Here is a 54,931-nt window from a genome sequence, read left to right as displayed (position 1 = left end):
CAGTGAAGTCGTTCTTTGACTTCATTGGCAGGACCGAAATAGAAATGTATAGCCGACTGTCCAGAAACGCAGAAACTGGAGACTCCGACAAAGAAGCGCTTTTTGCTTCTGCCGGCGGAGTTGAAGTTTCGGAGTTTCTAGGAGGCGACACTAGACAAGCGACTCGAGGGGCTAGGCGCTGGAGCTGGATTAAGAAAACCCGTATAGTTATCCACATTGAAATTATTTTACAATTTCCTTGTAAATAAAAAAGAAAAAACTTGTCCCCGTTTCTGGCGACAAGTTCTTAGGGTATTAAATATTATTTTAATATTATTGCCTTTTTTACGGCTATTTCTTTCAGTTCTTCAGCAAGTACTTCCAGCTCCCACGGACTGTCAGATTCAATAAGGAGCTCGTTAGATTTCAGGCAGATTTTGAAATAAGAATCATGGAAACCCCCACTGAACTCAATTTGCCCCTGGGATACTATACAACGATGGTCATGATCCTCAATCCAGCATCCCTTAACCAACAATTCATGGATAACTTCGACATGAACATTTTCTCTAACAAGTTCCAACTCCACGGCGCTTAAACCAGACATCAGAATTCCTCCTTGTTACTAATTGTCGAAATATTCTTTTCATTAATAGTGTACGAATTTATTTATAAACAAGCAAGCATACTTCGACATTTTCTGGAAAAATTCTTCAGGACATAACAATGCTGCCCTATATAACAACAAGGATGATTCTGCAATTTCTAAGAAAAGCACAAGCGCCTTGGTCAGCCCCGACAAGCGTTGGAGGGCCGACTGGTGAAGTCGCTCCTTGACTTCATCGGGCGGACCGAAGCGTCTCGAGGGGCTAGGCACTGGAGCTAGACACTAATCTAAGTGGATAAATTTACACTTTCTTATCTAGCGAAAAAAAAGAGACGGCAAGCGCCATCTCTTCTTGGATATTATTCAGTTGGACCCTGCCATGCCATCATACCGCCTTGCATGTTGATTACATTATAGCCATAGTACTCAAGGAATTGAGTGGCTCTAGAGCTGCGGCCGCCTGAGCGGCAGGCCATTACGTAAGTTTTGCTCTTGTCTAATTCATTCATCCTGAACTCCAGAAGTCCTAATGGAATATGGATTGCTCCTGGAATTTTCCCTTGTGCTACTTCACTTACTTCACGAACATCTACAACTTCGAATTCATTTGAGCCCAATCCGTTTTGTACTTCTGTTGGTGTCATCTGGCGCATTTCAATTTCCTCCTTTATAATTACCAGGCGCTCATGCCGCCCTTTACATTAGTAATATTATTAAATCCAGCTTTTTTCAATAATTTGCTTGCCTGGCTGCTGCGCATGCCACTCTGGCAAATGACGACTACATCTTTGTCTTGTGAAAGTTCTCCTGTGCGGTTAGAAAGCTGTTGAAGCGGAATATTCTTGAATCCTTTGATGTGATTCCCTTTATATTCTCCTGGAGTCCTTACATCAACGTATTGCACTCCGGCTTTCTTTGTTTTCATCATTTCACCTAGTTGTGCTGTCGTGATTTGATTTATTCCCTTAGTTGGAGCGAACCGGCTCCATAAGAAAGCCACAGCAAGAACGACAATTAATACATTTATTACTACATCCATCCGTATGCACCTCTTTATCATTTTTATTATTCATAATCTTGCAGTGATGACCATGATTTCACTCTTTATACCCATATGGGTATTTTAAGTGACATAAAACAGCTTGTCAAGAATAGAAATCATATTATTTTCTGCTCTTGACAAGTAATTCTACAGCATCATTGACAGCCTGTGATGTTTCTCTGCCTTCTTGTATATCGTTAATCAGACATTGTTCTAGATTTTTGCTGACAACCAAAGCAATCGTGCGGTCAACTGCCGAACGGATTGCAGATAATTGGGTCACGACCGACTTGCATTCTTCCTGTTCTTCAAGCAGCCGGATGCTGCCCCTAACCTGTCCTTCGATTCTTTTCAAACGATTGACAATTTCCTTATTGTACTCCACCTTGCCACCTCCTATTGTGATGGACCAGTAATGGTATATCCTTTAACATTGTAACCATATTTTTTAAGCAATCTTGCACCAAAGTTCTTTTCCAATTCATTGGAGGCAATGATGACAATATGCCTGTTCGGAATTTCTTTAATATATCGTTTCAAATATCCGCAAGGAATATTAATTGCGCCATTTATTGGATTTTTCGCAGAATCCTGATAATCTCTAAGATCGACAAAGACTGCATCCTTTTCATAATCCTTTATCGCTGGTAGATTTCTTACTGGAACATAGCGGTTGAAAACTAAAGTGACCAAAAGGAGACTGATGATTAAACTTGTGAGCAACTACTCTTCACCTCTTGTAGGATATCTTGTTCATTACTGAACTTACAATATAAATAATATACCAGTAGGGGTATAAAATCAATAGTTAAAGTTGATATTTTTCGACACTTTTATTAAGACACAAAAAAAGAAGCAAGAATTCCTTCCTTCTTTAATAATTTTATATCATTTTGTCATCACATACACCAATATATAAATGCCAATTAAGCAGTGATATTTACTTCCCTGCTTCACCCTGGATTGCTTCAACCAGTTCCATATGCAACTGTAACAATATGATTTTACTCTCACTTGTCAAAGACGCTTCTAAAATTCTTTTTGTGGCAAGGTAGTATTTTTCCATTAATGTCCTTCTTGCTCTTGGATGGGAATTTTCATCCTTAAGATCTCTTTGGATCGCTTCCCTAAGAATGTCCTCTGGTGCCTGTTCAGATTGAAGTCTTCGATTGTTCCATATTGTCCTGTACTCATCTAGTATCTTTTCATAATCCATTGCTACCATACTTATTCCTCCTGCAGATAATTAACTAGGTCAAACCTTCACTAGTATCTTTACATATTTTAAACAGACAATGCAAAAAATAAGTTAAATTACTTTAAAGGAGTTTTATTACTATGAGCAAACCATATCGATGCCCGAACTGTAAGACTAACAGGACAAGATTCAATATGATCTCCCAAATACCGCAGCCTGTAAAATTAAATCCTCAATCAGGTGAAATAGTGGAACAATATACAAACGAACAGCTTGAGCCTTTTCATCTTCCATACAAAGGTCCTGAAATGAAAATCCAATGCGCAGCATGTGGATTGGTAGAGGATGAAAAAACCTTTGCCAAGTTTGGCGAAAGTTAAGGTCAATAGGAGCGTTATTCACAACGAACAAAAAGCGCAAGCGCCTCGTTCAGCCCCGACAAGCGCTGGAGAGCCGCCCAATGAAGTCGTTNNTTATCCACACCTAAATAATTTTTAATTTCCTTAACTAATACAAAAAGCTTGAGATATCTCAAGCTTTTTTATTTGTTTCATTTAATCCCGTTTTTCTCTAAGAAATTTATTGAATCCACTTTCCATTGTTCATTAGGCATGAATCTTACCAGGATGACTTCACCGTTAAAATTCTTGCCGCCGATCCCTTTAAGCTGCATATTAAGCTCAACAGGAACGGTAAGGCTCAACTGATCTCCCACATCCTCGGCTGGCAAAACTTCCATCCGCGATATCCTGATATTCTCGATTTTGGGCAGCAGCTTTTCCCACTCAAGGTCTTGCAGTGAGATCAAGTAAACAATGTTTTGATCCTGCTGTTTCAACCCTGCGATATACGCGTTGACCAAATCGTATGGGTCCGTTTGTTCCAGGTATTTTTCGAGTTTTCCTGCTGACTTCAGGATCATAAGTTTATGAGATAGATCCATGAAGTTTGTCCTGTGGGTCGTGCTTCCATAAAAATGGATGCAAAAATGACCTGGAAAGTTATTTTTCAAGGCTCCGCCGCCATGTGGCATTCCGTGCATTGAGGCTGCAATTTTTCCTTCTTCCGAGATGACAATAATCGCTCTGCGTTTCCAGCTCCACTTCCCACCATAAATCTTCTTCATGATTTCCGTATCTTTTGATGTCAGCGGCTGGACATCCGCATGATTGCTTCCCGCCCTTCTTTGTACCCGAAATTTCAATCCTGTTTCCAAATCGAGCACTGTGAACTTGCTGTACCTGGGCAGAATTTCATTAACCTCTTCCCACTGAGTCATTTTGATTGGGGTCTTTTCCTGAGACTTCTTGGCCTCTATGTTATTTCCAGTGAAGGCAAGAAGAAAAATCGTCATAATAATAATTTTTATTGTTTGCATTTGAAATCATCTCTTCTTTTTCGGCTTAAATCAAGAATTCAATCTACAGATTAAATTTTGCTTCATGAAAGTTTTTGCTTTTTTTCTTTTTACTATTCAGCCGTGCTCAGTTTTAACCAAAGAACAAAAAGCGCAAGCTCCTCGTTCAGCCCCGACAAGCATTGGCAGGACTGAAACATCTCGATGGGCTAGGCGCGGGAGCTAGACATTAATCTTAGCGGATAATTTTAAACTTTCTTATCCAGCAAAAAACCCAGCATAGCTGGGCAAAAGTCAAATTTTTTTATGGTTTTCTAAATACACTCTTGCTTTATCGATTGCCCAGCAGCCCTAAAATCAGACTTTCATTTCCAACTCCTTCAGCTGTTGTTCAAGCTGGCTCCAGTCAATTACCTGTCCGATGAAAACGAGATTGAGCGGCATTTTCATATATTCCTTCATATATAATGGCATCCCATATGAATATTGGAATAGGTCTGGATATTGAGAATGGTCAAATAATACATATCCTTTAATCCGGTAGATGGAATCCGGCAGTGACCTTAAGAAATCTTCAAATTCTTTCTGGCTGACAGCACCCTGGAATTGATGCACAAACGTGCTTAGTCTAAGATCTGCCTGAACATGAGCACCCGCACTCTTAGCTTTCACGGTATACGCCAATCCCTCCAGCAGTTTAATGGGCACTTTCGAATAGGTGCTCAAAATACATTTAGCCTGAGGATTTAGGCCTTGGATATCCATGCTGATTTTCGCTTGCTCTGATTCATTGAGCAAATCTGATTTATTGACGATGATCAGGTCAGCATGCTTCACTTGCTCAAGCAAAAGCTGATGGACCTGGGGGTCTAATGCCTGTCTATTGAGCCACTGTTTGCCATCAACAGTCGTAATAATTCCTTTGACCGCAAGCTTGTCTGCAAACAATGGAGAAAGCACAGCATCCAAAACTTCTACAGGATGAGCTGCACCAGTGGTCTCTATGTAAATGGCATCTAAATCGTGATCAAATAACAACCCTTGAAGCTGGGATTCGAGCTTGTCCTGGATGGTACAGCAAATACAACCTCCCAACAGCTCCTTTAAAGGAACATCTGTGTCAACTGCATCTGAATCGATCGAAACACTGCCTAGCTCGTTCATCATAACTGCAATGTTCCGTCCGCTATTTTTTTCATGCTGTAAAATTTGCTTAAGCAACGTCGTTTTGCCTGTACCCAGGAAACCCGACAAAATATAAACCTCTGCTTGTTTCATGTTCTCATCACCTTTTTTTCCTATGTAATATGGAAAATCTCCAGCAAAAGCTGGAGATTCTTTTTATTTATTCATTTCCTGTTTTAACACTTCTATTGCTTTCTGTACTTGTGGATCGTCATACTTGATCTGTTCGCGCAGAGCATTCATTAATTCGATAGTTGAGCTTCCTTTAAGAATGCCTGTTTCTTCAAGTTCTTTTGATTTTTGGAATTCAATGACAGCTTCCTTAGTCTTTTCATCGTAGAAACCATCCTCTCGGCCTGGTTCAAACCCTAGAGCTTTTAGCATCTTTTGTGCAGCCCTGACTTGTTCAGAAGCTGTCGATACCTTTAATTCGGTTTCCGGATCGATGAAAGGTAATGAAGCATATTCAGGCATTGGGACTTCATGGTCCGGCTTAATGCCTTTCTTATGAATCCAATTGCCTTTAGGAGTCAACCATTTTTCTGTCGTGAACTTCATATTCGATCCGTCTGAAAAATCCTCCGCTCTCTGGACTGTGCCTTTTCCGAATGACTTTTCGCCAACAAGAGGAACTCCGGCTGATTCACTGACTGCTCCTGCAAGGATTTCGGATGCACTCGCACTCCCCTTATCAATGATGACAACTAAAGGAAGGTTATTATTATTTTCGTTCTCTGATGCATATTTCTCTACATTGCCTTCACGGTCTTCCACCTGGAAGAGTATTTCCCCTTCAGGCACAAAGAGACTGGATATTTTGATTGCCTGATCCAGGAGCCCGCCTGGATTTTGACGAAGATCCAGTACGAGGCCTTTCATGCCTTGTTTCTGGAGGTCATTCAAAATATTTACTAGCTCATTTGCAGTGTTTTGCGAGAAATTGGTTATCTGGACTTTTGCAATTCCTCCGTCCAGCATCTCACCATATACCGTTTCAATCGGTATTGTGTCTCGGGTTATTGTGACGTCAACCGGTTTTTCTCCACCCTGGCGAAGAATTGACAGCTTTACGTCCGTACCCTTTTCTCCTCTAATAAGAGCAACTGCTTCAGTCGTACTCATGCCCTGAAGACTTTTTCCATCCACTGACATGATTTTATCTTCTGGTTGAAGGCCTGCTTTTTCCGCAGGGGAACCTTTCAGTGGAGTGACGATAAAAATGAAACCATCTCTCTCCTGAATTTCTGCCCCAATTCCCTCAAATGAAGACGACAGGCTCTGATGGAAATTCTTTGCGTCTTCCTGGCTCATATAATCCGAATATGGATCGTCCAATGATTCAAGCATTCCATCAATCGCACCATTTATTAGCTTTTCCTGATCAACTTCCTGGAAATAGTCATTTTTCAAAGTATCATATGCGTCGTATAGCTTTGCAAATTCTTCTCTTTCTCTAATTACCTGCACTGCCGGCTTGTCTTCGCCGAAAGCAAGCGCAAAGGTAGTGATTCCCGCTGTTAAAAAGACTAGAAAAAACAACAGCATTGCAAAGTGGAACTTCTTTATCCGAAGAAAACTATTTTTAGCCTCAGCTTCTGCTGGTTTTTCTTGACCCTTTAGCTCTTCTTTGTTTTCTTCATTCATATTTTGTTGATCCAACCCTTTTCACCACTTTCCAATCAAGCTTAAAATCCTTAATGATTAGGATAACATTTTTACTGTAAAATTAACAGAAAAATAGGTACTGCTTCAGAATAGCGATATCGCCTTGGTCAGCTCTACAAATCCATGGTGGACGATTTCGCAAAAAAAAGCAGCGGTTCATCACCGCTGCTTTGAGATTCTATTCTACATCATATCCTTGATCTTCTACTGCTGTCTTCATTTTGCTTACTTCTGCTTTTGAAGCATCATATTCTACTTCAGCTTTTCCTTCTGAAAGGGAAACGACGACGCTAGCCACTCCGTCTACTCCCATCAAAGCGTTCTTAACTGCCTTTTCACAGTGTCCGCAAGTCATTCCTGATACATTTAAAGTTGTTTTCTCCATTTAAAATCTTCCTCTCTTTTTTTAATTTATAACTTAATCCGCTTCAAACGAAGGGAGTTAGTCACTACAGAAACTGAACTGAATGCCATTGCTGCACCAGCCACCCATGGAGCCAGCAGACCCATTGCCGCAATCGGGATACCCGCTGAGTTGTAAGCGAGAGCCCAGAATAAGTTTTGGCGGATGTTTTGCATCGTTTTTTTACTTAATGATATCGCTTTTGGAATCAGGGTCAATTCACCGCCAAGAATGGTGACGTCAGCAGCCTCAATGGCAACGTCTGTCCCTGTTCCTATTGCTATTCCAATATCAGCAAGCGCAAGGGCAGGCGCGTCATTGATTCCGTCCCCAACCATCGCAACTTTCTTGCCTTTTAACTGAAGTTCTTTTACATGGTTCGCTTTTTCTTCAGGAAGAACTTCCGCTATTACGTTTTCTACACCAACCTGGGCTGCAATTGCTTTAGCAGTGCGCGTATTGTCACCAGTAAGCATATACACTTCAATACCCATGGATTTGAGTTCTTCAATCGCGGTTTTCGCTGTTTCCTTGACAGTATCAGCAACCGCGACAATACCATTCACCTTATCGTTGATCGCAATCATCATCGCAGTCTTGCCTTCAGTCTCAAGTCGCTCGAGCTTTTCTTCATATCGAGCGAATTCGATACCCTCTTTACCCATGAGCTTTCTGGTACCAACAAATACTTTCTCACCACTGATGGTTGCTTCAATTCCGTGGCCAGGTATTGCAGCGAACTCATCCATAGGTAATACCTCTATATTTTTTGCGTTGCCGTATTCCACAATGGCTTCAGCAAGAGGATGCTCGGATGCTTTTTCAGCAGATACCAAATATTTCAGTACCTTTTCTTCGTCACCAAAAATCTCAAGGTCGGTTACACTTGGTTTCCCTTTAGTAATTGTTCCCGTTTTATCAAGAACAATAGCATTGATTTTGTGTGTAGCTTCTAAGTGCTCTCCACCTTTAAAAAGAATCCCATTTTCTGCGCCTTTTCCTGTTCCGACCATGATGGAAGTTGGGGTTGCGAGACCAAGGGCGCAAGGGCAGGCAATAACAAGCACGGCAATAGCTGTTTCGAGAGCTGACGCAAAGTCGCCAGGTGTGATGACAAAGTACCAGACAAGGAAAGTAACGATTGCTATTGCGACAACAATCGGAACGAAAATCCCGGATATCTGATCTGCCACACGCTGGATTGGCGCCTTGCTTCCTTGCGCGTCCTCAACCACTTTAATAATTCCTGCAAGCGCCGTATCTTTGCCAACTTTTGTCGCAGTCATCGTCAAAGTGCCATTCTTATTGATTGTAGCACCGATCAAAGAATCGCCAGCTGATTTCTCAACTGGGATTGATTCCCCGGTGATCATCGCTTCATCAACAGCTGATTGGCCAGATACGACCTTGCCATCGACCGGAATCTTCTCTCCTGGTTTAACGATGATGGTATCATTTACTTTAACTTCTTCAATCGGGATTCTAATCTCCTCACCATCCCGAATGACAGTCGCTTCTTTTGCCTGAAGGCTGAGAAGCTTGGAGATTGCTTCAGTTGTACGTCCTTTGGCGAGTGCCTCAAACAATTTCCCAACAAGGATCAAAGTAATCAGGACAGTACTTGTTTCAAAATATAAATGCGGCATATAATTTGGATTGCCAATTGTTTTAATAGCTTCTGCCAGACTATAGAAATACGCGGCCGATGTACCAAGAGCTACCAGGACATCCATATTCGCACTCTTGTTCTTTAGCGACTTATAGGCACCTACATAAAATTGCCCGCCGATCCAGAATTGTACCGGTGTGGCCAATAAAAGCTGGAACCACGGATTCATCAACAAATGCGGCATCGGCAGTCCCGTATCCCATGGAGCGTGGCCTATCATTGTATATAGAAGCGGAAGGGATAAAAGGATTGATATAAATAACTTCCGTTTCTTTGCATTGATTTCTTCTTCTTTTTGCTGAGCCTTTGCTTCCCGCTGTACTTTTTCTTTGCCATCATAACCCAGATCCTGGATTTTCGAGATGATTTTATCGGCTGAAAGGACAGCACTATTAAACTCAACTGAAGCAGACTCTGTTGCAAGGTTCACGGTTGCTGAAACCATTCCGTCCATTTTATTTAGAACCTTTTCAATCCTTGTTGAACAGGCTGCACACGTCATGCCGAAAACATCTAAATCCATCTTTTCGTTTCTGACACCGTACCCCAGGTCATTAATTTTATTGAATATATCGTCAGGTTTAATTTTTTCTGATTCATATGTGACTGAGGCATTTTCCATTGCCAGGTTCACGGTTGCTTCGACGCCTTCCATCTTATTGAGGACTTTCTCAATCCTTGTAGAACAGGAGGCACAAGTCATTCCCGTGATATCGACAGTCATTTGTTCTTTCATTTTTTACACCCCGTTTCAATCGAAGTTTTCATTCCCTCTACACCAATTACTATACCCATGTATAGTATATTTTGCAACCGTAAAGTTGTGTATATTTTTTTATTGTACCCTTAATTGTGAATACCGCAGTTAAAAATGTCACATTTATTGCTTACTGAATTTTTGTGAGGCAGGATAGTAAGATTATTTACAAAAAGCCTGGCATCTGACAGCCAGGCTTCTCCTATATTTTCTTCACGTTCTCAAAGTACTCTTCCAGTGTCCATTCGTTTTCGTAAATTTCAGTTGCAGCCTTGATGCCCACATACCTGAAATGCCATGGTTCATACATATAGCCTGTTATACCTTCTTTACCCCTGGGGTATCTGAGGATAAACCCGTATTTATGGGCATTGTGGGCAAGCCACACCCCCTCTTTCGTTGAACCGAATTGTTCATTGAGATTAAAATTGTTTGTCTTGCTCGAGATGTCCATTGTCAATCCTGTTTGATGTTCACTGCTTCCAGGTCTGGCAACTGCCTGAAGTGCTTTTTCTTCGCCAACTTTGTTCACTTCAGCATTGAAAAGAGTTTCCTGGCGTCCATATGATCGGTAACCGGAAACAGCAGCGAGTTCAATTCCATCGTTCCTGGCACCGACAAACATTTTTTCCAGAGCTTCTGCAGCTTCTGCCCTCATCAGGCTCTTTTCAAGTTTCGCATCTCCAAAAGAGAAGGGAACATTCGGGCGAACTAGATCTGCTGGAATATAGTTATCTGGCAGCCCGAAAATTTTGTTAACAAGTGACATCGTGTTCTGCGGATTCTGGATGACATTCTTTCCGTCTGCATCCTGGATGACATTGAAATAGGCTGCTTCAAGTGTCAATTCGTCGTCTGCTGGCTTGTCCTCAACCTGAGCAGGGTTTTCCGAATTTTGTTTAGATTCTTCAACCTCAGCCGGCTGATCTTCCTGCTCATCTTGTCCAACTAATTTATCTCCCAAATATGGGATTTTCTCAAGATACGGCTCTACCTGTGAGCATCCTGTCAATAATATCGGCAATGCGATTATCAGCAATAGTTTTTTCATTTAGTCCACCAATCTTCAACATTTTAAGACAATAAGACCATTCTAACATTTTTCGGCAAACTTTCGAATGGCCTTTTTTCCCATTATTCTTGTTAATCATTATGCCTGTTTTGTGAACATGCAAACTCATCAGAATTGGTTCTTAGACATTTGGGCTTCTCTTTGCGCTTGAAATGTCCATTAAACACTGGTTCTTGGACATTTTGACTTCTCTCTGGGCTTAAAATGTCCATTAAGCACTGGTTCTTAGACATTTTGGCCTCTCTCTGGGCTTGAATTGTCCATTAAGCACTGGTTCTTAGGCATTTTGGCTTTCCACTGCCTTCAAAATGTCCATTATCTCCATGTAAAAACCCTTTCCTCAAAGGAAAGGGTTTTCAATACTTATTCTTTGATCGCTGCTTCCAGTGCAACTTCAATCATGTCGTTGAATGTAGTTTGGCGCTCCTCTGAAGTAGTTTCTTCTCCAGTCAGGATATGGTCGCTGACCGTAAGGATTGAAAGGGCTTTGCGATCGTATTTTGCAGCAAGAGTATAGAGAGCTGTTGTTTCCATTTCGACCGCCAGAATCTGGTACTTTGCCCATTTTTCCAATTCTGCATTATCGTTGTAGAACTGGTCTGCAGTGAATACGTTACCAACTTTAAGGTTCAAACCTTTTTCAAGGCCTGAATTATACGCCTTATACAATAAGTCAAAGTTCGCTGTTGGAGCAAAGTCCACTCCGCCGAATGTAAGTCGGTTCATTTGAGAGTCAGTTGAAGAAGTCATTGCCAGGATCACGTCACGGACTTTAACGTCCTTCTGGATTGCTCCGCAAGTACCAACACGAATCAAGTTTTGGACATTATAGCTATTCATCAATTCATTAATATAAATTGAAATGGACGGTACACCCATTCCTGTTCCCTGAACAGAAATTCTTTTGCCTTTATATGTGCCTGTGTAGCCAAACATATTTCGGACTTCATTATATAACTTTGCATCCTCCAGGAATGTTTCTGCAATGTATTTTGCTCTTAATGGATCCCCAGGAAGCAATACCGTTTCTGCGATTTCATTTTCTTTAGCACCAATATGTACACTCATTCAATAATCCTCCATCCTATAGGTTGCTACCTCAAAACTATACCACAATATAGTTAAGCAGGAAAATCTTCAGTTTCATGACAATTTTATAAACGGGCAAGCTAAAAATAGCTTTACCAAAGCTGAAAGAAAAAATCCCGTTCCCCTGTTATATAAAAAACGAAAGAGAAGGTGATGAAGCAATGGGCAAGAAACACCGCAACCGAATCAATTCACCAAAGAAAAACAATCATATACCTCCTGAAGCAATCGTTGCAGAACAGGAAGCTCACGGCAAAGAATTTTCAGCGACAGGTAGAAAGAAACAAGGATAATAAAAGACTTTTATCGTAAAGATTGTTGTTAAATTCCTAAAACCGATTTTTTACGTAATAAAAGGCCATTTTGTAGGTCGTATTCAGTTTGCATGCTCTTTTCTCCCAAAAACAGTCAACTTTGCGAAGAAAAGCAGTTCAATTGCAACAAAGTTTGAGAAAAGAGCACAAAAAGACGATGAAGCAGTGTGCTTCATCGTCTTTCCGTGCTTATTAGCAATAACTTTCGATTGTGTTTTGTAACTTCTGCTTCAATGACGGAAGGTCGGAAGCATGGATGTTCAATCTTACGTATGTTTCATCGGTACCCATCGCTTCCGACAAGAAACCTCCAAGTCCCCTGGCCCTGCGGTCAACTTGCATCAAGACCTCAATTTCGTTCTCGCTGTTCGGATAGAAGATTACCTCTAGTTCGTCCAGTCGTCCTCTAAATGAACCTGATGCCGGGACGAATTCAAACTCCTGGACAAACGGCATATTTCTCCGGAGATGTCTTGGCGCTTGCTCACACTCAGCTTCCCTCAGCCGGAAACCAAGGTCACTGATTGCGTTAAATACTCCATGCATCAACTGGTTGGGCACTACTGTCAAATAATCCTTATCGCTTGGATCAACGGCGTTTTTGATATCAAGCCCTGTTGACACCCAAACCTTCGTCCTGCCCATCGATAATGGCATTTCTAATGGAAGCCTGAAAGTGAATGGAATTTCCTTCGTTTCATTCTCTTTGATTAAGAATGACTGTGTAAGTTTGAAACGATCAATTTGGGCGGTGGCAGTATACTTTTTATCATCTGCTTCTCTTATATACGTTGTATGTATACTCAAATAGATGTCATCGATATTCTGCTCTGTGCTCCCCCCGCGAATTTCCACAATCCCACGCACTTCTTCTCCTGGCATCACTCTGTCTTTTTCCAGCTTCGTATCAACCTTAGCTGCACCTATCCCCACACTGGCAAAAACCTTATTAAAAAATGACATACCCTTTGCCTCCCTGTTTTTACATATTTATTTCTAATAAATGTATACGATTATAAGCTGAGAGAGTTTCACGGAAATGAAGTTTTTTTAAAAAGAAGGCTCTGTCAAACTTGGCTGTTGATTTTCGTTCCAGGCGCTTCGCTTTCCGCGGGGAAGAATTATGAAAAATCCCTAATGCCGGATTTTTCAAAGATCAAATTCTTCCTTGCAGTCCGGAAGCCTCCTCGGCGCTTCAAGCGCCTGCGGGGTCTCCCGTTGACTTGCTCATCGCGCAGGAGTCTTCGCGCCTTCCACTACAATCAACAGGATGTAAAAACAACATTTAGCTTTAACAGAGCCAAAAAGAAAAATATAAAAAGGCAGATTCATCAGAACCTGCCACTGCAAAGTGTAACTTACCTAGTCTATATCCTCTTCCTCATCGATAATACATTTTTCGATCAGATATTCAAATGTGATATCCGCCATCTCTTCAAGTTCTTCCTCTGTGGGAACGTATCCCCTTTTTACAAGTTCATGAAAGAAAAATTCAGCAATTTCTTCTGTATCGATAACAACCTCAATCTCTTTCACAGATTCGCCCCCCTTTATTCCAAATGTATGTGAAGCACCGATGTTTAATGCCAAGCTAAACCAATTTTCTGAAAATTGTTCTATTGTTTTTGGACAAGCATAGAATGGAATAAATCAAATTAGGAGTGATCTGGTATGCAGAGACTTGGTATTCTTGCCGAAATGTTTGTTGAGGATGTGAACAAAGAAGATAGTATGGTCGTTGAATTGTTTGGCTCCATAGTGAACTTCCTATTTAAAGTTATCCAATTCGCTGGAATTCCTTTTCTTGTTTATGTGCTGCTTGAATTTGCAGGGTTATTTTAAACGTGGCTTTTTCCATCATTATTAACAAGCATTGAAAGTTTGCGAAGAATGACTCTCATGACATGCGCGTACTCTTCATCTTGGAACCATTTATATAAAATTCGGTAATCATTATATAAATCGAGAAGATTATCAATCGTCATTCTCTTCTGATGAATTTTCCGCAACTCTTCTTTTTCACCGGCTCTTGGCTGATGAGACTTTTTCTCAAGGTTGACGGATGGCTTTACTTCTTTATTCGCCGAAAACAAAAGACCCAGTTTCTGGATAAATGTATCTGCACTGTCCGAGTCGGCAACAAGTGTCAGTTCTTCTTCCCCCGCTTCAAGCCATTCTCCATCTTTAATCCTGGACAGTTCATAAATAACATCCTCCCAGGCATCTTCCTTATATCTCCAGATTTCTGTACGAAAACCAACAACCTTAAATAAATCTGAACCATATCCCTTTACCTGCACTAAGTCTCCGAAAAAATATTTGTATTCGATGTCGATTTGCTCCTTTTCAAGCAGCTTCCCATCGTATTCAGAGAGCATCTGCAAACTTGTTTCCAAATACAAGCCCTCGCTCTTATTTATCTCGTATACATGAAGGCCGTCAAGCCATTTTATATTTGTTACTTTCCCCACAGTCCCATAAATAGTGATCACGACTGTATCACCGATGTTAAACTTAGGTTTTTTCCTTTTTTCCATTTCCTCCATCCTCTCAACGATGAGTCGTGAATTGTGATTACAACAGTATATGCACTTTTCTGAAAATCGCTACGCCTAGATGGAGAATGAAAGAAGCTTTTATCTCTTGTAGCGAGTGAGTACAAATAATACCGTCCTGTAAAAAATGCATAAAAAAGACTCCCGCGGGTAAGCCGCAAGAGCTAATTAACTTTCTGCTATTAAATATTCCTCCCAGGCTTCGTCAAAGACAGCCATACTTTCTGGATAATGTCCGTTCAATTCCAGGTAAGAACTTATTTCATCGTAATCCTCCGAATTTTTAGGGAACGATAGGTCATCATATGCGAAATTGGCAAACCTGCTGATTGCATCCATCGGTTTGGTGGTCCGGTATTTCATGAGAAAGTGGTAAAAGCTTTTATACATATATGAACGCCTGCCTATTGTTAAAATTAGTTTGTCCATACTATAACGGATTAGTTTAGTCCACGTCTACTTTAATGCCAAAAAAAGAGCACCTTCCAATTTAGGGAAGGTGCATTTTCCAACTTAATAAGGCAGCATAAACTTATTCCATCTTGGATTAGTGTTTCGCTCCAGTGCCGAGTCAGTTTTCATCCAATAAAATGCTTCCTCGAGTATCTTGCGGGAAACGTTAGCTTTGAACACCTCGAGACGCTCCAGGACTGTGCAAGGCGCTTGCGCTTTTCTTATTGCCATCTGGCTGATTTAGCCATCTCCAGCAGCGCCCATATGATATTGAACATTAAGATTGCTACGGTGATTGGTACGGCATGGAGCCAGTTCATTCCGAATTTCTCAATGATCAGCCTTACATAATATCCGCAAAAGAATAGGACAACCATTGCCGCTACCAGCATGATTGATAAAGCAATAGACATTTTCTCTCCCCATTTCCAAAATAAATACTCCCCACTCTATTATAAAGAGGAGGGAGTAACTGGATAAAAAGGAAGTGTGAAACTTTTGTGAACAGCATTCTAATTTAGGTTATTTATATCACACTAAATTTTAAGATGAAAAATCAAAGTAATTTCGCTTCAACAATCTTGGCTGTGCCATCAGTTCCTCAAAGGTAACTTCCTTGCCGAGTTTTTTCGTATCTATTAAAAATAATTGATCTTCGATTTCCTTTGTAATCAACTCGGACTGGTATGTCATTTGGCAGTCCAGGCAATGAATGGCAGGAGTTTCATTGATTTGGATTGCTTTTGTGCCGTCCGGCAGTTCCCAGTAAACTTTGTCTGTTACAGCTTTGGTTTTTTCGCTGCTGCACCACTCGCAATTCCCCATCAGTCAACCCCCTTAGTCGAAGGGATCGCTCCCTGGCCATCAGCTGCTTCAGTAGTCGTTTTTTTCTGTTGAGCCATAAATTTCTTTTCCTTCAGCTCATCTCGTTTTTCACGCTTATCCTTCAGGGATGCATGTGCAGGATCTTCCTCATATTTTTCCCTGCGGTCGATTCGGCCAAGTCCTTCAGGGATCAGGTTGAATTCACTGTCGTTCATAATAGCTGCGATTCCAGCGTTCGATTTTTTCTTTTCATAGTCTGGGTACACTTGTTTGAAGTAACCTTCCGCCCTGCCTGGAACATAATTTTCAGGCTCTGGGTAAGAGGTGATTACACCCTCAAAGTTGCGGAGGACGACTTTTTCCGGACTCTGGGATATCAGGTAATTTGGCTGCAAAGAGATTTTCCCGCCTCCGCCAGGCGCATCAACCACGAAGGTAGGAACAGCGTAGCCTGACGTATGCCCCCTTAAGCCTTCAATAATTTCGAGCCCCTTTGTAACCGGAGCACGGAAATGGCCGATACCTTCAGACAAGTCACATTGGTAAATATAATATGGACGCACACGGATTTTCACGAGGTCGTGCATGAGCTTCTTCATGATCGGCACACTGTCATTGATCCCAGCAAGTATGACGGATTGGTTTCCAACAGGAACCCCTGCGTTGGCAAGCATTTCACAGGCACGCTTTGAGTCTTCCGTGATTTCGATTGATGTATTGAAGTGTGTATTCAGCCAGATTGGATGATATTTTTTTAGGATTGCACAAAGATTCTCTGTAATTCGCTGCGGGAAAACAACTGGTGCCCGGGTTCCAATCCTGATGATTTCAACATGGTCGATTTCTCTCAGGTTTTTTAGAATATATTCGAGAATATTATCATTGATCAGAAGACCATCTCCGCCCGATATCAATACATCGCGGACTTCAGGAGTATTACTGATGTAGTTAATTGCGGCATCAAGCTGTTTCTTTGCAACTCCCATACCGATTTGTCCGGAGAATCTCCTCCTTGTGCAATAGCGGCAATACATCGAGCATTGGTTGGTCACGAGGAAAAGCACCCTGTCAGGATATCTATGCGTCAAACCAGGTACAGGTGAATCTTCATCTTCATGAAGTGGATCTTCAAGATCATATTTTGTTTTGTGAATTTCCTTGGAGATTGGCACTGATTGCATCCTGATTGGGCATCGCGGGTCGTCCGGATTCATTAATGAAGCGTAGTATGGTGTTATATTCAGCGGGATTGTTTTCGTCGAGATCCCGACCCCATCTTCTTCTTCAGGTGTAAGATTAATGACCTTCTTCAAATCATCCAGTGTCCTGATTGTATTTGTAAGCTGCCATAGCCAGTCATTCCATTGTTCCTCCGTAACGTCCTTCCAAAGCTCAATATCCTTCCAATGTCTCGAAGGCTTATATAATGTCTGTTTCATCCCGTTTCCCCCTAGCTATTTTTATAGCTATTTATAATGCAAGTTCCATGCCAAAAGTGACGGATTATTCTGAATTTAATCAATTCAGCTTCCTGCAAGGGGTTAAGAAGGATGGTTGATGCAGAATCCTGTTAAAAGAAAATAACCTGCTGAAAATTCGGCAGATTAGATAATTTATATATTTAACTTTTTTATTTTATATTGAAGTGTTTGTCTTGGGATATCAAGCAGAACGGCTGCTTTCTGGACATTGCCTCCAGAGGCATTCAGCGCATCATTGATCAATTGGATTTCAAGCTCCTTTAGATTCTCTCTCAAAACAAAGGAAGTACGTGTTTCTTCACCAGAATCCGGATGGATGTTTTTCATCATCATTGGAAGGTCTTGGCCAGTCAGTACACTGCCTTCACACACGTTCATCATGTATTCAATTGTATGCTTCAGTTCCCTGACATTTCCTGGCCATTGGTGTTTAAGAAAAATGGCTTTTACTTGATCATCCAGGCCAGAAACATGCTTCCTCAGCTGCTTGTTATATTGTCTTATGAAGATATCGGACAGATAGAGGATGTCTTCTTTCCTATGTCTTAATGGCATCAGTTCAAATGTCAATACATTCAGGCGGTAAAACAGATCTGTCCGGAGCTGGTTCGCTTCCATTGCCACCGTAGGGTATACATTCATTGCAGAAATCACCCTGACGTTTACAGAAGTGACATTCGAACCGCCGATTCTTCTGACGGAACCATCCTCAATGACCCGAAGAAGCTTTGCCTGAAGGTCGAACGGCATCGAATTCAGCTCATCAAGGAAAAGTGTCCCACCGTTTGCGAGCTCGAACAACCCAGGCCTGTCCACTGCTCCTGTATAGCTTCCTTTTGATGTTCCAAACAGGATGCTTTCAAGCAGGTTTTCCGGAATAGCCGCACAGTTTTGCGCAATGAAAGGTCCGGCTGCCCGACTGGAGGCATTATGGATGGATTGGACGAAAAGCTCCTTACCGGTTCCGCTTTCCCCATATACAAGAATCGGAGAATCAGATTTCGCCAGTTTCTCTGCCTTCTTTTTAACCGTCATGAAATGCTTATTGTTTGTAATCAGGTCGCTGAACGAATAGCCGGCTTGCTGTTTAACGGCTTTCCCGCCACGATTTTTATGACTCTTCTGAACTTCGACCAGACGTTCAGAAAGCTGTTTGATTTGGGAATAATCCTTGGCAATTTCAACTGCGCCAATCAATTCCCCCTGCACAAAGATTGGCAGGGTCGTGTTGACCGTGTCGATTTTCCTTCCATGCAAATTGACGAATGACTGGGTTTCATTATAGATCGGCTTCTTCGTTTCAATTACCTTCAAGAGAGTGCTGGACTGATAGTTCAGTGAAGGGAATACATTAAGGAGGGGCTTCCCAACTACTTCGCTGATTCCCAGTCCATCATGCTTGGCAGCAACTTCATTATAAAATATGGTAATGCCTTCTGTATTGACGACATGGATCGCCTCGTCGATGCACTTCAATATTGCGCTCAAGATTTCTTCCGTCACATTGGATACCGAATTCATCTCATCACACTCCCATATTGAGTATATGACAGAGTGCCGAAAAACTGTCTTATCACTGCCCAAAATTTGGCGATTTTGCCAAATCCTTTACCCAAACATTCATGTTCTCAATTTTATCATAGATAAATACATTGTTCACCAGCCTGCCACGATATGCATAACTCAACTGGTGCAAGGCTGCGTTCATCCCGAATGATAAAGCCCTGGCGATGGAGTATGAGCAATAAATGCCATTTTCAATTAGTTCCTCCTCAAGGCGGGCAAGCAGCACCTTCATCAGTCCATGCTTCCTGTGCTCTTTTAAAGTCGCGCAATCAGTCATTTCAGCATTTTTATAAAAAGAGTTCACTTCTGCCGAAGCCGCGCTTACGATTTGACCATCATGGACAAATCCGAAATACATACTTCCTTCTTCCATTGTTTTAACGATATACTCTGGATCATTCAAGGGTGTGGGGTAAATTTGGAAAACCGCTTTGTATAAATCAGATAGTCCAGCTGCATCTGTTTCGGTCATTTTTTTTAAAACATAATCCTTTGGAGGACTGATTTTCTGTGCCGGTTCCGCCAAATGGTAAACACTTTTGATGATTCCATCCTCTTGAACCCAATGTAGGGAATTCCGCCTCTCGTCGCTGAAAAACTTCGAAAAGAACACACAGTCAGAGCCCAGGAAAAATCCGTCAATACTTGCCTCATAACTAAAACCTCGTTCAAGGAGCAGCTTAAAATGTTCTCTTCTTCCCTTGATGATCAGTTTGTCGGCCTTTTCTCTCTCTACAAGCTCTTCAGCTCGATCCAATACGTTTGATAAGCTCCCTAAATAGTCTTCTACTCTGACCCGCTTATTCTGTTTATCAAGATAAACGGTCATGGTATACTCCTTTTCCGACATAAGCACTGTTTTCCCTAAATGCATTTTCATGCCCCCCTTAAAAATTCCCATCGTATGAAAAGCCTGGCTTTAGGCCAGGCTGACAGTTCAATCTAGTTTGATTGAAACAAGCTTCAGTTCGGTCATTTCTTCTAAAGCGTATTTAATCCCTTCTCTGCCGGTTCCGCTCATTTTGACGCCGCCATATGGCATATGGTCTACTCGGAAGGTCGGTATGTCATTGATCATCACACCGCCAACATGAAGGTTTTTTGCCGCTTTCATCGCTTTTTGAAGATCATTCGTATAGACTCCTGCCTGCAGCCCGAACTTTGAGTCATTGACCTGATCAATTGCATCATCGAATTCCTTGAAGGTGTTGATATGGACAACAGGTGCGAAAACTTCCTCACAGGAAATTTTATCAGTAGGCTGCACATTCAGCAGCACAGTTGGCTTCAGAATTTGTCTTTCACTCTCTCCGCCATATACCAGCTCTGCTCCATTCTCCACCGCGTCCTGGATCCAGGCCTTTGCTCTTGTCACATCATTTCTGCTGATCATTGCAGCTAAATCTGTTTGCTCATCCAGTGGATCTCCCACTTTCAGTTTACCAGCTTCTTCAACAAACAATGATACAAATTCATCAGATATCTTTTCGTGCACGAAAATTCTCTGGATAGAAATGCAAACCTGCCCCTGATTTGAAAAGGCTCCAGTAACGACTCTTGGCATCACCTTTTTTAGATCGGTTCCTTCATCAACAATCAATGCTGAGTTGGATCCTAGTTCAAGTGTTACTCGTTTTAATCCTGCATGTTCGCGAATTTGCTTCCCGACCTCAGGGCTGCCGGTAAACGTGACCATTTTTACACGCTCATCGTCAATCAGCACATCACCAACATTTTTCCCGCTTCCAGTTACTACATTTAGAGCACCAGCAGGGAGTCCTGCCTGATCGAAATAGGAGGCGATTTTATAGGCGGATAACGGCGTCTGGCTGGCTGGCTTAAGGACGACCGTATTTCCGGCAGCGATTGCCGGACCGACCTTATGGGCGACAAGGTTCATCGGAAAGTTGAAAGGTGTTATTGCAGCAACTACTCCCAGCGGCTCCCTTACAGTATAGGCTACTCTTCCCTCGCCTCCAGGAGCTGCATCCATCGGAATTGTTTCACCATGGAGCCTCCTGGCCTCTTCTGATGCAAATGTATAGGTCATGATCGTACGGTCTACTTCACCGCGGGCAGCCTTTAAAGGTTTGGAGGATTCCTCCGCGATCAGACGGGCACACTCTTCCCTGTCTTCCTGAATTAATTCAGCTACCCTCCGAAGAATATCTGAACGCTTATGGGCATCCATCCCTGCCATCTTCATTGCAGCTCCAGCAGCTGAATCGATTGCTCTTATCACATCTTCCTTGCTTGCTTCTGCTACTTCGGCAATATTCTGTCCATTAAAAGGATTTGAAAGCGGACGATATTTATCTGTTTCCACATTCTCTCCGTTAATCCATAAACTCTGTTTCATCGATATCTCCTCCTATCACTGGCAGCATTCAGTAATAACTGATTCAAGTACATTGAAGCCTTCCTCAATTTGAGCATTTGTTATTACAAGAGGAGCTAGAAGCCTGATTACATTTCCATAAAGCCCTGCACTCATTAAAATTAATCCTCGCTGATGTGCTTTTGCCAGTATTTCCCGAACGATTTGTCCGTTTGGTTGATCATTATCATTGAAAAATTCGATCGCACACATTGCTCCCAAGGAACGTATATCACCAATCTCAGGGAAACGATCTGTCAGCTTGCCGAATCTTTCCTGAAACTTCTCGCCGAAAAAATTCGCTCTATCAAGAAGTTTTTGCTCTTCTATCATTTTAACGACTTCTATTGCCGCTACACAACCGAGAGGGCTTCCGCCAAAGGTTCCGCCAATTTCCCCTATGCCTGCAGAATCCATAATTTCAGCCTTTCCTGTGACCGCACTGATTGGCAGCCCGGCAGCAATCGATTTAGACATTGTCATCAAATCAGGAATGACATCGTAATGCTCCATCGCAAACATCTTCCCTGTCCTGCCAAAACCTGTTTGGATTTCATCTGCAATAAAGAGAATGCCATACTGGTCACAGATCCTCTTGACACCTTGAACAAAGCTTTTGGATGGAATATTAAAACCGCCTTCACCCTGAATCGGTTCCATAATGACCGCGGCAATTTCAGTGCCAGGCACCTCGCTAAGGAAAAAGGTCTCAAACCTTTTCAGCATAAATGCATCAAGTTCATCAGGTGCCATGCCTTTTTCCTGAGAATACACAGGGTATGGCCATTTATAGGTTTCTGGTGCGAATGGCCCGAATTGGTACTTGTAGGGTTTCACTTTACTGGTCAGGGACATTGCCATATAGGTCCTGCCATGGAAGCCTCGTTCAAATGAAATGATTCCTTTTCGTCCTGAATACTTCCTTGCTATTTTAATCGCATTTTCTACCGCTTCAGCTCCGCTGCTAAGGAAAAAAGTTTTTTTATCATGAGTCCCTGGTGTGATTTTATTGAGCAGCTCCGACAGTTCAATATAAGGTTCATACATCATCACATGGAAGCAAGGGTGAAGGTAACGGTCGATCTGCTCATGAAGTGCGTTCACAACTTCAGGTGGACAGTGACCAACATTCAATGTCCCGATTGCACCCGCAAAATCGATGAATGTGTTTCCGTCGACATCCGTCAATAATGCACCTTCGCCTCTTTCCGCAAACGACTTGATTGTGTTGAAAGGTCCAACAGGAACATTCTTTTCTTTTCTTTCCAGTAATTTCATTGCCTTTGGACCAGGAATGGCCGTCCTTATCTTAATATCTCCCACCTTTTGACTCCCCCTCTTCCTGATTCGCATATTCAGGTCCGCATTTGGGTATTCAGTGCTCTTTGAAGAATGGACTTAAAAACCCGGAATCTGTTTTTTTTAATCTGCAAAAATAGCTTACTCGCTGATTTCACACCACTTAAGCAGTGCCAGTGCAATGATTTCCGCCGCTTCAAATATATCTTCAAGCTGGATATATTCATTCGCCTGATGGGCTGCTTCCGTTACCCCTGGTCCAAAAACCACTACTGGCACTCCGCCGACCTTGGAAAGGATACCGCCGTCTGTAGCCCATGGAGATGCTTCAATTAATGGAGACTGTTCCTTAACCACCTTATAGCTTTCAGTAAGGACATGAATCAGTTCGTGTTCAGGATCCAGGTCACCTGGCAGCCAGCTTGCACCAAACCATTCAAGTTCGGGATTATTTTCAGTTAACCATGGGTCATCGTTACAAACACCGACAATGGCTTCATACATTTCTCGTTTTGCCTCTTCCTGTGTTTCATTTGGGGCGACCCCCATTCTGCCCTCAATTACCGCTAAATCAGGTACAGATGATGGCCAGTCACCAGAATGGATTTTTCCGATATTGATAGGAATAGGAATGGGAATACTTTCGAAAAACGGATCTGTGATTCTTTCATTTCTCTGCGACTCCAAGCTTCTAAGTCTATCAATTACCAGCATCGCCTTTTCAATCGCATTGACACCTTCATACCTCGTTCCGCCATGCGCCCCTTTTCCTTTTACAGAAATCCTGAACCACATTGACCCTTGCTGCTTTGGAAAAAGCTTCATATTGGTAGGTTCAGGGATGATTGCAGCATCCGCTTTATAACCCCGCAGGACTGTTGCAAGTGTGCCCGCTCCACCACTTTCTTCTTCAATTACACTTTGAAAAATGACATCTCCCTTTAACTTTATTCCCGAATTTTTTATTGCCTCCATTGCCATGAGCAGTGAAGTTGTGCCGCCCTTCATATCCGTCGAACCTCTGCCAAACAGCTTGCCGCATTCAATGTGCCCGCTAAACGCATTCTTATCCCAATCTTTTGGGTCGCCTGCAGGAACAACGTCGATATGACCATTAAGAATCATCGACCTGCCTCCACCAGTTCCCCTCATGATTCCTACAGCATTCGGATTTCCATTGAAATCTTTACGATCGGAACAAAACGCCGGGTGTACAGTCAATCCACTATCCCCAATTTCCCAAATATCCATTTCCAGTCCCAGCTCACGGCATTTTTCAATAATGACCGCCTGTGCACCACTTTCATTACCTCTCGTACTTGGTTCCTGGACTAATTTTTGCAAAAGCCGTGTCCCTCTTATTCTGCTTTCCTTAATGTAATTCCTCACCTTTTGCTCAGCAGATTTCACGATATCAGCCCCTTTAATATTCAATAATCCGGAGATCCTCGACGATTGAAAAATCGCACGCGGTCTTAGCAGTAACTTCAGTGATCGTATGCGGCGCAAAAAGTTCAGACAGAATCAACGAACCTTCATGTATATTAAAAACTGCAAGATCTGTGATAATAATGTCGACACAGTTTTCGGCGGTCAGAGGCAATGTGCACGATTCCACTATTTTAGGTACACCATTTTTATCTGTATGGTTCATCAATACTGCTACTTTTCCTGCTTTTTGTGCCAGTTCCATCGCTCCACCCATACCTGGAACCTTTTTGCCGGGAACAATCCAGTTCGCCAGGTCTCCTTTTTGGCTAACCTGCAAGGAACCGAGAATGGTAAGGTCTACCCTCCCTCTCCTAATCATTCCGAACGCTACTGCACTATCACAATAAGAGGAGCCTTCCATGACCGTAACCGGGAATCCACCAGCATTACACAGGTTTTCATCCTCCAGCCCCTTTTCAGGCGACTTCCCCATCCCAACAATCCCATTTTCGGCATGAAACATCACTCTCGTTTCTTTCGGAAGATGGTTAGGTACTAGAGAAGGGATCCCAATGCCCAGGTTGACAACCATACCCGGAGCGATTTCTTCGGCTGCTCGTCTGGCCATTCTATTCCTGACATCTATTCCCATGCCCATTGCCAATTCACCCCTCCAGAAGGTATTACCATATCAACGAAAACACCGGGCGTGATGATTTCTTCTGGATCCAGGCTGCCAAGAGGAACGATTTCCTCAGCCTCCGCTATCGTGAAATTCCCAGCCATCGCCACGAGCGGGTTTGTATTCCTCGCACTTTTATCGAAGACAAGGTTTCCATAGGGGTCTGCCTTTTTGGCGTACACAATTGATACCTCTGCAGTCAAAGCTGTCTCTATCAAATAATCTTTGCCGTTCAAGTTCATTCTTTTTTTGCCTTTTGCAACGAATTCGTGATCCACGCCTACATCTGTCAAAATTGCTCCAAGTCCCATTCCTCCAGCCCGGATGCGTTCCGTCAGAGTTCCCTGCGGAGAGAACTCGACCTCCATTTCGCCCCGGGTCATCAGTTCGCCGGCTACCGGATTCGACCCAATATGGGAGGCGATGACTTTTCTGGCCTTTCCCCGACTGACTATTTTCCCGATGCCGATTTCAGGGAAACCAGTATCATTTCCAATCAGCACTAAATTTTTTATTTCTTTTTTAAGAATGCCGTCAATCAGATCAGGAGGAGATCCTACTCCGCCAAAACCGCCAAACATCAGGGTCATACCGTCATAAAAATGCTCCATTGCCTGCTGTAGCGTCGCTATTTTTCCGAATGGATTTTCCATCTATCCTTCAACTCCGTTTTCATAAGGAAATCCCAGTATTCTATATACTTCAATGAATGTTGCCTTCAGCAAGTTTATTAACTCGTCAATCTCACGCTTGGTGATGGTCAGCGGCGGGGAAATAATCACTGCGTCCCCTGACATTCCATCCATGCCGGCGCCTGCAGGATACAGCAAGATTCCTTGATACCTGCCCGCTTTTACAACTAGCTCAGTTAATTTCATACTTCGTTCAAACGGGATCTTCGCAGCTGGCAGTCTGACAAATTCAAGACCTAGGAGCAAACCTTTTCCCCTTACATCTCCTATAAAATCAAACTGATTTTTTAACTTATCAAGTTTATTTTTCAGGTAAACCGACTTTGATTCCACAGCCTCTAAAATGCCATTGTTCTCAAGGTATTCCAATACCGCCAGTGCAGCGGCACATGATTGTGGATTCGCGCTAAGTGTGTGGCCGCTCATGATCGATTTAGACCCTTGCAGGATAGGCTCCATGACGTGATCACTGATGACTGTCGCGGCAATTGGTGCGTATCCAGCACCCATTCCCTTGCCGAGCGCGACAATATCGGGAATGATATTCCAGTGTTCAGACGCGAGCATCGGCCCTGTTCGGCCAAAGCCCGTCATCACCTCATCTGCAATGAATAATATATTGTTTTCATCACAAATCTTTTTAATAGTTTCGTAGTAACCTTCTGGGGGAGTGATCGCCCCTCCAGCAGCGCCAATCACCGGTTCTGCAATAAACCCGGCAATATGATCAGAACCAATCCGCTTGATCGCTCCATCAAGCTCCATCGCGCATAAAAATCCGCACTCAGGTGCCGTGCTTTGATATGGACAGCGATAGCAATATGGAGGTGAAATCGATGGGAATTCTTCAAGCAAGGGTACAAACCTTGCTCTTCTCCCTGGATGTCCCGACATTGAAAGAGCACCAAGAGTGATACCATGGTAGCTGATCCATCTTGATAAGATTTTTGTTTTTGACTTGATTCCTTTCTCTTGCCAGTACTGAATCGCAATTTTCAGCGCCGTTTCGGTTGCCTCGGAACCACTATTCACAAAGAAACTCCAATTTAAGTCACCCGGTAAAGCGTCAGCAAGTTTTTCTGCCAGCTTTTCTGCTGCCTCACTGGTGAATTGGGAGCGATAGACAAAAGACACCCGTTTGGACTGTTCATGCATTGCCAAAATAATTTCTGGAACTCCGTGTCCAATATTTGCCGTAACAGCCCCAGATGCAGCATCAAGGTATTTCTTGCCATCTTTATCAAAAAGAAAGACACCTTTTCCATAGTCAATCTCTGGATAGCTTTCATCCAGGGCAGGTTTAATCAAGTAGGACGGCTTCATAAATTCACTCCATTCACCGCAATTAAAATCAAATGGACATTCTGTAAATTGTATGAATAGAAAAGGCGAATCTTTCGTGAAGTTGTAAAAAATAAGTAGTACAGGTATGGGGATTTTGGGAACGATGGATGGTAAATCATATTCTTGATTGAGGACTGCATGCCTACCTTGGACAAATTCTGCACTGCTTCGTCAAAACCTCAATAATTAAGATAGGTTTGAGGTTGTCAGAGGAAAAGCTGTCACGATTCGGACGTTTTTTTGACAGCTTTACGAGCTTCGGGGTAAAAGCTGTCACGATTCTGGCGTTATTTTGACAGCTTTGCGAGCTTCGGGTTAAAAGCTGTCACGATTCGAACGTTTTCTTGACAGCTTTGAGGGATTCGGGGTAAAAGCTGTCACGATTCCGACGTTTTTTTGACAGCTTTACGTGCTTCAGGCTAAAAGCTGTCACGATTCCGGCGTTTTCTTGACAGCTTTGAGGGATTCGGGTTAAAAGCTGTCACGATTCTGGCGTTATTTTGACAGCTTTACGAGCTTCGGGGTAAAAGCTGTCACGATTCTGGCGTTTTCTTGACAGCTTTTCGAGCATCAGGCTAATAGCTGTCACGATTCTGGCGTTTTCTTGACAGCTTTGAGGGATTCGGGGTAAAAGCTGTCACGATTCCGACGTTTTTTTGACAGCTTTACGGGCTTCAGGCGAAAAGCTGTCAAAATTCGAACGTTTTTTTGACAGCTTTACGAGCTTCGGGTTAAAAGCTGTCAAGATTCTTCCACAAGCTGTTTTGCCAAATCAAAAAACCGCATTCTCACAAAAAAAGACACCCATAAAAGGTGTCATACATTTAAAAACCCTATTCTTTTTGTTCAATAAATATTTCAGTTTGCCCATCCAATGCTTTTACTGTCGCGATTGCCCCGATTGGCAGCGTTGCAAATGGCTGAACATGACCGAAGTTGACATTTGCGATGATTGGTATTTTGCTCAGTTCTTCCTTACTGGAAATAATCTTTCTTAATGCCTCTTCCGTAATATTGGAGTTCTTTTGGAAACGGCCTATCAAAAGAGCTTTTATTGATTCAGCATCTGGAAGGTGCAGCAAAGATTGCAGGTCCCTGTCAAAGCTCCTGGAATGGCTTTCCTCGTCATCCTCGATGAACAGGATGCTATCCTTCAGGGAAGGCATGAATTTTGTACCCTGTAGCAGGTTCATCGTACAAAGGTTTCCGCCGATCAGTCTTCCTTCGGCTTCACCTTCCTGAAGGATCAGATAGCTGCTTTGTTCATGAAATGTCCGATTTTCCTGGTCGAGATACCAGGCATCATCAGACCACGTTTCAGATGGAACAACCTCATATGGGGCATCATTTGTGACTGACTGCAGAAACGATTCCATAGTATATTCAAGTCCATGCTTCACGCCGAAGCTCGAGAAATGAGGCCCTGAATAGGTCACGAGACCAGTTTTCTGATAGATTGCCAGCTGCAGTGCAGTAATGTCACTGTATCCGCAAAAAATCTTCGGATTTGCAGCAATTAAATCGAAGTCTATATATTTTAGCAGCTGATTAGAATTATAGCCGCCAATCGCAGTAAGGATCCCTTTTACATTCGGATCTGCAAAAGCGTCATGCAAGTCCTCGATTCTTTCTTCAATAGAAGAACTAAAAAACTCATCATGGACATCTGCGTTCTTCCCGAATGTCACCTTGAAGCCCAGATTATTCAATCTTTCAACAGCCAAATCGATCTGTGCTTCTTTTAAAATGATCATGCTCGTCGCTGGTGCGATGACTCTTATTTCGTCCCCTGGCACTAGTTTAGGTGCAAACATACTCTCCCCGCCCTTGTCTGTATTTAGGTTTATTTTATCAAAGAAATGGAAGAGTGTAAGCATCTTTAAACGAGTGCAGGCTCCGGTTTCCGGCCGGTCCTCGATTTTTCGATTATGTCGGTCGCAATCCATACTCCGCATGCGCTTGCCTGTGCCAGTCCTCTCGTGATTCCGGCACCATCCCCTCCAACATACAAGCCGCTAATTTCAGTCTCAAACTTGTCATTCAGCTTTGGCCTTGCGGAATAGAATTTCGCTTCTACTCCATAGAACAAAGTATGATCTGAAGCCAGGCCAGGAGTAACCTGGTTGAGCGCTTCCGTCATTTCGATCAAACTCTTAAGCGTGTTATACGGAAGCACGAGTCCTAGATCTCCAGGAACAGCTTCCTTCATAGTCGGTTCTAGAAATCCTTCTTTAATTCTTTTTTCCGTGGACCTTCGTCCTTTTAAAATATCACCGTATTTCTGCACGATCAGCCCGCCATTGGAAAGGCTGTTCGCCAGCCTCGAGATTTCATGTGCATATTCATTCGGCTTATCGAATGGCTCAGAAAATGTATGTGAAACAAGCAAGGCAAAGTTTGTATTGCCGCTTCCCAGATTAGGATCTTTGTAGGCATGACCATTAGCCAGCATGATTCCAGAATGGTTCTCGACTACAACATGTCCAGATGGATTGCTGCAGAATGTTCTCACACTGGTTCCCACAGAAGTATTGAAAATGAATTTACCTTCATATAAATGTTCGTTTATTTCCTCCATGACGACATTGGAAGTTTCGACACGAACACCAATATCGACCTGGTTATTGATCATCTTAAGCCTTCTTTTTTTCATAAGCTGTGTCAGCCACTTAGAGCCATCACGGCCAGGCGCAACTACAACTTTCTCTGCAAAAATATTCTCGCCGTTCTTAAGCTCAATACCTTTGACTCTATGGCCTTCTGGCGTCTTTTCTGTAATCAAATCCTCGATTTCTGTCTTGAACGCCATTTCCACCTTTTCTTTTAAGTACTCAAAAATGTTTTTTAAAATCTCGAGGTTCTGTTCAGTGCCAAGATGGCGCACTTGTGCTCTAAGCAGCTTCAATCCTGCAGCATAGCCTCTTCTCTCAATTTCGCGGACCTTATCTGTCATTGGATCGGTAATGCTTTCAGTTGCGCCATGCTTGAGATTGATTTCATCTACATATTTTATTAATTCGACAACTTTTGAGTCAGGAAGATAATCCGTCATCCATCCGCCGAATTCACTTGTAATATTAAACTTCCCATCAGAATAGGCACCGGCACCGCCAAACCCATTTGTAATCGAACATGCCGGCAGGCACCCTGCAAAATCCTTCTTCCCTGCTGCTGGCGGACATTTTTCAATCTTCTTTTGTAAAATCGGGCAGTTCCTCCGATAGATATCGTGGCCTTTATCAACAAGCAAGACTTTTGCTTCAGGCATTTTCAACGATAATTCATAACAAGTAAAAATACCTGCCGGACCTGCTCCAACGACAATCACATCATAGTTTGTATTCATTCAGCATCCCCCGCCAATCAGTTTTTTGCTTAACCATTGGTAAATATAACAAATGAAAGCAGGAGAGTCAACCAAAATAACGAACTATATTTTGATACACACAATATAATGTTCGTATTTTTAAAAATAAAATAAGAGGCTGCCTCTGTCAGGCAACCTCTCTAATTATTTAATATCCGTGTTTGTTTTTACCAGTTGTAGCTGCAGCAAGCACCAATGATGATTAACAAGATGAACAATACAACGATCAATGCAAAACCGCCGTATCCGTAACCAGCACCTGCCACTCCTGCATAAGGATAACCTCCGCCACAGAAAGTACCTTGAACACCTTGAACTCCTTGAACAGGCATAGGGGCATTATCATATCCGTACATTCAAAATCACTCCTCGTTTGTTTTTGAATTGCTTTCCCTTTACGGTATGATATGGGTACTTGACCCGTTTGTGCATTTGCCTATTTTTTGAAATTTCCCGATTTTTTAAAAACTCTCTATGATCGCCGATGTGGAATTCAGCTAAAGTCCTAATCATATCGCAAGAAAGAAAATTTTATTTAATATTTCAGATAAAGCATCTAAAATGGAAATAATGACCTTATTTTCCGGAGGGATATCAACAAGAATGAAATTCAGCGCTAAAAAAATTTACAGTATAGTCTTCATTATTGCCGCCGTTATTTATTTTTTGGCGATACAGACAGAACATTACCTTTCGAAGGATTTAACAGTTTATGAAAAAATCGCCTCTGGTTCATCGTTTAATTATTTGATAATCGGAGACAGCATTGGCCGGGGTGCTGGAGCAGAAAATAAGGATATGCGCTGGTACAGCCAGCTAGAGATGCTTCTTAAGGATTTCAGCGGATCCCGGGCAAGAAGAAATATGCTCGTACAGAGTGGAGCAACCTCTTTTGAAGGAATTTACAAACTGCAAAAGTCGCCGAGATTCGGGGACAGTGATCTCATCTTTATTGTTTTTGGAGAAAATGACCGTAAATACATGGATTCTGAACAGTTTACTTTTTTTTACGAAAAATTGATCCGAGATGCAAAGGAGCGTTACCCTGGCTCAGAAATCATCACTATCATTGAAAGTCCTTTAAAACAAGAACCATTTGCTGATGCGATTAAAAGACTTTCCACCCATTATGGAGCAAAAACACTGGACATGCGCATTCCCTTCAGGCAATCTGGAATGCTCACAGAACAGCTAACGACTGATATGGTACACCCAAATGGCAAGGGGTATCAATTGTACGCTGCTTCTATACTTGAACTGATCAAGAAGAATATCGAAATAGATGCCGAGATTGCCAGTCTGCCAAAACCCTTAATCCGGCAACAAAATTTATACTTTTATGAAAAAAAGCTAGTAACTGCACGAAAAGGATTCAATAGTGAAAATGGAATAAATATAAGCACAATACCCGAAGATTATCTAGAGTATGAATTCGAAGGCCCCATCCTTGGGGTAAATGCCATTCGAAGTCCGGATGGAGGTACAATGAAGGTATATATTGACGGGGAATATGTCAGGACACTTTCCGCATGGTGGCCTTTTACTCGTGAAAGGTATCTTTATATCGCAAGCGGTCTGGAAAAAGGCCGGCACACTGTCCGATTTGAAACAGCAAAAAACTCGTCTCTAACTAATACCAGCGAAAAGTCAGTCATCCAGATTTCATCGATAATCGTCGCCAAGGTTAAGAAAAATTAGTCATAGAAAAATCCGGTTAAAAAGTGTATGATACTTCCATATGTTTTGAATAAGGAGTTTACTATGAAAAGTGTACTGAAGAATTTCATTAATGGGATCCTGACAATAGTCCCGATCATTCTCGTTATCTATGTCATTTATAAAACATTCATGTTTTTGGACAGCCTTCTTGGTAATGTTCTGAAGCCATATTTGCAAGAAAGGTACATTCCTGGTATCGGCCTTCTGACGACCCTTGTCCTTATCACCATTCTGGGCTGGTTGTCCACCCGATTCATAGTCGGAAGTATCATCAAGTTAATTGACAGGTTATTGGAAAAAACTCCTTTTGTAAAGACGGTTTATTCAGTTATAAAGGATACGGTCCATTCCTTTCTTGGCGAGAAAAAGTCGTTTTCCAAGGTCGCTTTGGTTACGATTCCTGGCACAAATATGAAGAGCCTCGGATTCATTACTACAGAAAATCTGCAGGCATTCCATGAGCCATTGTCAGAGCATGTTGCTGTCTACGTGCCTCAAACTTTCCAGGTAGCCGGGTTCACTTTCCTGATCCCAAAAACTGAGGTAGAAATCATTGATGTCAAGCCAGAAGATGCGATGAAATTCATCCTCTCTGGCGGAATGACTTCGTCTGCTGGACAAAAGTCTGTTAATTAAAGATTGTTTTCCTAACAATTGTTGTTAAAATCCTAAAGACGATTTCAACGTAATCTATACAGATTTTGCAGGTCGGCAGTAATTTGCAAGCTCTTTTTTTCGTAAGAAGCTGCACCATTACGAAGGAATATAGGTCATTCAATTTATTTTTGTATTCAATAGCAACAAAGTTTGAGAAAAACAGCCTAATGAAAACAGCCGCTGAATCAGCGGCTGTTTTCATTTTGGCTTTTACGGTTGTTTTCGGGTGACTTCTTTCTGCCGAGCATCCCGATAAAAAGTATTTCCGCTATTCGAAAGTAACCTCAAGGATTGGTGTCGCACCCTTTTCGACTTTGCCTTCTGTTAAAACCTTCAGTGAAGCAGCTTGATCTGTGTTAGTGATAATGACTGGTGTTACCTTACTTTTTGCCTTTTCACTGATGATTCCCATATCAAAGGTCACTAGCTTGTCCCCAGCCTTCACTGTATCACCTTGCTTGACATGCGTCTCGAAGCCTTCTCCCTTGAGGGAAACAGTCTCCAATCCAATATGGATCAAGATCTCTGCTCCGTTTTTCGCCCTGATTCCGACAGCGTGCTTAGTTGGGAACACCTGCATGATTTCACCATCAACCGGTGATACAACAATGCCCTCTGATGGCTCAATTGCCAATCCGTCCCCCATCATCTTTTCAGAAAAAACAGGATCCGGAACTGCACTTAAGTTTACTGCATTCCCGGTAATTGGTGCTAACAGCTGAATTGTTTGAACCGGTTCTTCTTTTTTCCCGAATAGCTTTTTAAACATCGTAATCATCCCTTCCATTCTAAGAGCTATTGATTAATCCCGAAACAGCTTGAGGTAATCTCCATACCCTTCCTCTTCCATTTTTTCTTTCGGAACAAATCTCAATGCAGCGGAATTAATGCAATATCGCAAACCATTCTCTCCCGGGCCATCATCAAACACGTGACCCAAATGAGAATCTGCTGTCTTGCTCCGCACTTCAGTTCTGACCATAAAATGGCTCATATCTTGTTTTTCAATGATTTCTTCATCCATGATCGGCTTAGTGAAGCTTGGCCAGCCGCATCCGGCATCATATTTATCCCTGGAACTGAATAGTGCCTTCCCTGAGACGACATCGACATATATTCCCTCTCTTAGATCATTCCAATATTCATTCCTGAAAGGTGGTTCTGTGCCATTATTTTGCGTAACCTCATACTGCATGGGTGTCAGTTTTTTCTTTAACTCCGCTTGATCTTTTTTCATCATTGCTTTTCCCCCCAATGATTCTTAATAAAAGCTGAACGTCCTGAACCAACATGATAAGCATTATATCTCTCTGGGTTTTTCTTATAATAATGCTGATGGTATGTCTCGGCAGGATAAAATGGTTTTGCTGGCAAAATCGGAGTCACGATTGGCTTCTTAAAGACCCCGCTTTCCCCAAGCATTTTTTTCGATTCTTCCGCTAATAGCCTTTGCCCTTCATTATGATAAAAAATCGCGGTTTGGTACGATTGTCCTCTGTCGTAAAACTGGCCTCCGGCATCGGTCGGATCTATTTGCTGCCAATATAACTCCAGCAGCTTTTCATAAGGAAAGATATCTGGATTGAATGTGATCTGAACTGCTTCATAATGACCGGTTGTCTCGCTGCAAACCTGCTCATATGTAGGATTCTCTGTCGTGCCTCCCGTATAGCCGGAAACAACGCTGACAATCCCTGGCTGCTCATCGAACGGCTTGACCATGCACCAGAAACAGCCTCCGGCAAATGTCGCCACCTCATGATTGCTTTTTTCCATAGTGACACCTCTTCTTTCATGCTTTGAATAACTCAATGAACACTCTTCTCAAATACTTATTCCCTATTGTATAACTTTTAAAGCAAAAAACACATTGAGAACTCTTAAACAGTAACAGCCCCTTCCGGAAAGAAGAGGCTGTTCATTATTTACGCTTGTACTTTGCATTGTGGCGGGCTTCTTTACTGATGTTTTTCCAGTGTTTCTTTTCATCAGCCTGCGCCTTTTTATCCAGCTTCCTGTCAATAAAAGCAAGTTCTTTTTGCAGCTTTTTATAGCTCAAAAGCCTGTTTTCATCAAGAAGTCCATTGCTGATCGCTGACCTAACTGCACAGCCTGGTTCATTCTTATGACTGCAATCACGAAACTTGCATCCATCCGCATATTGCTCAATATCAGCAAAGCTCTCGATGATTCCTTCCTCACTTGACCAAAGCTGAATTTCCCTCATTCCCGGTGTGTCAATTAGTATCGCTCCACCAGGAAGCAGAACCATTTCCCGATGAGTCGTAGTATGCTTACCCTTATCATCGGTTTCCCTAATCTCCTGGACCAGCTGCTTTTCAAATCCTGTGAAGTAATTGACAAGACTAGACTTGCCGACTCCTGACGATCCTATTAAGGCCACTGTTTTACCTGGTGCAAGATAGGGTTGAAGTTCCGCGGTCCCCGTTCCCTCTAGAACGCTTACTGCAATTACAGGTATCCCGATGGCCACTGATGAAACTTGATCCATCTTCGCTTTTAAATCTGTCACTAAATCGGCTTTGCTCAAAATGATGACAGGGTTTGAACCACTTTCCCAGGCAAGCAGCAGATATCGCTCAATTCTTCTCAGATTCAAATCATCATTGAGTGAATTTACGATGAACACTGTATCAACGTTCGCTGCGACAATCTGCTCCTCGGTAACCTGCCCAGCAGCCTTTCTGGAAAACTTGCTTTTGCGCGGCAAGACTCCCTTGATTATTCCCCGCATTTCCCCTGGGGAAGTTTGTACGGCAACCCAGTCACCAACTGCCGGCAGGTCCTCACGACTTATTGCTTCAAATGTTAATTTTCCAGCTAAAGTGCACAGGTATTCCCCATCTTCCAGCCATACCCTGTAACTATGCTTATGCTCTAAAGCTACCCTTCCGAGCTTGAATCCATTAGGATAATATTCATTAAAATGGCTGTTCACTTCAGCCGTCATTCCGATATTTTCAAAGTTATTCAATTGAGTTTTCCTCCAAATGCTTATTAGTAAATAAAAAAACCACAGGCACGCACAGCCCGTGGTTCATAAGCATGGAGAAAAAAGACTAAATAGTCGTTTGATCCGCTTAGGTTAAGGGGCCGTGCAACAAGTAATCGACATCATCAATACATTTAACATTCTGCTCATTGCACTCCACCTGCCTCTCGTTAAGTTATTTATAGTATATGGAAAAACATTCCTCATGTAAAGCTTTATTTTTTGGGCTCTGTTAAACTGGACTGCTGATTTTTCGTTCCAGGCGCTTCGCTTTCCGCGGGAAGAATATGAAAAAGACCAACTACCGTCTTTTTCATGATCAATTCTTCCTCGGGGCTGGCGATGAGCCTCCTCGTCGCTTCGCTCCTGCGGGGTCTCATCTGACCAGCTAATCCCGCAGGAGTCTACGCGCCTTCCACTACAATCAACAGGGCTATAAAACAACATTGGGCTTTAACAGTGCCATTTTTTATATAACTACTGACGCCATCTCGCACCTATTGCGCCCAATTTGCATATTTTACATTTGAGCATTCAATAAAATTAGGAGTGAGGGGTATGTCCACTAGGAACCAGAATGATTACCTGCATAAAGCGGCCATGTATGATTTATTGGCTAATTATTATAAATACCTTGACCCAAATAGGCACGTCATGTATTACCACAAGCACCTGCGTAATATAAATAAGGCAGTCCAGTTAATGCGCTCTTATACTGTACCGACCAGTCAATCGAACACATTAACATCCATGGTGCGTTTTTTGCATGCTTCGCCTGAGGTGGAGGACGTCGATATTTATATAAACGGCAGCAGAGTGCTCCGCGACTTCAGCTATAAAACGAACAGCAGCCATATGCAGCTGGCCCCAGGGAAATACCAGGTCGACATATATCCTGCCGGAGATAGCGTTTCTACAGTTATCAGCAAAAAGATTACGGTCGAACCTGGGCGAATTTATACAGCTGCCATTGCCGGGCCAGCCAATAAGTTAAAGCTGCTAATATTTGAAGACAACCCGCAAACACCGGTAGGAGAAACTAAAGCCAGGTTTATCCACCTTTCTCCGGACGCTCCTGCAGTAGATATCACAGGAAAAAATGGAGATGTAATATTCCCGAACGTATCTTATAAACAGGCAACAACTTATTTAGCCCTGACACCAATGACCGTTACATTAGAGGCAAAAGTTGCCGGTACTAAGAATACGGTTCTTACAATTCCTGATGTGAAATTGGAGCCAAACAATGCTTACACAATCGTCGCTGTGGGCACTGCAAAAGGAGAACCGCCAATTGAAGTAATTTTATTGCAAGGGTAATAAGGCCGGTTGCCCGGCCTGACTTTTTTTCTGCTAATTGGTCATTTAAAGCTCCTAATCTATCCTTTTCAAAAAATAGATTTTGAATTCCTATTTTGTATTCAATAGCAACAAAGTTTGAGAAAAGAGCAAATAAAAAGAAGGCACCCTAAAGAGTGACTTCTTAATCTGCTGGAACAAGCAGGGTAAATTTAATATTGTCCTTTTTCAAATCAAATTCATTAACACGGACCTTGGTATCACTTTTCAACTTCAGCTTCTGCATAGAAACATATACTCTCTCTTCCTTTGGCTGTATAATTACAGCATCCGGCAAATCGTAGCTGTCACGGACAAATTTAAGAACAGTTGATACAGGAAGATTGAGTTTCCCCACTGAAATGGATCTCTGGTTTAAAATTAAATCACCATTCTTCAATGCCTGGGGTTCAAAGGTCAGCTTCAACCCCAGCTCCTGACTGAAGAGCGGCAGCGTCCCATATAATTCTACCTCATCTGTCAGCAAAACCTGATAATCCATCTGACTATTTTTTGCTTCTTCTTCTAAGTAATGATTGATGACCCTGTTTAAATCACGTTTGTTTGTCGATACATTAAAAGCAACATCATCTGTTCCAGTGCCATCTGTCCCTGGCTTTACTTTTGTTTCCTCTACTGGTGAGGCTATGAGGATCCAAATTATCAGGATGGCCGCTGCCATGATACCCAACAGAATAAAGAATCCGATTTTCCATTTGTTTTTTATCATTAATCTTTGTAACTCCTCTTCCGAATCTTATGTCTTAGTTAGACATCGAGTCAATGACCTGTTCATCAAGGATATCATAAATCCGATCAGCAATTAATTGGTACCCCCGGTCATTTGGGTGAAAATAATCAGTATATAACAGGTTTTCTTCATTATTAAGGAAAATATCATGAATGTCGACAAAATATGCATTCCCGTCCTGCTCGACTATTGAAAGGCTTTGACCGTTCCACTCATCCACTATTAAATTCATTTCCTTAACATCAGCAAACCAATTGTAAAATGGATTGTAGAGGCCGACTAAAACGATCGGAGCTTCTTGGTTTTGGTTTCGAATGGCCAAGAAAATTTCCTGCAGGTGCATAGCGAACAATTTTTGTTCTACTTGGAAATGATTTAGCTTAAGACTTGAAAAATTCTCTTTGACAACCTTCATTAAATCATTCCCGCCTATCGTTAATATGATCAGGTCGGCTTCTTCAATAGACGATTGGACATTTTTGTTTTTCAGTCTTTTCAGTAGCTGGTCGGTCCTATTTCCTCTCACACCAAAGTTTTCGAAATTCGCATTTTTAATTGTTTTTTCATTCTCCAGTTGCTGTGCAAGGTATGGGATATATCCGCCTGTATTCGTACTGTCCCCAACACCCTGTGTGAGTGAGTCCCCCGCAGCAACAATATGCAAATCCTTTGGAAAAAATGAAGGCGGCAACGCTTCCTTAAATTCCAATCCTGTTTCCTTGACCTTATTGAAGTTCCCTTTTTGCAAATTTTCAAACTGACTGCAGGATCCTAATATCATGATCATTGTCAGTGCTACATAAAGAAAGGTGAATTTCTTCAACAATATAGATCACCTGCCTTTAAAAGTATAATCATTATAACATTTAATGCTTTTTCTAGGGTGATTCACGCATTACTTTCCTTCAAGCCGTGTCGGCTTTCTCCAGATTGTAAATTTAATTTGTTCAAACTGGTGACACTTATTCCCCGACCGAACAAGAAGCGGAAGCTCCTTGTTCTGCCCCGACAACTGCTGCTCTCGCCTATTACGCCACAACCAGTGGCTGGCGGGTCTATTACAATTTCCTTAAAGACGAAAAAAACAGGCCACAAATTGCGGCCTATTGAAGTGTTTTAATATCTTCAATTATTCGATCAAAAGGGACTTCCTGCAATCCGGTGTAATATTTCCTCATGTCCCCGTTTTGATCGACAAGATAAAAATCAGTACCATGAATGACCTGATCCCCGGTCTCTGGCTTCTTTACTAAAGCCTTGAAGCTTTCAAGCGCGAATTTTTCTATTTCCTCTTGTGTATAACCTGTAAGGAACGACCAGTTCTTGAAATCAACATTGAACTTCTTGCCATACTCCTTAAGCACCTCAGGATTATCCACAGCAGGATCTACACTGAAAGAAACAATCTCCACGTCTTTAAGCCCTTCTTCTTTGATCATGTCTTGAAGCTTCGCCATATTGGCCGTCATTGGCGGGCAAACATCAGCACAGTTCGTGAATATAAAGCTCGCCATCCAGACTTTTCCTTCTAAATCCGCTTTACTTACTGATTCACCATCTTGATTCGTGAAAGTAAAATCCTCGATCGGATAGTTCTTCGCATCCTTTAGGCCGCTGTTTCCACACCCCGCAGCGAAAATGATTACTGCTGCAAGCATGAGAAGCGTAAAAACCTTTTTCAAAATCATCACCTGCAATCTTTCGAATAATGTCCATAGACAATTCTAGCAGACGCATTTGAGAGAAGAAAGAAAAAGGTATGAAAGAAGTGTGAAATTATCATCATTTACCCTGTACCATTGTGGACCTGTGAATTTTTCATCGTAATGAAGAAATCTTTAATGAACTCGGTATAACTGAAGTTTACAGCTATTTTATGAACTGGATATGATGCTTTTTCAATTGAATTCCTGAAATCTCCGATGCTCTGTCCAAATGCCTCACCTTTATTCACGATAATTTTAACCGGAATTTCTCGGTAGACCACATGGGCTTCCTTCACCAACGCCCATAATGCAAGAACATCGTGTAGAGGGGCACCCGTCAATTCAGGATTTCGCTCCTTATAAAATTTGTAGTAATAATCGAACATTGGCTTCACCAGCTTTCCTACTTCACTACCAATAGTATGGTAATGCGCATCTAACTCATCCATCAATGCCGGTGTTACGATCGCTCCACTTGTCACATCAAGTGGAATGATTTTCACCGGCAGTTTCGCTTGTGTCAACACAATATTCGCTGCATATGGATCTCCATAAAAATTCGCTTCAGCCACCGGAGTAACATTTCCAGGTTCGTTGAATGCACCGCCCATAATGTAAAAGTCCTTTACTTTTTTCATGGTTCCGGGATAGAGAATGAAAGCAGCCGCAAGCGATGACAGCCTGCCTACATTCACTATAATAATTTCGCCCGGATTTTTTTCGATGATTTCCTGGATGCCATGGAAGTTTTCAAGAGTGTAATCCACATCAATATCAGGGATGATTGGCCCGAGTCCTTCAATGCCGTGGACGTCAGGCACATATTCTGGCGGATCTCCTGTCAATGGCAGTTCTGCACCTGCAAAAGCTGGAACATCAGGTCTCCCTGTAAGCTTTTGTAAATAAGCGGCATTACGTATTGCATCTTGTTTTGAAACATTGCCATAATCGGCAACTACACCGACCAAATCTATTTCTTTGTTAAAAAACGCATATAATACAGCAATATTGTCATCTATCCCAAAATCACTAAAGAAAAGTATTTTTTTAGCCATATCCGGGCACCCCCTTTTAAAATTATATTGTGGGCTTTGAAAATAATCGCAAAAAAATAAAAAGCCCTGAATATTACTCAGGGCTTTCTGTAAATATTGGGACCATTATCTCAAAGGTAGTGCCTTCACCTTTTTTGCTTGATACCTTTATCTGTCCTTTCATCCTTTCAACTATCTGGTAGCAAACCATCAGTCCCATGCCTGTTCCGCGTTCCTTCAACGAATAAAAAGCCGTTCCAAGTCTTGAAAGCTCCTCCGCGGTCATTCCGATGCCCGTATCCTTGATGACAAATATACCGAAATCTCCTTGCTTCTCAAGTGTCATGCTAAGTTTTCCGCCATCCCCCATCGCCTCAATGCCATTTTTCAAGATATTGATGAGTACTTGTTTTAATTCACTTTTATTGCCCCTTATTTTCACTTGATCCTTGATTTCAGTGTGCAAAGAAATGTTTTTTGACATCATGGCGTAAGAACTCATTAAATCCATTACCTGCTCCGTCATCTCTCTGCCATCGATGATTACAAGGTTTCCTACATCCGGCTTGGCTAGACTCAAGTAGTCATTTATTATTGTCTCCGCCCTGTTCAATTCTTCGATCATAAGTTTTAAATACATATGATCTTCTTCAGACATATCTTTTGAAAGGAAAATTTGCAGAAAACCTTTCACAACAGTCATAGGATTTCTGATCTCATGGGCAACAGAAGCAGCCAGCTGGCCTATCGCGTTCATTTTCTCGGCACGTTGAAGCTCGTGCTGAAGTTTTGTACGCTGAAATATATCCTCCATTGTGTTGATTGCTTCCTCTAATAAAAGCGACTCCTTATCCTCCAGGGATGTTTGGCCCAGTTGCTTTGATGCGGCTGATACCCTCTCGAATAGCTGGGAGAGCTGGGAAGCCATCTCATTGAATTTTTCGCTCAACAAACTTAATTCTGATTGATCATGGACTGGCAGCTTAACGGTGAAATTGCCAGAACTGATTTCCTTTATGCCAAAAAACAAGTCATCTACTGGTTTCATGACCTTCCTAAGGCCCCAATGCAGAATTACATATACAACAGCCAGGATGGCCGCCATCTCCATTAATAACAGCAAGAGTATTTCCATCTGATTTTCCTTGATAATGGATGCCTTTGCATCTATCCCAAGTATAGCTACCACATTTCCACTGCTATCTGTAATTGGGGCGAAGGATGAAATCCAAGACCCGTATTGATCAGTGAATATATCTGTACTCGTTATAGTCTTATTTTCCCTTGTATTCCGAAATGCACTTATAAATTCTTCACCTGCATCATAATACATCAGGGAATCGAATGAATAATCCCTATAAATATCAGATGCTGAAAGGATGTAAACTTTCTGATTTGAATATTCTTCAGGCAGGATAACATAAGCCCCAAGGAATGACGCACTTTTGTCTCCCACCATAGTCAAAAGCTTTTCAAGGCGCCTGATTGAAGGGTTTGACTCATCCCGGTATTCATCAGCCTTTCTAATATCCTCAGGGTCAAGTGTAGAAGACCAAATTCCTGCGACTCCTTCAACCTTGTCAGCCATTTGAGTTTTCAATTGTCTTGACTGCAGGTGGAAGCTCGTAGCCATTATCGATACGACTACGACCGTTGTGATCATAAATGAGAACATTAATACCTTTTTGAATAATGGCAGGTTCTTTACATTTAGCTTCATATTTTAATTGTCACATTCCGTTCTATGCTAAAGTGAATATTTGAAAATATTCGACATAAGCCTTTAAATATCCTGTGTTTTTAAAAAACTTTGGTTAGTTAAAAAGAACGAAAAAAGTCCTGAAATTTTAAATTCAGGACTTGAACGATATTTCATATTAAGCTATTTAAAGTAATACATGAACCCGATAGCGCCCGGCCCAGTGTGGGTACTTACAATTGGAGTCGTATCTTCGATAGTAAAGTCATCGTATCCGGAAATTTCAATGACGGCTTCCTTTATTTTCTCAGCAAGACCTTTTCCCTCTGCATGGGTAAGACCTATCCCTTTTATCGTTTTGCCCTCTGTATCTGCAGCAAATTGCTTTCTTAGGTACTTTACGACTTGAGAATGACTTCTCGCTTTAGAGACAGGAGTATATTCTCCACCTTCGAGAGATGCGATCGGTTTTATATTCAATAATGAGCCGATCATCGCTTTTCCTTTGCCAATCCGGCCTCCCTTGACAAGGTTCTCAAGGGTATCTACGACGACAAAAAGGCGAGTCTGTTCTCTTATCTCATCTAGCCTTTTTATTATTTCATCAGATGATTTACCGTCAGCAGCCATTTGGGCAGCCTCAAGAACCTGGAACGCCAACCCCTTCGAAATAAAGCGGGAATCAACCACGTTCACCTTTGCACTTGTCATCTGGGCGGCACTTTCAGCAGATCGCACTGTACCGCTCATACCACCTGTCATATGTATTGATATGACTTCATAACCGTCTGCAGCCAGCTCGTCATATACCTTCAGGAATTCCCCAGCAGGCGGCTGCGAGCTCTTTGGCAATTCTGGAGAAGCTTTCATTTTTTCCATGAACTCTTTTGGACTGATATCCACTCTATCTAAATAATTTTCACCATTAACAGAAATAGATAATGGGACAACGGTAATTCCCCATTTTTCAATGAGCTCATTATTCAAATCACAAGTAGAATCAGTTACAATTTTAATTTTAGCCATAAATTCACATCCCTATCAAAACACTAGATTATGACTATTATACCTATTCTGAAATGCAATTAAAAATATTTTCATCCATCCTTGTAATTTGTCTTAGAATGCTAGACAGTAAAGATAAAATAGCTCTCGATTGGTTAGGCTAAAAACCAACTGTGTAAAAAGAACAAAAGCGCCTTTGACAGGCGCTTCAAAAATGAATCATCAGGCGTTATTTTTCAATTCAACCGATTTGAATAACTGCTCATAATCCGGCCACTTCATAACTCTTTTTAAGTACTCTTTAAAAGAATAAAACTTTCTTGCGTTTCTTTCCTGATAGATCGCTGTTATAAAAGTTTGCAAACGGACTTGGATCATAAAATAATAGGTGCTCTCTTCTTCCAACACAGGAATATCCACGACTTTAACCTTCTGTCCAACAACATTTTTGAACTCTAGGCTTTTGAATAACAAAATATCAATCCTCTTTTATACCCGTTTGAATATATTATACCCTAAACCCTGGTCGAAATGTGTCTGATTACGGAGATAATAAAATTTTTTTATGATTTTTTTGATTCCTGATAATGAAATACCGTTGGTGATTTTCAAATTTCCCATTAAGAAATGATTCTGGTTTGATTAGAAAAGCGCAAGCGCCTTGTTCAGCCCCGACAAGCGTTGGAGGACCTGACAGTGAAGTCGCTCTTTGACTTCATTGGCAGGGCCGAAACGTCTTGAGGGGCTAGGAGCTGGAGCTAGACACTAATCTAAGTGGAAAATTTATACTTTCTTATACAGGTACAAAAAAACGCGTGGAAATTCCACACGTTTGAATGACTGTTGATACTCGTATTGATCTTGATACATATCTTATTCTACAACGATGATCCCTCTTCGCTATCCTCGTCCATATCCCCATATTGCTCTTGCCATTCTTTTTCCTTCTTAAGCTTCCGTTTGTAAACAAATTTGGACAAGTTTACGCTGATTTCATACAAAACCAGAAGCGGAATCGTAACCAGGATATCTGACATGAAATCAGGCGGTGATATGACGACTGAAATCACAATCAATATAAAGTAAGCATACTTTCTGACCTTAACCAGGACGTAAGGATTAATGACTCCCAGCGAAGTCAAAAACATGACGACAACCGGCAATTCGAACAATACTCCAAACGGGAGAGTCATATTCATGATGAACTTGAAATACTTTTCCGCCGTAAAGTTCGTTACGAGCATATCCCCGCTAAGTTCCACGAGGAAATTCAGAACCGTCGGGAATATCACAAAGTAGCCAAAAGCAAGACCAACGATGAATAGTATGAATAACGCCGGGATATACGAAAGTGATATTTTCCTTTCAATCGGCCTGAGTGCTGGTTTGACAAAAAGCCAAATCTGCGCGGCAAATACAGGAATCGTACCAGCAATCGCGATGATGGTGGCAAGCATGAAGTAAATCCATACGATATCACTTGGACCTAATACTATTAACTTTACGTCCAAATCCCGGACAAAAAAGTTATATATATCTTTAACATAGAAAAAACCTACGCCAAAGAAAATAATGAATGCGACAGCCGAGATGATCAGCCTGTTCCGCAGCTCATCGAGATGATCCACCAGATTTAATTCTTTATCGTCCATATAACAATCCCCTGCCAATTCCGTTTGGTGCATTTCTTGAATAAAGCCTGTCATTTACAAGCCTTTTAAGAAAAAAGGTGTAAGACAAAAGCATCTTACACCTTATTTAGTAACTTTCGTAATTTCCTTCTTTTCTTCTTCGAAATCTTCCATGACGTCGCTTGTCAATTCGCGAGTTGACTTCTTGAATTCACGAAGCGTCTGTCCAAATGCACGTCCGATCTCTGGAAGCTTTTTTGGTCCAAAGATAATTAGGGCCAAGACAAGGATTAAGATTAATCCAGGAACTCCGATGTTTGATAACATATCAACATCTCCTTTTTCATATTGTAAATCTACTATGATTATAGTACTTTTACTCCCCTAAGTGGAGGAATCCCGTGAAAGTTCATAAGAAATTCACAAAGGTCTACGTAATCTACCTAGGTGTGACATTTCTTATTTTATAACATCTATCCTTAATTATCTATTATTAATATTATACCAGTAAATTAAACAACTGATTGTCCTTATTCAATTCCATGAAGTCGAAACCCTTATTCTCCATACTGGCGATCAGTCTCTGGTAATCATGTTTACTCTTTAATTCAATTCCGACAAGAGCCGGACCGCTTTCTTTATTATTTTTCTTTGTGTACTCAAATCTGGTGATGTCATCCCCAGGCCCTAGTACATAATCAAGGAACTCACGCAACGCGCCTGCACGCTGTGGAAAATTAACAATAAAGTAATGCAGCAATCCTTCATGGAGCAGCGACCTTTCCTTAATCTCCTGCATCCTGCTGATATCATTGTTGCCTCCGCTTACAACACATACAACAGACTTTCCTTTTATCTCATCACCGAGAAGGTCAAGAGCAGCAATTGGCAAAGCCCCTGCCGGCTCAGTTACAATTGCATGCTCATTATATAGTTCAAGAATGGATGAACACACCTTCCCTTCTGGAACTGCAACTAGTCTATCGACATTTTCCTTGCAAATTTCATATGTCTTACTGCCAACACATTTTACAGCTGCTCCATCTACGAATGTATCGATCTCCTTCAGGGGAATAACACTATTTTGGTCAAAAGCAGCCCTCATGGAGGCTGCACCGCTAGGTTCAACTCCAACTAGCCTGGTGGTAGGTGATACGCTTTTTATATATGTACCCAATCCTGCCATCAAGCCACCGCCACCAATACTTGCGATGATATAGTCAACAGAATCCTGACAATCATTCAAGATCTCCACCGCAACGGTTCCCTGTCCGGCAATAACTTTTTCATCATCGAATGGGTGGATGAATTCCCGTCCTTCTTTTTCAGCGCACTCCCGAGCCTCCCGGTACGAATCATCGAAGGTATCGCCGACCAGGATGATATCGACGAACTCTCTACCGAACATTTCGACCTGGCTGATTTTTTGGCCAGGCGTTGTCGCCGGCATATAAATTTTTCCGTTCACTCCAAGCTGCCGGCAAGCATATGCTACACCTTGAGCATGATTGCCGGCACTAGCGCAAACCACTCCATTATCAAGCCCTTCTTCCCACAACAACTTCATTGAATAGTAAGCGCCCCTCAGCTTGAAAGAGCGGACATGCTGCAGGTCCTCACGCTTCAAATAAATATCAGCTTCATATTTTTCAGATAATCGCTGGTTCAATTGCAATGGCGTGTGGGCAACAACCTCTTTAAGATGCCGATAAGCAATGAGGATATCCTCTACACTCACCCATTTTTTCTTCACTGTTTTTTGTTCCATTTTTGTCACCCTCACTTTGCAAAATATTAATTTTTCCATTATAACATGAAATATCATTATGTATTGAATTTTTTAAATATTTAAAATTTTAGGCTTTCCTGTTGAATAAAATGGTAGTAAAATAACATATAATAACGAAAATACGCTGGAGGGAACGAAATGGAATTTTCATTAAACAGTTATGACGGAGCTTTACCCGTAGAGGTCACACTTGATGAGGATAACGGCCGCTACATGATTCGCAAAAGTGATACAAGCGGAGAGTACTTCAATAGTCCGCTGGAAATGGTAAAGTGGATTCGCGACAACTTTAAACCAGATGATTTTTGCATACCCGCAGAATTCACCCAAATGATGAAAAGCCTGGCACAATTCGAATAACAACTCCATAACCTCATCCAGCCATTTTCTAAAGATGAACAGCCCCTGCGGCAAGCAGGGGCTGTTGACATTTATATGAAGCTGTTTTCGTTGTTAAAATTCTACAGTTGATCTTTTCTCATAAGAAGCGTCAACTTTATAAATATATAGATAATTCAATCCCATTTTGAATGCAATAGCAACAAAGTTTTAGAAAAGTACCTTTAAGGATGATTATGAGGCAATCCTTTTTTCATTACGAGATTGAAGAATCGTATCCCTTATTTCTTCCGCCAGCGAAATCAGCCCTTTGTCCTTATATTGCCGGCTGTATACTGGAGGACTTATGATCACTTTTATTTTTGCAGGTTTGACGAGACGGCCATTTTTTTCAAATACATCAGCCGTGCCCTGGATTGAAATCGGTACAATCGGAACACCAGAATCTTTCGCAAGACGGAAGCCTCCTGCTTTAAAAAGACCTACAGGACCACCTTTACTTCTCGTTCCTTCCGGAAAAATCACCAGTGAATTTCCCTTCTTTAAAAGTTCCACTCCTGACATAATTGAGCCAGCAGCTTTGTCACGATTCTTCCGGTCAATAAAGACGCAATCAATGGCTTCCATCCAGGAAGATAAAACCGGGACCTTCTTCACTTCAATTTTCGAAATGAAGCCGAATGGTTTTTCAATGGCGCCTATAAGTACAGGTATGTCAAAGTTACCCTCATGGTTACTGGCAAACAGTACCGGACCTTCAGGTATATGATGAAGTCCTTCTACCTCTACCTGTGAACCTGTCAGTGCCATGAATGTTTTAGCCCACTTTTTTGGTGTATCATGAATCAGTTGCTTTTTAATATCTGGTTTCAAATCTTCAGGCAATCTTTTTATTCTTGATAGTCTTGGTATGGTGTAAACAAGATAGCCACCCATGTACAAAAAACACGCAATCAATCGAAGCATTGGATCCTCCTAATGTTATTCTGTTGTCATTATAATGGATTAGATCGCTCAAGACTATATACTTCAATTAATTTCTTAAGGACTTCTGATAATTTATTGATTACATGGATCGAAGGCTCGAAGTCAACAAATGTTAGAAAAAAACAAAAAAGCAGCCCAAAATTCTGGGCCACTTAGACATTACTTCCGCTTATAAATCAAAAACTCATATTCATAGGGGTTTTTTTCATTCTTCAGACCAATTCCCCTCGACTCAAGCTCCCATTTATCAATGTCGAACACCGGAAAAAACGTATCTCCTTCAAACTGGTGATGGATCATCGTAAGGTAAAGCTTGTCTGAATGCTGAAGGACTTCTTTGAATATTTCCGCACCGCCAATGACGAAAATCTCTTCAGATTTGTTCTCAGCGGCATAGGCTAACATCTCACCAATTGAATGCATTACTGTACAGCCCTCAGGATCGTAATTTTCATCACGGGTAATGATGATATTTTCTCTGCCTGGGAGCGGCTTTCCAATCGATTCATATGTTTTCCTTCCCATAGCTATGGGATGTCCCATCGTCATACGCTTAAAGAACTTCAGGTCCTCCGGAAGCCTCCAGGGAAGCTGGTTATGGTATCCGATGACCCGGTTTTCATCCATTGCCCAAATTAGTGATATCATACACTGACAGCCCCTTTGATATGCGGATGCGCTTCATAATTTACCAACTCGAAGTCTTCATATTTAAAATCAAATATTGATTTGACTTCAGGTTTGATTTTCATCTGCGGCAATGGCTTAGGATCCCGGGTAAGCTGCAGTTTAACCTGCTCCACGTGGTTCGAGTAAATATGAGTATCCCCGAAAGTATGAACGAACTCACCAGGCTCAAGATCGCAGACATGAGCGACCATCAAGGTCAGCAGCGCATAGGAAGCGATGTTAAATGGCACGCCCAGGAACACATCTGCCGATCTTTGGTACAGCTGGCAGGAAAGCTTGCCATCAGCTACATAAAACTGAAACATGCAATGACATGGAGGCAGGGCCATTTTATCGATTTCAGCCACATTCCAGGCATTGACAATCATCCTTCTCGAATCAGGATTAGTTTTAATTGTATGAATCAATTCTGAAATCTGGTCTACCGTTTCTCCATTTGCACCTGTCCATGAACGCCATTGGCTGCCATAGACAGGTCCCAATTCTCCGTTTTCATCTGCCCATTCATTCCAGATGCGCACCCCATTTTCCTGCAGGTATTTCACGTTCGTATCGCCATTCAGGAACCACAGAAGTTCATGAATGATTGATCTTAAGTGGAGTTTTTTCGTTGTTAGCAGCGGAAATCCATCCTGGAGGTTAAAGCGCATTTGATAGCCAAAAGTACTGATGGTGCCAGTACCTGTCCGATCCTCTTTTTTTACACCAGTATTCAAGACATGTTCGCAAAGTTCTAGATATTGTTTCATGAATTTCCCTGCCCTTCAAAACGTTCGATTTCTTTTTCTTATTTTAGCAAATAAATCAACAATGGTGGAAGGATATACCCTTATTTGGAATTCTCTTATAACTTTGCTACGGGATTCCGTTTTTCCTGCCACGATACACTAGAATATAATAAAAGGCCTACTTAAGGCCTTCGATATAATGATAGGTTTGCGGTGCAGCTTCCTTCAGCAGTTTTGCCGGCAGTCCGCCAATATAGAACATCGCAAAGCTTTCGGCAAAATATTCCTCAGGGTAATCAAGGAAATAAGCACGGCCCGGGAAGAGCAGCCTGCTTTCATGCTTCCAGATTTTCAAAAATCTTTCTTCATGCCTGATTCCGTCATAAACATGGCGGTCAAGAGAATGTGCGAGTTCATGCAATTCCAGGTTTACAGATCCGTGGCCCTTCCCTTTCTCACTGCTACCAATTTTCACAAGAACGGTCCTTGAACCTCCAATCCCCGGGACCTGATCCCAGGTCTTTTCAGATGTATAGCCTCGCGGAACAATCCCCTTCAAGTGGCTGGCACTTGGATTATCCGTCAATCTGCCTTCAAATAACTTCACTTTAATATTGCTGTTTACCGCTTTAAGGATCATGCTTTCAGGAAGGAGCATAAGCCTGTTAATAATCTGCGCTGCTTCCCCTTGATCAAATTCATTTTCCGGCAGAACAATCAGCTTACCGGCAAGAGGGACGTTTTCCGGCTCCAGAGATTCATATAGTAGGGATTGTTTAGGATATTCATATAGAAAAATGCCATCCATATTGGCATTGGAACTGCCAAGCAGTGATAAGGAAAGTGAGATAACAACGAATATTTGAAAAACCTTACGCATTGTATATCCCCTTTCCTGAAGTGTATTTCTGAAGATGTGTGGTTGAGTTGTAATTTAGAGGATTTTCTCTATAGTAATCTACTAAAATTATAACATATGACTGCTTGCCTGCTGACTGAGAATTTTAGGAAGACCCTTGAAAATGCAAATCAAAAAAACTCACCCAAATCAGGAGTTGGATGAGTTTTTTATTGATTGAGCATTTATCGGCGAGGACTATTCTTATAGTTTTCCATTAACTGTTTCAAGCGCTGCTGCCCCTCTTTACGGATCAGCTTGTTTTCTTCCTCAATGGTTTTAGTTTCCTTCATTCCCTTAATGATGATATGAAAGCATTCTTCTAACGTCTCAAGCTTGATGCCTGGTGTACCTGATAGCCGGGCAATATCAACACTTTGACCGGCTATACTACGGGCATTCCTGATCATCACTTCATTCGTACGCCGGTCAAGCTCTTTCAGTGATTCTGCCACCAGCTTTTGTCTCTTTGCTGCAACAGCCTGTATTAAGCCATTTTTAAAAATTGGAATGGTCGTGACAAATGCCGAGTTTATTTTGCCAATCAGCTTGGCATTTCCTCGCTGAAGCAGCTTTATTTGCGGTGCAGTCTGAAGTGCGACCACTTTAGCCATTCCAAGGTCATAGATCCTCTGTTCAAGAAGCTCAACTGCATTCCTAAGTGAATCTAGTTCCAATACTGACATTGGTTCTCCACTCATAGCATTTTGTTCAAGTTGCCGAAGCTTTGTTGTTTTCAATTCATTTAATTTCAGCTCTGCAGCCACCACATATTTTTCAAGCGTCAGGTAATATTGATGGTTCTCTTCATACATACGTTCAAGCATGGATGTCATTTCTGTCATCTCACTCTGGTATTTGGAGATTTTCACATATACCTGTTCTATTTCCATCCCCATAGTCTGGTATTTGCTATAAAGCCTATTAAGCATCTTTTCGCTTCTCTTGAATAACCTGCTAATCAGTCCACCGGAGGCTTTTTCAAAATCCTTTTTGTCAAAACGGTCCATGATCTTTCCCAGATGCTTGAGTAACTGTCCTGAATCCTCTAGATTGTTTGTCCGCATAACGCTAAGGATTTGATCGGAGAAGCGGGAAACTTCAACAGCTGGTTCCTTTCCGTATTCGAGAATTTTGATGATATCGTGTTCATCAATGCTTCGTGCCAGACTCTGCACCTCAGGTTCATTCCTTAATGCCAACTTTATATCGGAAACCTTTGCTTTACTCAACTGTTCCTTTAAATTTTCAATTGAGAGGTTGGCATTCTGACCAGGAATAGGATTCATCAACTTAATCTCTCCTTAGGATTTTTAAGATGCCTTGAAAAATCACTTTTTTAAGTGCGGAAGGTTCCTTTAGCTCTTGTTCAAATACAACATCCTCCAGCCAGTGGGATACGAATGCGCCTTTATCGATGTATTTTTCTATGTCATTGTGACCTGCTGGGTTATAAATCACCAAATCAACACCTAATTGATTTAATAACAGCAGCAGCGCAGCATCTGGCCTCGTCAGCGATCCATTAAGTTGATTATTAAAAACGATCAGCTTAGGCACGTTCTCGGAGTAATCAAATTTCTGCAGTATTTTCAAAATGAATTCTGGAATCTGCATCGCCTGGTTGAACAAATATACCTTTACATCGTCCTCTTTCTCACTATTTCGAGGCTTCAGTTTCGGAGCAGCACATATATTTCTGATGGCTGAAGCTAGGCCTTTCTGCAGGCCAGAAGGCAAGTGGTTATACTTCCAATAATGGGCCCCTGTCATCTTTTCCGGATTGAGCAGCCCATCGTGGTCTAAAGACTTACGAAAATGAAATCGGAAGTCATTGTTCGTACCTGGAGAAAATGGCAAACTTTTAACGAGATAGGTATTTTCCTGCAAAATTAATCCATGGAGGCGGTTCCAATACTCGCGACGATTACTTGTGACACCATTAATTTTTGCAAACAATGAAGGAATCTTAACCGTTCTGTTCTCCACTTCAAAATATGGTCTGATCATCGCCTTTTCCCTGGAAACTATAAACAATTCGTCATATGTTGTCTTCAAGGTAATGGCTTTAGGTACGTAATCTCTCAACTGCCAAGGTTTATAAAAGACAGTTCCTTCATAGTTTAGGATATTTTCAATTTCCTTAGATGCCCGGTATGCCACTGTGGTGGTCTGCATACTCTTTTCAATTGGAAATGGCTTTGGAATGCCTGTCTCCGGAAAAATATGAACAAATGGTTTCTCCCAATCCAGCGAGGTTATGGCTAATACGTCATTTCCCGCCGGTGTGAAAGTAACCAGATCACACCCAAGTTCAATCAGAAAGTATAACAGATACTGATGGCTTTTCCTGTAGTTTCCATACCATAGAAAGGCAGGCATACCTTCCTCAGGATTCGCTTTCTTTAAATGGTGATTCAAATGATGGAAGGTCCACCATATAACATCGTTAAGAATAGAGATGAACTCCTTGCTCACCAGCCCATCTTTCTCATTTCTTAAATTCAGTTCAATCATTTTAATCAATGCTTCCTTTATCTGTCTATTTATCAGGAAGTTTTCTGACGTAGGGAGTAAGTTTTCTTGAACCAGGAGTTCCACAAATTGTTTTATTGACAACTGTTGTTCACCGTAAATTTCGGTTATTTTCTGGTTTGATTTTATTTGAGCGAAATCCATTGAATTATTCAGCAGTAGATCATTTAATAAGATTAGTCCATTTGAGTGAACATAGGCATACAATTGGTTATAATACTCAACTTCATCATGCGGAATGCCAATAAAAACAGCTTTTACTTGGCCGATATGCATGAGCCCACCATCTTTTTTGTAAAATGGTCTCTCACTTGCCGGAGTAGTTAACAGTTCCAGCCAGTTGTCAGATGTAACAGGCAATGGATGGATTATTAATTGGTTCATTGGCGAATACATAGGATCACTTCCCGCTGAGGACGAAAATCTAAAATTAACGTTAAATTGTCTGATTATACTAATTATCATAACATATTTAATGAAACATCTTTAAGGTTCATAATAGCAGTACGGACTACATTATCAAAAGTTTCATGAAAGTTTATAAACCCTGAATTTCACCTTTATCCCTGTCCATGCATATAGATGAATACTTAAACCAGGAAGGTGAAATCACATGCGATTTATTTTTAAAAGAGAACCTATTGAGGATTTGCGGATGGAGTTGCGGAAGGTCATCCAGGCAATGTGTTCAGGCCATCTTGTTTTAGTTGATCTAATATTCTATTCACTTATTTTCACCGTCTTAATCATTCCGGCAGCTTCTTCTTTACTCCTCTTCACAGTCATCTTTTTACTCATTTATGTATCATTTGCCTGCATATTCTTGTTTATCAGGAGATCTGTAGGTGAAATCACCGATTATCATGAGCAGTAGAATTTATGTTTGATCAGGAAAAAAAAAAGGAACAGACCTGTATCTAATCCGTTCCTTGGTTCCTTTATTGGACATTTTTTTGCTTCTCACTTGCTTCAGCTTTTTTCTTGTTCAAGTAGTGGAATACAAACGTTGCCGTAAAAGTAATCAGCAACAGAATAAAGAAATGGGCATGTTCTATATGGATGCCAAAGACGCCAGCCAACATTTTTGCGGATATGATAAAAATCAGGATATAGGCAGTCGTCTCCAGTTCAGGGATCTTTTCAATCAATCTAAGGAATATTCCTGCAACACCTCGCATCATCAGAACTCCCAGCATACCGCCAAGAAGCAGGACCCACACTTCCTCGCTGATGCCCAAAGCCGCAAGGACACTGTCCACTGAAAACGCAATATCCATTAATTCCACTGCGGCAACCGTACCCCAGAATGTACCAAACAACCGGATCAGCAGACCGCTTTGATTGATTCCTGCGACTTCTCCGCTATCCTGCCTTTCGCCTTTTTTCTTTTCGATAAAGTATTTAACCGCCAGCCAGGCCAGATAACCAGCACCTAGTACCTTCACCCACCAGAACTCAATTAAATAAACACCTATCCCAATTGCGATGAACCTGAACGCATATGCGCCCAGTAGTCCATAGAACAACGCTTTTTTCCTTTGTTTATCCGGCAAGTGCTTTACCATCACAGCCAGCACCAGGGCGTTATCAGCAGATAAAAGCCCTTCGAGGATGACGAGCGTTCCGATTAGCCCCCAACTCACAGGATCCGTTAAAACCTCGACCCACATATCCCAATTGAAAAACTGGACATAAGTATCAACAAACCCTTGTAGTATGTCTGCCATTCTAGATGTTCCTCCCATTTTTTGGTTCTTAGGAATTGTATAGAAAAACCCAGCATAAGCCGGGCTTCTATAAAAACTTATTTCGTTTTTCTCAATTTAGTCCTAAATCTGCCAAAATAAATGAGATTCATGCTTATTTTTCTCTTCAACACTGCGCTTTTCTAGAGGTAATCCTCAACTTCTCCACTTAGGCGGAGTATTTTTCGCCCAGAAAATTCTCCCGAGCTCATAATGTGTCTGGAAGTTATCATGATAACTTGACTCTTGCATTTTTTA

Annotated in this window: 62 protein-coding genes; 9 read left to right on the top strand and 53 right to left on the bottom strand. The window is 41.7% G+C overall.

Annotation, left to right across the window (positions count from 1 at the left end):
- On the top strand, positions 1-248 hold a 248-nt coding region (locus tag J7E32_RS18950), incomplete at its 5' end, for a hypothetical protein (protein WP_214910670.1).
- A 53-nt stretch (positions 249-301) separates the two neighbouring features.
- On the opposite strand, the gene J7E32_RS18945 is transcribed toward J7E32_RS18950, so the two are convergent.
- The 6 genes from J7E32_RS18945 to J7E32_RS18920 form a co-directional block, all read right to left on the bottom strand.
- Complete coding sequence (locus J7E32_RS18945) at positions 302-586, bottom strand: hypothetical protein (RefSeq protein ID WP_214910668.1); 285 nt, start codon at positions 584-586, stop codon at positions 302-304.
- A gap of 359 nt (positions 587-945) precedes the next feature.
- Complete coding sequence (locus J7E32_RS18940; protein WP_214910666.1) at positions 946-1,239, bottom strand: rhodanese-like domain-containing protein; 294 nt, start codon at positions 1,237-1,239, stop codon at positions 946-948.
- 20 nt (positions 1,240-1,259) lie between these two features.
- Complete coding sequence (locus J7E32_RS18935; RefSeq protein WP_214910664.1) at positions 1,260-1,625, bottom strand: rhodanese-like domain-containing protein; 366 nt, start codon at positions 1,623-1,625, stop codon at positions 1,260-1,262.
- A gap of 124 nt (positions 1,626-1,749) precedes the next feature.
- Positions 1,750-2,013, bottom strand: coding sequence for a metal-sensitive transcriptional regulator (locus J7E32_RS18930; RefSeq protein ID WP_041968319.1), 264 nt, complete (start codon positions 2,011-2,013; stop codon positions 1,750-1,752).
- Positions 2,014-2,024: 11 nt separating this feature from the next.
- Positions 2,025-2,351: a rhodanese-like domain-containing protein gene (locus J7E32_RS18925; RefSeq protein ID WP_214910662.1), complete on the bottom strand. Its 327-nt coding sequence runs from the start codon at positions 2,349-2,351 to the stop codon at positions 2,025-2,027.
- A 217-nt stretch (positions 2,352-2,568) separates the two neighbouring features.
- Complete coding sequence (locus J7E32_RS18920; RefSeq protein WP_286183543.1) at positions 2,569-2,853, bottom strand: hypothetical protein; 285 nt, start codon at positions 2,851-2,853, stop codon at positions 2,569-2,571.
- 113 nt (positions 2,854-2,966) lie between these two features.
- Between J7E32_RS18920 and J7E32_RS18915 the strand changes: the two genes are divergently transcribed.
- Positions 2,967-3,206: a DNA alkylation repair protein gene (locus tag J7E32_RS18915; RefSeq protein ID WP_214910660.1), complete on the top strand. Its 240-nt coding sequence runs from the start codon at positions 2,967-2,969 to the stop codon at positions 3,204-3,206.
- A 170-nt stretch (positions 3,207-3,376) separates the two neighbouring features.
- Here the strand turns inward: J7E32_RS18915 and J7E32_RS18910 are convergent, their stop codons facing one another.
- The 7 genes from J7E32_RS18910 to deoD form a co-directional block, all read right to left on the bottom strand.
- Entirely contained in the window at positions 3,377-4,204 is an 828-nt protein-coding gene (locus tag J7E32_RS18910; RefSeq protein WP_214910658.1) for a hypothetical protein, read from the bottom strand.
- 336 nt (positions 4,205-4,540) lie between these two features.
- Entirely contained in the window at positions 4,541-5,461 is a 921-nt protein-coding gene (locus J7E32_RS18905; RefSeq protein WP_214910656.1) for a CobW family GTP-binding protein, read from the bottom strand.
- Positions 5,462-5,524: 63 nt separating this feature from the next.
- The gene (locus J7E32_RS18900) at positions 5,525-7,012 is read right to left on the bottom strand and encodes a lmo1851 family serine protease (RefSeq protein ID WP_214910654.1); all 1,488 of its coding nucleotides are present in this window, start codon (positions 7,010-7,012) and stop codon (positions 5,525-5,527) included.
- Between the two features lie 199 nt (positions 7,013-7,211).
- The gene (gene copZ, locus J7E32_RS18895) at positions 7,212-7,418 is read right to left on the bottom strand and encodes a copper chaperone CopZ (RefSeq protein WP_214910653.1); all 207 of its coding nucleotides are present in this window, start codon (positions 7,416-7,418) and stop codon (positions 7,212-7,214) included.
- 26 nt (positions 7,419-7,444) lie between these two features.
- Positions 7,445-9,841 (bottom strand): heavy metal translocating P-type ATPase, encoded by a 2,397-nt coding sequence (locus tag J7E32_RS18890; RefSeq protein WP_214910651.1) that lies wholly within the window; start codon positions 9,839-9,841, stop codon positions 7,445-7,447.
- Between the two features lie 223 nt (positions 9,842-10,064).
- Positions 10,065-10,913 carry a M15 family metallopeptidase gene (locus J7E32_RS18885; RefSeq protein WP_214910649.1) on the bottom strand — a complete coding sequence of 283 codons (849 nt, stop codon included), beginning with the start codon at positions 10,911-10,913 and terminating at the stop codon, positions 10,065-10,067.
- Between the two features lie 384 nt (positions 10,914-11,297).
- Positions 11,298-12,002 (bottom strand): purine-nucleoside phosphorylase, encoded by a 705-nt coding sequence (deoD, locus tag J7E32_RS18880; protein WP_214910647.1) that lies wholly within the window; start codon positions 12,000-12,002, stop codon positions 11,298-11,300.
- A 182-nt stretch (positions 12,003-12,184) separates the two neighbouring features.
- Between deoD and J7E32_RS23010 the strand changes: the two genes are divergently transcribed.
- Positions 12,185-12,316: a hypothetical protein gene (locus J7E32_RS23010; RefSeq protein WP_285289116.1), complete on the top strand. Its 132-nt coding sequence runs from the start codon at positions 12,185-12,187 to the stop codon at positions 12,314-12,316.
- Between the two features lie 213 nt (positions 12,317-12,529).
- Here J7E32_RS23010 and J7E32_RS18875 read toward each other — a convergent pair whose 3' ends face one another.
- Together J7E32_RS18875 and J7E32_RS18870 are read right to left on the bottom strand one after the other, a co-directional pair.
- Positions 12,530-13,300, bottom strand: coding sequence for a sporulation protein (locus J7E32_RS18875; RefSeq protein ID WP_214910645.1), 771 nt, complete (start codon positions 13,298-13,300; stop codon positions 12,530-12,532).
- A gap of 399 nt (positions 13,301-13,699) precedes the next feature.
- Entirely contained in the window at positions 13,700-13,873 is a 174-nt protein-coding gene (locus J7E32_RS18870) for a YozD family protein (protein WP_023627690.1), read from the bottom strand.
- A 135-nt stretch (positions 13,874-14,008) separates the two neighbouring features.
- Here J7E32_RS18870 and J7E32_RS18865 point away from each other — a divergent pair, with 135 nt between their 5' ends.
- On the top strand, positions 14,009-14,179 hold the full coding sequence (locus J7E32_RS18865; protein ID WP_214910643.1) for a hypothetical protein: 171 nt from the start codon (positions 14,009-14,011) through the stop codon (positions 14,177-14,179).
- Here the strand turns inward: J7E32_RS18865 and J7E32_RS18860 are convergent.
- The 16 genes from J7E32_RS18860 to J7E32_RS23005 form a co-directional block, all read right to left on the bottom strand.
- A complete protein-coding gene (locus J7E32_RS18860; RefSeq protein WP_214910641.1) occupies positions 14,176-14,874 on the bottom strand; it encodes a hypothetical protein in 699 nt (232 codons plus the stop codon). The two genes, J7E32_RS18865 and J7E32_RS18860, sit on opposite strands and share 4 nt — an antisense overlap.
- A gap of 186 nt (positions 14,875-15,060) precedes the next feature.
- The gene (locus J7E32_RS18855) at positions 15,061-15,282 is read right to left on the bottom strand and encodes a YozE family protein (RefSeq protein ID WP_214910681.1); all 222 of its coding nucleotides are present in this window, start codon (positions 15,280-15,282) and stop codon (positions 15,061-15,063) included.
- A gap of 284 nt (positions 15,283-15,566) precedes the next feature.
- Positions 15,567-15,758, bottom strand: coding sequence for a hypothetical protein (locus J7E32_RS18850; RefSeq protein ID WP_023627685.1), 192 nt, complete (start codon positions 15,756-15,758; stop codon positions 15,567-15,569).
- A 130-nt stretch (positions 15,759-15,888) separates the two neighbouring features.
- The gene (locus tag J7E32_RS18845; protein WP_214910639.1) at positions 15,889-16,170 is read right to left on the bottom strand and encodes a YokU family protein; all 282 of its coding nucleotides are present in this window, start codon (positions 16,168-16,170) and stop codon (positions 15,889-15,891) included.
- Positions 16,170-17,609, bottom strand: coding sequence for a lysine 2,3-aminomutase (gene kamA, locus J7E32_RS18840; protein WP_214910637.1), 1,440 nt, complete (start codon positions 17,607-17,609; stop codon positions 16,170-16,172). Before kamA ends, J7E32_RS18845 begins: the two co-directional genes overlap by 1 nt.
- Before the next feature lie 174 nt (positions 17,610-17,783).
- Positions 17,784-19,172, bottom strand: coding sequence for a sigma-54 interaction domain-containing protein (locus J7E32_RS18835; protein WP_214910635.1), 1,389 nt, complete (start codon positions 19,170-19,172; stop codon positions 17,784-17,786).
- Positions 19,173-19,224: 52 nt separating this feature from the next.
- Positions 19,225-20,091: a putative beta-lysine N-acetyltransferase gene (ablB, locus tag J7E32_RS18830; protein ID WP_214910633.1), complete on the bottom strand. Its 867-nt coding sequence runs from the start codon at positions 20,089-20,091 to the stop codon at positions 19,225-19,227.
- Positions 20,092-20,154: 63 nt separating this feature from the next.
- On the bottom strand, positions 20,155-21,576 hold the full coding sequence (locus J7E32_RS18825) for an aldehyde dehydrogenase family protein (protein WP_214910632.1): 1,422 nt from the start codon (positions 21,574-21,576) through the stop codon (positions 20,155-20,157).
- Positions 21,577-21,591: 15 nt separating this feature from the next.
- A complete protein-coding gene (gabT, locus tag J7E32_RS18820) occupies positions 21,592-22,947 on the bottom strand; it encodes a 4-aminobutyrate--2-oxoglutarate transaminase (RefSeq protein ID WP_214910630.1) in 1,356 nt (451 codons plus the stop codon).
- Between the two features lie 87 nt (positions 22,948-23,034).
- Positions 23,035-24,303, bottom strand: coding sequence for a peptidase (locus tag J7E32_RS18815; protein WP_214910628.1), 1,269 nt, complete (start codon positions 24,301-24,303; stop codon positions 23,035-23,037).
- A gap of 13 nt (positions 24,304-24,316) precedes the next feature.
- Positions 24,317-24,982, bottom strand: coding sequence for a 3-oxoacid CoA-transferase subunit B (locus J7E32_RS18810; RefSeq protein WP_214910626.1), 666 nt, complete (start codon positions 24,980-24,982; stop codon positions 24,317-24,319).
- The gene (locus J7E32_RS18805; protein ID WP_214910624.1) at positions 24,967-25,659 is read right to left on the bottom strand and encodes a CoA transferase subunit A; all 693 of its coding nucleotides are present in this window, start codon (positions 25,657-25,659) and stop codon (positions 24,967-24,969) included. Before J7E32_RS18805 ends, J7E32_RS18810 begins: the two co-directional genes overlap by 16 nt.
- Entirely contained in the window at positions 25,660-27,021 is a 1,362-nt protein-coding gene (locus J7E32_RS18800) for an aspartate aminotransferase family protein (RefSeq protein ID WP_214910623.1), read from the bottom strand. It lies immediately after the preceding gene.
- Between the two features lie 854 nt (positions 27,022-27,875).
- Positions 27,876-28,856 (bottom strand): S66 family peptidase, encoded by a 981-nt coding sequence (locus tag J7E32_RS18795; RefSeq protein WP_214910621.1) that lies wholly within the window; start codon positions 28,854-28,856, stop codon positions 27,876-27,878.
- A 65-nt stretch (positions 28,857-28,921) separates the two neighbouring features.
- Positions 28,922-30,388: an NAD(P)/FAD-dependent oxidoreductase gene (locus J7E32_RS18790; RefSeq protein WP_214910619.1), complete on the bottom strand. Its 1,467-nt coding sequence runs from the start codon at positions 30,386-30,388 to the stop codon at positions 28,922-28,924.
- A gap of 188 nt (positions 30,389-30,576) precedes the next feature.
- Complete coding sequence (locus J7E32_RS23005) at positions 30,577-30,675, bottom strand: YjcZ family sporulation protein (RefSeq protein ID WP_353654071.1); 99 nt, start codon at positions 30,673-30,675, stop codon at positions 30,577-30,579.
- Between the two features lie 295 nt (positions 30,676-30,970).
- Between J7E32_RS23005 and J7E32_RS18780 the strand changes: the two genes are divergently transcribed.
- Positions 30,971-32,107 carry an SGNH/GDSL hydrolase family protein gene (locus J7E32_RS18780; protein ID WP_286183534.1) on the top strand — a complete coding sequence of 379 codons (1,137 nt, stop codon included), beginning with the start codon at positions 30,971-30,973 and terminating at the stop codon, positions 32,105-32,107.
- A 63-nt stretch (positions 32,108-32,170) separates the two neighbouring features.
- A complete protein-coding gene (locus J7E32_RS18775) occupies positions 32,171-32,764 on the top strand; it encodes a DUF502 domain-containing protein (protein ID WP_214910617.1) in 594 nt (197 codons plus the stop codon).
- A 289-nt stretch (positions 32,765-33,053) separates the two neighbouring features.
- On the opposite strand, the gene J7E32_RS18770 is transcribed toward J7E32_RS18775, so the two are convergent.
- From J7E32_RS18770 to rsgA, 4 genes are all read right to left on the bottom strand, one after another.
- On the bottom strand, positions 33,054-33,554 hold the full coding sequence (locus J7E32_RS18770) for a PTS sugar transporter subunit IIA (protein WP_214910615.1): 501 nt from the start codon (positions 33,552-33,554) through the stop codon (positions 33,054-33,056).
- 33 nt (positions 33,555-33,587) lie between these two features.
- Positions 33,588-34,022, bottom strand: coding sequence for a peptide-methionine (R)-S-oxide reductase MsrB (gene msrB / locus J7E32_RS18765; protein WP_214910678.1), 435 nt, complete (start codon positions 34,020-34,022; stop codon positions 33,588-33,590).
- Positions 34,022-34,561, bottom strand: a complete 540-nt coding sequence (msrA, locus tag J7E32_RS18760) for a peptide-methionine (S)-S-oxide reductase MsrA (RefSeq protein ID WP_214910613.1) — start codon at positions 34,559-34,561, stop codon at positions 34,022-34,024. The genes msrB and msrA overlap by 1 nt, the downstream gene beginning before the upstream one ends.
- A 145-nt stretch (positions 34,562-34,706) precedes the next feature.
- Positions 34,707-35,756: a ribosome small subunit-dependent GTPase A gene (rsgA, locus tag J7E32_RS18755; protein ID WP_214910676.1), complete on the bottom strand. Its 1,050-nt coding sequence runs from the start codon at positions 35,754-35,756 to the stop codon at positions 34,707-34,709.
- Between the two features lie 600 nt (positions 35,757-36,356).
- On the opposite strand from rsgA, the gene J7E32_RS18750 reads away from it, so the two are divergent.
- Positions 36,357-37,118 carry a DUF4397 domain-containing protein gene (locus J7E32_RS18750; protein WP_214910611.1) on the top strand — a complete coding sequence of 254 codons (762 nt, stop codon included), beginning with the start codon at positions 36,357-36,359 and terminating at the stop codon, positions 37,116-37,118.
- A gap of 163 nt (positions 37,119-37,281) precedes the next feature.
- On the opposite strand, the gene J7E32_RS18745 is transcribed toward J7E32_RS18750, so the two are convergent.
- From J7E32_RS18745 to ilvA, 10 genes are all read right to left on the bottom strand, one after another.
- Positions 37,282-37,866, bottom strand: coding sequence for a YpmS family protein (locus tag J7E32_RS18745; protein WP_214910609.1), 585 nt, complete (start codon positions 37,864-37,866; stop codon positions 37,282-37,284).
- Positions 37,867-37,900: 34 nt separating this feature from the next.
- The gene (locus J7E32_RS18740) at positions 37,901-38,713 is read right to left on the bottom strand and encodes an SGNH/GDSL hydrolase family protein (protein ID WP_286183531.1); all 813 of its coding nucleotides are present in this window, start codon (positions 38,711-38,713) and stop codon (positions 37,901-37,903) included.
- 277 nt (positions 38,714-38,990) lie between these two features.
- Entirely contained in the window at positions 38,991-39,575 is a 585-nt protein-coding gene (locus tag J7E32_RS18735) for an SCO family protein (RefSeq protein ID WP_214910607.1), read from the bottom strand.
- Positions 39,576-39,673: 98 nt separating this feature from the next.
- Positions 39,674-40,648, bottom strand: a complete 975-nt coding sequence (locus tag J7E32_RS18730; RefSeq protein WP_214910606.1) for a nucleoside hydrolase — start codon at positions 40,646-40,648, stop codon at positions 39,674-39,676.
- A 73-nt stretch (positions 40,649-40,721) separates the two neighbouring features.
- On the bottom strand, positions 40,722-42,347 hold the full coding sequence (locus tag J7E32_RS18725) for a sensor histidine kinase (RefSeq protein WP_214910604.1): 1,626 nt from the start codon (positions 42,345-42,347) through the stop codon (positions 40,722-40,724).
- Positions 42,348-42,509: 162 nt separating this feature from the next.
- Positions 42,510-43,352 carry a DegV family protein gene (locus tag J7E32_RS18720; protein WP_214910602.1) on the bottom strand — a complete coding sequence of 281 codons (843 nt, stop codon included), beginning with the start codon at positions 43,350-43,352 and terminating at the stop codon, positions 42,510-42,512.
- 201 nt (positions 43,353-43,553) lie between these two features.
- Positions 43,554-43,805, bottom strand: a complete 252-nt coding sequence (locus tag J7E32_RS18715; RefSeq protein WP_214910600.1) for a DUF2535 family protein — start codon at positions 43,803-43,805, stop codon at positions 43,554-43,556.
- A gap of 404 nt (positions 43,806-44,209) precedes the next feature.
- Positions 44,210-44,983, bottom strand: a complete 774-nt coding sequence (tatC, locus tag J7E32_RS18710) for a twin-arginine translocase subunit TatC (RefSeq protein WP_214910598.1) — start codon at positions 44,981-44,983, stop codon at positions 44,210-44,212.
- Positions 44,984-45,085: 102 nt separating this feature from the next.
- Positions 45,086-45,289: a twin-arginine translocase TatA/TatE family subunit gene (locus J7E32_RS18705; RefSeq protein WP_023627655.1), complete on the bottom strand. Its 204-nt coding sequence runs from the start codon at positions 45,287-45,289 to the stop codon at positions 45,086-45,088.
- 172 nt (positions 45,290-45,461) lie between these two features.
- On the bottom strand, positions 45,462-46,730 hold the full coding sequence (gene ilvA / locus J7E32_RS18700) for a threonine ammonia-lyase IlvA (RefSeq protein ID WP_214910597.1): 1,269 nt from the start codon (positions 46,728-46,730) through the stop codon (positions 45,462-45,464).
- A 159-nt stretch (positions 46,731-46,889) separates the two neighbouring features.
- Here ilvA and J7E32_RS18695 point away from each other — a divergent pair, with 159 nt between their 5' ends.
- Positions 46,890-47,111, top strand: a complete 222-nt coding sequence (locus tag J7E32_RS18695) for a hypothetical protein (protein ID WP_041966956.1) — start codon at positions 46,890-46,892, stop codon at positions 47,109-47,111.
- 213 nt (positions 47,112-47,324) lie between these two features.
- Here J7E32_RS18695 and J7E32_RS18690 read toward each other — a convergent pair whose 3' ends face one another.
- From J7E32_RS18690 to J7E32_RS18665, 6 genes are all read right to left on the bottom strand, one after another.
- Positions 47,325-48,056 carry a lysophospholipid acyltransferase family protein gene (locus J7E32_RS18690; protein WP_214910595.1) on the bottom strand — a complete coding sequence of 244 codons (732 nt, stop codon included), beginning with the start codon at positions 48,054-48,056 and terminating at the stop codon, positions 47,325-47,327.
- 180 nt (positions 48,057-48,236) lie between these two features.
- Positions 48,237-48,725 carry a dihydrofolate reductase gene (locus J7E32_RS18685; protein ID WP_214910593.1) on the bottom strand — a complete coding sequence of 163 codons (489 nt, stop codon included), beginning with the start codon at positions 48,723-48,725 and terminating at the stop codon, positions 48,237-48,239.
- The gene (locus tag J7E32_RS18680; protein WP_214910591.1) at positions 48,722-49,516 is read right to left on the bottom strand and encodes a thymidylate synthase; all 795 of its coding nucleotides are present in this window, start codon (positions 49,514-49,516) and stop codon (positions 48,722-48,724) included. The genes J7E32_RS18685 and J7E32_RS18680 overlap by 4 nt, the downstream gene beginning before the upstream one ends.
- 157 nt (positions 49,517-49,673) lie before the next feature.
- Positions 49,674-50,375 (bottom strand): anthrax toxin lethal factor-related metalloendopeptidase, encoded by a 702-nt coding sequence (locus J7E32_RS18675; RefSeq protein ID WP_214910589.1) that lies wholly within the window; start codon positions 50,373-50,375, stop codon positions 49,674-49,676.
- A gap of 203 nt (positions 50,376-50,578) precedes the next feature.
- Positions 50,579-51,673, bottom strand: a complete 1,095-nt coding sequence (locus J7E32_RS18670; protein WP_483297621.1) for a toxic anion resistance protein — start codon at positions 51,671-51,673, stop codon at positions 50,579-50,581.
- Positions 51,674-51,686: 13 nt separating this feature from the next.
- Positions 51,687-53,312: a YceG family protein gene (locus J7E32_RS18665; protein WP_286183528.1), complete on the bottom strand. Its 1,626-nt coding sequence runs from the start codon at positions 53,310-53,312 to the stop codon at positions 51,687-51,689.
- 229 nt (positions 53,313-53,541) lie between these two features.
- Between J7E32_RS18665 and J7E32_RS18660 the strand changes: the two genes are divergently transcribed.
- On the top strand, positions 53,542-53,802 hold the full coding sequence (locus J7E32_RS18660; protein ID WP_214910585.1) for a hypothetical protein: 261 nt from the start codon (positions 53,542-53,544) through the stop codon (positions 53,800-53,802).
- Positions 53,803-53,866: 64 nt separating this feature from the next.
- Here the strand turns inward: J7E32_RS18660 and J7E32_RS18655 are convergent, their stop codons facing one another.
- Positions 53,867-54,655, bottom strand: coding sequence for a TerC family protein (locus J7E32_RS18655; protein WP_214910583.1), 789 nt, complete (start codon positions 54,653-54,655; stop codon positions 53,867-53,869).
- A 174-nt stretch (positions 54,656-54,829) separates the two neighbouring features.
- Positions 54,830-54,925 (bottom strand): YpjP family protein, encoded by a 96-nt coding sequence (locus J7E32_RS18650; RefSeq protein ID WP_214910581.1) that lies wholly within the window; start codon positions 54,923-54,925, stop codon positions 54,830-54,832.
- Between the last annotated feature and the right edge of the window lie 6 nt (positions 54,926-54,931).

The sequence above is a fragment of the Bacillus sp. ISL-55 genome, from assembly GCF_018613155.1.
GTDB lineage: Bacteria > Bacillota > Bacilli > Bacillales > Cytobacillaceae > Mesobacillus.
Note: the sequence above shows the minus strand (reverse complement) of the source record. Positions and strands in the feature narration are given on the sequence as shown.

Coding starts and splice junctions, on each gene's coding strand:
- J7E32_RS18945 (WP_214910668.1), bottom strand. CDS start 586: ATGTCTGGTTTAAGCGCCGTGGAGTTGGAACTTGTTAGAGAAAATGTT.
- J7E32_RS18940 (WP_214910666.1), bottom strand. CDS start 1,239: ATGCGCCAGATGACACCAACAGAAGTACAAAACGGATTGGGCTCAAAT.
- J7E32_RS18935 (WP_214910664.1), bottom strand. CDS start 1,625: ATGGATGTAGTAATAAATGTATTAATTGTCGTTCTTGCTGTGGCTTTC.
- J7E32_RS18920 (WP_286183543.1), bottom strand. CDS start 2,853: ATGGTAGCAATGGATTATGAAAAGATACTAGATGAGTACAGGACAATA.
- J7E32_RS18915 (WP_214910660.1), top strand. CDS start 2,967: ATGAGCAAACCATATCGATGCCCGAACTGTAAGACTAACAGGACAAGA.
- J7E32_RS18910 (WP_214910658.1), bottom strand. CDS start 4,204: ATGCAAACAATAAAAATTATTATTATGACGATTTTTCTTCTTGCCTTC.
- J7E32_RS18905 (WP_214910656.1), bottom strand. CDS start 5,461: ATGAAACAAGCAGAGGTTTATATTTTGTCGGGTTTCCTGGGTACAGGC.
- J7E32_RS18900 (WP_214910654.1), bottom strand. CDS start 7,012: ATGAATGAAGAAAACAAAGAAGAGCTAAAGGGTCAAGAAAAACCAGCA.
- copZ (WP_214910653.1), bottom strand. CDS start 7,418: ATGGAGAAAACAACTTTAAATGTATCAGGAATGACTTGCGGACACTGT.
- J7E32_RS18890 (WP_214910651.1), bottom strand. CDS start 9,841: ATGAAAGAACAAATGACTGTCGATATCACGGGAATGACTTGTGCCTCC.
- J7E32_RS18885 (WP_214910649.1), bottom strand. CDS start 10,913: ATGAAAAAACTATTGCTGATAATCGCATTGCCGATATTATTGACAGGA.
- deoD (WP_214910647.1), bottom strand. CDS start 12,002: ATGAGTGTACATATTGGTGCTAAAGAAAATGAAATCGCAGAAACGGTA.
- J7E32_RS23010 (WP_285289116.1), top strand. CDS start 12,185: ATGGGCAAGAAACACCGCAACCGAATCAATTCACCAAAGAAAAACAAT.
- J7E32_RS18875 (WP_214910645.1), bottom strand. CDS start 13,300: ATGTCATTTTTTAATAAGGTTTTTGCCAGTGTGGGGATAGGTGCAGCT.
- J7E32_RS18865 (WP_214910643.1), top strand. CDS start 14,009: ATGCAGAGACTTGGTATTCTTGCCGAAATGTTTGTTGAGGATGTGAAC.
- J7E32_RS18860 (WP_214910641.1), bottom strand. CDS start 14,874: ATGGAAAAAAGGAAAAAACCTAAGTTTAACATCGGTGATACAGTCGTG.
- J7E32_RS18855 (WP_214910681.1), bottom strand. CDS start 15,282: ATGTATAAAAGCTTTTACCACTTTCTCATGAAATACCGGACCACCAAA.
- J7E32_RS18850 (WP_023627685.1), bottom strand. CDS start 15,758: ATGTCTATTGCTTTATCAATCATGCTGGTAGCGGCAATGGTTGTCCTA.
- J7E32_RS18845 (WP_214910639.1), bottom strand. CDS start 16,170: ATGGGGAATTGCGAGTGGTGCAGCAGCGAAAAAACCAAAGCTGTAACA.
- kamA (WP_214910637.1), bottom strand. CDS start 17,609: ATGAAACAGACATTATATAAGCCTTCGAGACATTGGAAGGATATTGAG.
- J7E32_RS18835 (WP_214910635.1), bottom strand. CDS start 19,172: ATGAATTCGGTATCCAATGTGACGGAAGAAATCTTGAGCGCAATATTG.
- ablB (WP_214910633.1), bottom strand. CDS start 20,091: ATGCATTTAGGGAAAACAGTGCTTATGTCGGAAAAGGAGTATACCATG.
- J7E32_RS18825 (WP_214910632.1), bottom strand. CDS start 21,576: ATGAAACAGAGTTTATGGATTAACGGAGAGAATGTGGAAACAGATAAA.
- gabT (WP_214910630.1), bottom strand. CDS start 22,947: ATGCGAATCAGGAAGAGGGGGAGTCAAAAGGTGGGAGATATTAAGATA.
- J7E32_RS18810 (WP_214910626.1), bottom strand. CDS start 24,982: ATGGGCATGGGAATAGATGTCAGGAATAGAATGGCCAGACGAGCAGCC.
- J7E32_RS18805 (WP_214910624.1), bottom strand. CDS start 25,659: ATGGAAAATCCATTCGGAAAAATAGCGACGCTACAGCAGGCAATGGAG.
- J7E32_RS18800 (WP_214910623.1), bottom strand. CDS start 27,021: ATGAAGCCGTCCTACTTGATTAAACCTGCCCTGGATGAAAGCTATCCA.
- J7E32_RS18795 (WP_214910621.1), bottom strand. CDS start 28,856: ATGTTTGCACCTAAACTAGTGCCAGGGGACGAAATAAGAGTCATCGCA.
- J7E32_RS18790 (WP_214910619.1), bottom strand. CDS start 30,388: ATGAATACAAACTATGATGTGATTGTCGTTGGAGCAGGTCCGGCAGGT.
- J7E32_RS18780 (WP_286183534.1), top strand. CDS start 30,971: ATGGAAATAATGACCTTATTTTCCGGAGGGATATCAACAAGAATGAAA.
- J7E32_RS18775 (WP_214910617.1), top strand. CDS start 32,171: ATGAAAAGTGTACTGAAGAATTTCATTAATGGGATCCTGACAATAGTC.
- J7E32_RS18770 (WP_214910615.1), bottom strand. CDS start 33,554: ATGTTTAAAAAGCTATTCGGGAAAAAAGAAGAACCGGTTCAAACAATT.
- msrB (WP_214910678.1), bottom strand. CDS start 34,022: ATGAAAAAAGATCAAGCGGAGTTAAAGAAAAAACTGACACCCATGCAG.
- msrA (WP_214910613.1), bottom strand. CDS start 34,561: ATGGAAAAAAGCAATCATGAGGTGGCGACATTTGCCGGAGGCTGTTTC.
- rsgA (WP_214910676.1), bottom strand. CDS start 35,756: ATGACGGCTGAAGTGAACAGCCATTTTAATGAATATTATCCTAATGGA.
- J7E32_RS18750 (WP_214910611.1), top strand. CDS start 36,357: ATGTCCACTAGGAACCAGAATGATTACCTGCATAAAGCGGCCATGTAT.
- J7E32_RS18745 (WP_214910609.1), bottom strand. CDS start 37,866: ATGATAAAAAACAAATGGAAAATCGGATTCTTTATTCTGTTGGGTATC.
- J7E32_RS18735 (WP_214910607.1), bottom strand. CDS start 39,575: ATGATTTTGAAAAAGGTTTTTACGCTTCTCATGCTTGCAGCAGTAATC.
- J7E32_RS18730 (WP_214910606.1), bottom strand. CDS start 40,648: ATGGCTAAAAAAATACTTTTCTTTAGTGATTTTGGGATAGATGACAAT.
- J7E32_RS18725 (WP_214910604.1), bottom strand. CDS start 42,347: ATGAAGCTAAATGTAAAGAACCTGCCATTATTCAAAAAGGTATTAATG.
- J7E32_RS18720 (WP_214910602.1), bottom strand. CDS start 43,352: ATGGCTAAAATTAAAATTGTAACTGATTCTACTTGTGATTTGAATAAT.
- tatC (WP_214910598.1), bottom strand. CDS start 44,983: ATGGACGATAAAGAATTAAATCTGGTGGATCATCTCGATGAGCTGCGG.
- J7E32_RS18705 (WP_023627655.1), bottom strand. CDS start 45,289: ATGTTATCAAACATCGGAGTTCCTGGATTAATCTTAATCCTTGTCTTG.
- ilvA (WP_214910597.1), bottom strand. CDS start 46,730: ATGGAACAAAAAACAGTGAAGAAAAAATGGGTGAGTGTAGAGGATATC.
- J7E32_RS18695 (WP_041966956.1), top strand. CDS start 46,890: ATGGAATTTTCATTAAACAGTTATGACGGAGCTTTACCCGTAGAGGTC.
- J7E32_RS18690 (WP_214910595.1), bottom strand. CDS start 48,056: ATGCTTCGATTGATTGCGTGTTTTTTGTACATGGGTGGCTATCTTGTT.
- J7E32_RS18685 (WP_214910593.1), bottom strand. CDS start 48,725: ATGATATCACTAATTTGGGCAATGGATGAAAACCGGGTCATCGGATAC.
- J7E32_RS18680 (WP_214910591.1), bottom strand. CDS start 49,516: ATGAAACAATATCTAGAACTTTGCGAACATGTCTTGAATACTGGTGTA.
- J7E32_RS18675 (WP_214910589.1), bottom strand. CDS start 50,375: ATGCGTAAGGTTTTTCAAATATTCGTTGTTATCTCACTTTCCTTATCA.
- J7E32_RS18665 (WP_286183528.1), bottom strand. CDS start 53,312: ATGAACCAATTAATAATCCATCCATTGCCTGTTACATCTGACAACTGG.
- J7E32_RS18660 (WP_214910585.1), top strand. CDS start 53,542: ATGCGATTTATTTTTAAAAGAGAACCTATTGAGGATTTGCGGATGGAG.
- J7E32_RS18655 (WP_214910583.1), bottom strand. CDS start 54,655: ATGGCAGACATACTACAAGGGTTTGTTGATACTTATGTCCAGTTTTTC.
- J7E32_RS18650 (WP_214910581.1), bottom strand. CDS start 54,925: ATGCAAGAGTCAAGTTATCATGATAACTTCCAGACACATTATGAGCTC.